General features: G+C 69.2%; 39 protein-coding genes, 3 tRNA genes and 3 pseudogenes (2 of these 45 cut by a window edge). 22 read left to right on the top strand and 23 right to left on the bottom strand.

What is annotated here, in order from left to right; all coding sequences use genetic code 11:
• A protein-coding gene (locus B5D80_RS03800) for a phospholipid carrier-dependent glycosyltransferase (protein ID WP_169733030.1) crosses the window boundary here: on the bottom strand, window positions 1-852 show its 5' end (the start). It extends 1,323 nt beyond the left edge of the window; the window shows 852 of its 2,175 coding nt (coding positions 1-852); it begins with the start codon at window positions 850-852; its stop codon lies off the left edge, out of view.
• Window positions 853-1,007: 155 nt separating this feature from the next.
• Here B5D80_RS03800 and B5D80_RS03795 point away from each other — a divergent pair, with 155 nt between their 5' ends.
• A complete protein-coding gene (locus B5D80_RS03795; protein ID WP_088642352.1) occupies window positions 1,008-1,712 on the top strand; it encodes a glycosyltransferase family 2 protein in 705 nt (234 codons plus the stop codon).
• Between the two features lie 25 nt (window positions 1,713-1,737).
• On the opposite strand, the gene B5D80_RS03790 is transcribed toward B5D80_RS03795, so the two are convergent.
• Both B5D80_RS03790 and B5D80_RS03785 read right to left on the bottom strand, forming a co-directional pair.
• Window positions 1,738-2,622 (bottom strand): transketolase family protein, encoded by an 885-nt coding sequence (locus B5D80_RS03790; RefSeq protein WP_088642351.1) that lies wholly within the window; start codon window positions 2,620-2,622, stop codon window positions 1,738-1,740.
• 2 nt (window positions 2,623-2,624) lie between these two features.
• Window positions 2,625-3,347 carry a hypothetical protein gene (locus B5D80_RS03785; RefSeq protein WP_088642350.1) on the bottom strand — a complete coding sequence of 241 codons (723 nt, stop codon included), beginning with the start codon at window positions 3,345-3,347 and terminating at the stop codon, window positions 2,625-2,627.
• Window positions 3,348-3,392: 45 nt separating this feature from the next.
• Between B5D80_RS03785 and soxR the strand changes: the two genes are divergently transcribed.
• On the top strand, window positions 3,393-3,851 hold the full coding sequence (gene soxR / locus B5D80_RS03780) for a redox-sensitive transcriptional activator SoxR (protein ID WP_088642349.1): 459 nt from the start codon (window positions 3,393-3,395) through the stop codon (window positions 3,849-3,851).
• Between the two features lie 28 nt (window positions 3,852-3,879).
• On the opposite strand, the gene B5D80_RS03775 is transcribed toward soxR, so the two are convergent.
• Window positions 3,880-4,857, bottom strand: coding sequence for an NAD(P)H-quinone oxidoreductase (locus tag B5D80_RS03775; protein ID WP_088642348.1), 978 nt, complete (start codon window positions 4,855-4,857; stop codon window positions 3,880-3,882).
• 317 nt (window positions 4,858-5,174) lie between these two features.
• Here B5D80_RS03775 and B5D80_RS03770 point away from each other — a divergent pair.
• The 4 genes and pseudogenes from B5D80_RS03770 (at window position 5,175) to B5D80_RS35175 (ending at window position 8,390) form a co-directional block, all read left to right on the top strand.
• Window positions 5,175-5,261, top strand: a tRNA-Ser gene (locus B5D80_RS03770).
• A gap of 227 nt (window positions 5,262-5,488) precedes the next feature.
• Window positions 5,489-6,245, top strand: a pseudogene (locus tag B5D80_RS03765) (IS5 family transposase).
• A 109-nt stretch (window positions 6,246-6,354) separates the two neighbouring features.
• Window positions 6,355-7,332 carry a hypothetical protein gene (locus B5D80_RS03760; RefSeq protein WP_088642347.1) on the top strand — a complete coding sequence of 326 codons (978 nt, stop codon included), beginning with the start codon at window positions 6,355-6,357 and terminating at the stop codon, window positions 7,330-7,332.
• A 14-nt stretch (window positions 7,333-7,346) separates the two neighbouring features.
• The gene (locus B5D80_RS35175) at window positions 7,347-8,390 is read left to right on the top strand and encodes a hypothetical protein (protein WP_483869374.1); all 1,044 of its coding nucleotides are present in this window, start codon (window positions 7,347-7,349) and stop codon (window positions 8,388-8,390) included.
• 662 nt (window positions 8,391-9,052) lie between these two features.
• Here the strand turns inward: B5D80_RS35175 and B5D80_RS03740 are convergent.
• Both B5D80_RS03740 and B5D80_RS03735 read right to left on the bottom strand, forming a co-directional pair.
• Window positions 9,053-9,331 (bottom strand): type II toxin-antitoxin system Phd/YefM family antitoxin, encoded by a 279-nt coding sequence (locus B5D80_RS03740; RefSeq protein ID WP_088642344.1) that lies wholly within the window; start codon window positions 9,329-9,331, stop codon window positions 9,053-9,055.
• Window positions 9,332-9,415: 84 nt separating this feature from the next.
• On the bottom strand, window positions 9,416-9,658 hold the full coding sequence (locus B5D80_RS03735) for a GntR family transcriptional regulator (protein WP_088642343.1): 243 nt from the start codon (window positions 9,656-9,658) through the stop codon (window positions 9,416-9,418).
• A gap of 491 nt (window positions 9,659-10,149) precedes the next feature.
• Between B5D80_RS03735 and B5D80_RS03730 the strand changes: the two are divergent.
• Window positions 10,150-10,452: pseudogene (locus B5D80_RS03730) on the top strand (hypothetical protein); the annotation flags it as partial.
• A gap of 53 nt (window positions 10,453-10,505) precedes the next feature.
• Here the strand turns inward: B5D80_RS03730 and B5D80_RS03725 are convergent.
• A complete protein-coding gene (locus B5D80_RS03725; RefSeq protein WP_088642342.1) occupies window positions 10,506-10,886 on the bottom strand; it encodes a nuclear transport factor 2 family protein in 381 nt (126 codons plus the stop codon).
• Between the two features lie 132 nt (window positions 10,887-11,018).
• On the opposite strand from B5D80_RS03725, the gene B5D80_RS03720 reads away from it, so the two are divergent.
• Window positions 11,019-11,552 carry a YbhB/YbcL family Raf kinase inhibitor-like protein gene (locus B5D80_RS03720; RefSeq protein ID WP_088642341.1) on the top strand — a complete coding sequence of 178 codons (534 nt, stop codon included), beginning with the start codon at window positions 11,019-11,021 and terminating at the stop codon, window positions 11,550-11,552.
• A gap of 51 nt (window positions 11,553-11,603) precedes the next feature.
• Here the strand turns inward: B5D80_RS03720 and B5D80_RS03715 are convergent, their stop codons facing one another.
• Entirely contained in the window at window positions 11,604-12,314 is a 711-nt protein-coding gene (locus tag B5D80_RS03715; protein WP_088642340.1) for a class I SAM-dependent methyltransferase, read from the bottom strand.
• Between the two features lie 346 nt (window positions 12,315-12,660).
• Here B5D80_RS03715 and B5D80_RS03710 point away from each other — a divergent pair, with 346 nt between their 5' ends.
• Window positions 12,661-14,421 carry a DUF6311 domain-containing protein gene (locus B5D80_RS03710; RefSeq protein WP_088642339.1) on the top strand — a complete coding sequence of 587 codons (1,761 nt, stop codon included), beginning with the start codon at window positions 12,661-12,663 and terminating at the stop codon, window positions 14,419-14,421.
• A 10-nt stretch (window positions 14,422-14,431) separates the two neighbouring features.
• Here B5D80_RS03710 and B5D80_RS03705 read toward each other — a convergent pair whose 3' ends face one another.
• Window positions 14,432-15,223: a hypothetical protein gene (locus B5D80_RS03705; RefSeq protein WP_088642387.1), complete on the bottom strand. Its 792-nt coding sequence runs from the start codon at window positions 15,221-15,223 to the stop codon at window positions 14,432-14,434.
• Between the two features lie 340 nt (window positions 15,224-15,563).
• Here B5D80_RS03705 and B5D80_RS03700 point away from each other — a divergent pair, with 340 nt between their 5' ends.
• On the top strand, window positions 15,564-17,063 hold the full coding sequence (locus B5D80_RS03700) for a peptide deformylase (RefSeq protein WP_088642338.1): 1,500 nt from the start codon (window positions 15,564-15,566) through the stop codon (window positions 17,061-17,063).
• A gap of 98 nt (window positions 17,064-17,161) precedes the next feature.
• On the opposite strand, the gene B5D80_RS03695 is transcribed toward B5D80_RS03700, so the two are convergent.
• Window positions 17,162-18,280: a globin domain-containing protein gene (locus tag B5D80_RS03695; RefSeq protein WP_088642337.1), complete on the bottom strand. Its 1,119-nt coding sequence runs from the start codon at window positions 18,278-18,280 to the stop codon at window positions 17,162-17,164.
• 144 nt (window positions 18,281-18,424) lie between these two features.
• Between B5D80_RS03695 and B5D80_RS03690 the strand changes: the two genes are divergently transcribed.
• Window positions 18,425-19,198, top strand: a complete 774-nt coding sequence (locus B5D80_RS03690) for a CPBP family intramembrane glutamic endopeptidase (RefSeq protein WP_088642336.1) — start codon at window positions 18,425-18,427, stop codon at window positions 19,196-19,198.
• A 31-nt stretch (window positions 19,199-19,229) separates the two neighbouring features.
• Here the strand turns inward: B5D80_RS03690 and B5D80_RS03685 are convergent, their stop codons facing one another.
• Complete coding sequence (locus B5D80_RS03685; RefSeq protein ID WP_211291376.1) at window positions 19,230-19,874, bottom strand: hypothetical protein; 645 nt, start codon at window positions 19,872-19,874, stop codon at window positions 19,230-19,232.
• A 1,180-nt stretch (window positions 19,875-21,054) separates the two neighbouring features.
• On the opposite strand from B5D80_RS03685, the gene B5D80_RS03680 reads away from it, so the two are divergent.
• Window positions 21,055-21,145 (top strand) — tRNA-Ser (locus B5D80_RS03680).
• A gap of 35 nt (window positions 21,146-21,180) precedes the next feature.
• Window positions 21,181-21,253 (top strand) — tRNA-Arg (locus tag B5D80_RS03675).
• On the opposite strand, the gene B5D80_RS03670 is transcribed toward B5D80_RS03675, so the two are convergent.
• A complete protein-coding gene (locus B5D80_RS03670) occupies window positions 21,219-22,688 on the bottom strand; it encodes a tyrosine-type recombinase/integrase (RefSeq protein WP_088642386.1) in 1,470 nt (489 codons plus the stop codon). The genes B5D80_RS03675 and B5D80_RS03670 overlap by 35 nt on opposite strands.
• A 619-nt stretch (window positions 22,689-23,307) precedes the next feature.
• On the opposite strand from B5D80_RS03670, the gene B5D80_RS03655 reads away from it, so the two are divergent.
• The 6 genes from B5D80_RS03655 to B5D80_RS03635 all read left to right on the top strand — a co-directional run bounded on the left by B5D80_RS03655 (window position 23,308) and on the right by B5D80_RS03635 (window position 39,358).
• Window positions 23,308-29,640: a carboxypeptidase regulatory-like domain-containing protein gene (locus B5D80_RS03655; protein ID WP_245854202.1), complete on the top strand. Its 6,333-nt coding sequence runs from the start codon at window positions 23,308-23,310 to the stop codon at window positions 29,638-29,640.
• A 569-nt stretch (window positions 29,641-30,209) separates the two neighbouring features.
• Entirely contained in the window at window positions 30,210-36,194 is a 5,985-nt protein-coding gene (locus tag B5D80_RS03650; protein WP_342747075.1) for an RHS repeat-associated core domain-containing protein, read from the top strand.
• Window positions 36,195-36,206: 12 nt separating this feature from the next.
• Window positions 36,207-36,728 carry a hypothetical protein gene (locus tag B5D80_RS32740; protein ID WP_144081559.1) on the top strand — a complete coding sequence of 174 codons (522 nt, stop codon included), beginning with the start codon at window positions 36,207-36,209 and terminating at the stop codon, window positions 36,726-36,728.
• Window positions 36,729-37,541: 813 nt separating this feature from the next.
• Window positions 37,542-37,817, top strand: coding sequence for a hypothetical protein (locus B5D80_RS32735; RefSeq protein WP_144081558.1), 276 nt, complete (start codon window positions 37,542-37,544; stop codon window positions 37,815-37,817).
• Between the two features lie 510 nt (window positions 37,818-38,327).
• The gene (locus B5D80_RS03640) at window positions 38,328-38,984 is read left to right on the top strand and encodes a hypothetical protein (RefSeq protein ID WP_144081557.1); all 657 of its coding nucleotides are present in this window, start codon (window positions 38,328-38,330) and stop codon (window positions 38,982-38,984) included.
• 71 nt (window positions 38,985-39,055) lie between these two features.
• Window positions 39,056-39,358 (top strand): hypothetical protein, encoded by a 303-nt coding sequence (locus tag B5D80_RS03635; protein ID WP_088642330.1) that lies wholly within the window; start codon window positions 39,056-39,058, stop codon window positions 39,356-39,358.
• A gap of 154 nt (window positions 39,359-39,512) precedes the next feature.
• Here B5D80_RS03635 and B5D80_RS35040 read toward each other — a convergent pair.
• The 3 genes and pseudogenes from B5D80_RS35040 to B5D80_RS03620 all read right to left on the bottom strand — a co-directional run.
• Window positions 39,513-39,753 (bottom strand): annotated as a pseudogene (locus B5D80_RS35040) (ISL3 family transposase); the annotation flags it as partial.
• Window positions 39,729-41,594 (bottom strand): AfsR/SARP family transcriptional regulator, encoded by a 1,866-nt coding sequence (locus B5D80_RS03625; protein WP_281253435.1) that lies wholly within the window; start codon window positions 41,592-41,594, stop codon window positions 39,729-39,731. The pseudogene B5D80_RS35040 and the gene B5D80_RS03625, both read right to left, overlap by 25 nt.
• 369 nt (window positions 41,595-41,963) lie before the next feature.
• Window positions 41,964-42,752, bottom strand: a complete 789-nt coding sequence (locus B5D80_RS03620; RefSeq protein ID WP_158224112.1) for a hypothetical protein — start codon at window positions 42,750-42,752, stop codon at window positions 41,964-41,966.
• A 257-nt stretch (window positions 42,753-43,009) separates the two neighbouring features.
• On the opposite strand from B5D80_RS03620, the gene B5D80_RS33265 reads away from it, so the two are divergent.
• Both B5D80_RS33265 and B5D80_RS03610 read left to right on the top strand, forming a co-directional pair.
• Complete coding sequence (locus B5D80_RS33265) at window positions 43,010-43,336, top strand: phosphopantetheine-binding protein (RefSeq protein ID WP_158224111.1); 327 nt, start codon at window positions 43,010-43,012, stop codon at window positions 43,334-43,336.
• Complete coding sequence (locus tag B5D80_RS03610) at window positions 43,333-44,025, top strand: response regulator (protein WP_088642326.1); 693 nt, start codon at window positions 43,333-43,335, stop codon at window positions 44,023-44,025. The genes B5D80_RS33265 and B5D80_RS03610 overlap by 4 nt, the downstream gene beginning before the upstream one ends.
• Here B5D80_RS03610 and B5D80_RS03605 read toward each other — a convergent pair.
• From B5D80_RS03605 to B5D80_RS03570, 8 genes are all read right to left on the bottom strand, one after another.
• Window positions 43,976-45,802, bottom strand: coding sequence for an NB-ARC domain-containing protein (locus B5D80_RS03605; RefSeq protein ID WP_158224110.1), 1,827 nt, complete (start codon window positions 45,800-45,802; stop codon window positions 43,976-43,978). The two genes, B5D80_RS03610 and B5D80_RS03605, sit on opposite strands and share 50 nt — an antisense overlap.
• A 442-nt stretch (window positions 45,803-46,244) precedes the next feature.
• On the bottom strand, window positions 46,245-47,558 hold the full coding sequence (locus tag B5D80_RS03600) for an MFS transporter (RefSeq protein ID WP_088642324.1): 1,314 nt from the start codon (window positions 47,556-47,558) through the stop codon (window positions 46,245-46,247).
• Between the two features lie 17 nt (window positions 47,559-47,575).
• On the bottom strand, window positions 47,576-48,133 hold the full coding sequence (locus B5D80_RS03595; protein ID WP_158224109.1) for a GNAT family N-acetyltransferase: 558 nt from the start codon (window positions 48,131-48,133) through the stop codon (window positions 47,576-47,578).
• 51 nt (window positions 48,134-48,184) lie between these two features.
• Window positions 48,185-49,480 carry a cytochrome P450 gene (locus B5D80_RS03590; protein WP_144081556.1) on the bottom strand — a complete coding sequence of 432 codons (1,296 nt, stop codon included), beginning with the start codon at window positions 49,478-49,480 and terminating at the stop codon, window positions 48,185-48,187.
• Window positions 49,396-51,999, bottom strand: coding sequence for an acyl-CoA dehydrogenase family protein (locus B5D80_RS03585; protein WP_088642321.1), 2,604 nt, complete (start codon window positions 51,997-51,999; stop codon window positions 49,396-49,398). The genes B5D80_RS03590 and B5D80_RS03585 overlap by 85 nt, the downstream gene beginning before the upstream one ends.
• 6 nt (window positions 52,000-52,005) lie before the next feature.
• Window positions 52,006-55,284 (bottom strand): non-ribosomal peptide synthetase, encoded by a 3,279-nt coding sequence (locus B5D80_RS03580; RefSeq protein WP_144081555.1) that lies wholly within the window; start codon window positions 55,282-55,284, stop codon window positions 52,006-52,008.
• Window positions 55,285-55,315: 31 nt separating this feature from the next.
• Complete coding sequence (locus B5D80_RS03575; RefSeq protein ID WP_088642319.1) at window positions 55,316-56,434, bottom strand: M20/M25/M40 family metallo-hydrolase; 1,119 nt, start codon at window positions 56,432-56,434, stop codon at window positions 55,316-55,318.
• Complete coding sequence (locus tag B5D80_RS03570; RefSeq protein ID WP_245854200.1) at window positions 56,431-57,309, bottom strand: RimK family alpha-L-glutamate ligase; 879 nt, start codon at window positions 57,307-57,309, stop codon at window positions 56,431-56,433. Before B5D80_RS03570 ends, B5D80_RS03575 begins: the two co-directional genes overlap by 4 nt.
• Window positions 57,310-57,514: 205 nt before the next feature.
• Here B5D80_RS03570 and B5D80_RS03565 point away from each other — a divergent pair, with 205 nt between their 5' ends.
• Window positions 57,515-57,671: the 5' portion of a sulfotransferase-like domain-containing protein gene (locus B5D80_RS03565; protein WP_088642317.1), read on the top strand. 578 nt of this gene lie beyond the right edge of the window; 157 of the gene's 735 nt are visible here — the first part of the coding sequence; it begins with the start codon at window positions 57,515-57,517; its stop codon lies beyond the right edge, outside the window.

Raw genomic sequence — 57,671 nt, 5'->3', positions numbered from 1 at the left:
GGTCGCCTGGAGGGCCACCATCGGCGTGGTGGCGAGCAGGAACGCGGTGACGAGCTGGGCCCGGCGGCCCCCGCCGAGCTGGGCGGTGATCCGGGTGGCCGCGAGCAGGCAACCGATGCCGGCGGCCCACTGCACCAGGTTGTGCAGGGCGTCCCCGCCGGTGAACAGGCGCAGGTGCAGCAGCAGGTATTCCGCGCCGGGCGGGATGGTCACCTGCCGGTGGATCGCGGTGGGCCAGAACTCCAGGCTGCCCTGGGCCACCCAGTGCTCCACCTTCGGCAGGTGGTACGTCTGCGAGTCGAAGTTGTTCGGCTCGGCCAGCAGCGCCACCACCAGCTCGATCAGCACCACGGCGAGCACCGTGCCGGCGAGCAGCCGTTCGCCCCGGGTCGCCGTACGCCGGAGGTGGGTCAGCCGGTCCGCCCAGCCGGCCAGCAGCGCCGCGACGCCGCCCCGGACGGTGGCCGGGGGTGCCGGAGCGTCGGCGGGCGGCTGCGGCCCGGACGCCGCGCCGACGGTCGGGCCGCCCACGGTCGCGCCGACCAGCACCGCCCGCCGGCTGCCCGCGGTGGCGGCCCGGGGCGCGGCGGTGTCGCGTCGACGGCCGGCCAGCACCGCGACCCCGGCGACGAAGAGCAGCCAGGCCAGGGCGAAGGCGGGCAGGGTGAGCGCGTCGAGGGCGCCCAGCACCTCCACGGTCAGCACGGCGAAGACGCCGGTCAGCAGGGCGGCCCGGACCACGCCGAGGCGGTGCGGGGCGACCACCCCGGCGGCCCGGGGCCGCAGGAGGGCGGTGAGTAGCACGAGCGCCGCGACGGGGGCCGCCACGAGCATCCAGCCGGCTGCCGACATGGGCGGAAGTAAACACCATTCGCCGCGATGACCGGGTGCCGGCCGGTCCGGTGGACGCCGATGACGGGCACGCGCCACCGCGGTGGCGACCCTCGCGCGGCTGACCTGCCAGGCTAGGCTATGCCCGACTTACTGTCGCCACCGTGGAGATTCCCGTGAAGCTCTCGATCCTCATGCCGGTCTACAACGAGGAAGAACGCATCGCGGATGCCCTCAAGCAGGCATTGGCGGTCGATTATCCCTGCGAGATCGAGTTGGTCGTGGTGGACGACGGCAGCCGGGACGGTACCGGGGAGATCCTCGGCCGGGCGGACGACTCGCGGTTGCGGGTGATCACCCACCCCCGCAACGCGGGCAAGGGCGCGGCCATCAAGACGGCCGTGGACAGCGCCGAGGGTGAGTACATGGTCATCCTCGACGCCGACCTGGAGTACGACCCGCAGGACATCCCCCGGCTGCTCGCCCCGGTGCTCGACGGGCGGGCCACCGTGGTCTACGGCAACCGCACCTTCGGCAGCCACAGCGCCTACAGCTTCTGGTACGTGATGGGCAACAAGGGCGTCACGATGGCGGCGAACGTGCTGTTCAACTCCTACATCGGCGACCTGGAGACCTGTTTCAAGCTGATGCCGGTCGAGCTGTACCGGTCGCTGGGCATCCGGTCCCGGGGTTTCGGGATGGAGGCGGAGGTGACCGGCAAGCTGCTGCGCCGCCGCATCCGCCCGTACGAGGTGCCGATCAGCTACCGGGCGCGCGGGCGCGAGGAGGGCAAGAAGATCACCTGGCGGGACGGCGTCGAGGCGATCTGGATCCTCGGCCGGGAGCGCACCCGCCGCCGGCCCGCCCACCCGCCCCGCTGACCCGCCCCTCCCGGTTCACCCGCGGTCATCCCGCCGGGGTCAGGAAACCGCCGACCGCCAGGCGCAGCCCGGCCGGGTCGAGGCCGTGCCACCGGTCGTGGTCCTCGGCGGTGCCGTAGCGCCGCAGTTCCGCCCGACCCACGCCGAGGCCGAGCAGCCGGTGCGGCCGGTCGGCCAGCGCCCCGGCCACCACCCGCGTCGAGGTGCCGGCCAGGTAGGGCTCCACCACGATCACCTCGGTCGCGGCCAGCGCCCGCAGCCCGGTCACGTCGAACGGCCGGGGCCGGTGCGTGTAGGCCACCGTAACCGGCAGGCCGGCCACCGCCGCGAGCGCGGCGTCGAGCACCGGACCGACCGCCACCAGCAGCGCCGCGCCCGGCCCGGCGTCGCGTACCACCTGCAACCCACCCGCCTTCGGGTACGCCCGCGCGTTGGTGCTCAGCGACAGCCGCAGGTAGGTCGAGTGCTGCCCGCAGACCGCGTCGCGGAGCAGGTCGGGCACCTCGTCGGGGTGGCCGGGCACGTGCACGGTCCAGCCGTCGAGGGTGTCGATCAGGGCGACGTCGGCCGGGGCCAGGTGGGTCCGGCCGGCCTCCGCCCGGTCGTACGACGCGCCGATGCTGACCAGCACCGCACCGACGCCCTGGTGGTCGAGGTCCAGCTTGATCTGCTCGTACGCCCGCTCGACGAGGAACGGGGCGTAGCTGTGCACGATCGGGCGCTGCCCGGCGAGGGCGAGCCCACCGGCCACTCCGATCATCAACTGTTCCCGGATGCCCACGTTGACCACCCGGTGCGGATACCGTCGGGCCGCCCCGGCGAAGGCGTCGGCGGAGATGTCGGCCAGCACGATCGTGGTCCGGGGGTCGTCGAGGAACCCGGTGGCGCTGGCGACGAAGGTGTCCCGCATGGTCATGACCGGCTCCCCGGGGTCGGTCCGTCGACCGCGACGACGACGTGGGGGTGGTGGCCGTCGTGGCCGGTGAGGGCGGCGTGCAGGGCGTCGTGGTCGTGCCCGTCGACGGTGGCGGTGGTCCAGCCGTTGACGGTGAACCGGCTGGCCACCCCGCCCGGCCAGCCGTGGCTGGCCGACGCGTTGTCGACCACGATCGCGGTGAGCCCGGCCAGGCCGGTGGCACCGGCGTAGGCGATCGCCTCGTGGTTGGAGCCCTCGTCGAGTTCGGCGTCGCCGAGCAGGACGTACACCCGGGGGGTGGTGCGGCCCTGGGCGCGCAGGCCGAGCGCGGTGCCCACGCCCAGCCCGAGGCCGTGGCCGAGCGAGCCGGAGCCGATCTCGACGCCGGGGACGAGGGTGCGGTCGGGGTGGCCGCCGAGGCGGCTGTCCGGTCCGCCCGCGTCGTCGAGCCAGTCGACGGGGATGAACCCCTTGGCGGCGAGTACGGCGTAGTAGCCCGCCACGGCGTGCCCCTTGGAGAGCAGGAAGCGGTCCCGGTCCGGGTCGTCGACGGTGGCCGGGGTGACCCGTAGGACCCGGTCGTAGAGCACCCAGTGCACGTCGACGGTGGAGTACACGTTGGCGTCGTAGTGGCGGCCGGCGCGGAGGCGTTCCAGCGGTGCGACGACGGGGGCGGGCAGGGGGTGGCCCGGCGGGTGGGTTGCGGTCGGTGTGGTCATGTGGTTAGCGTGCTACTTGAAGTTAACTTCAACTCAAGGGCAGTGATGCACGAGTCACTCACCATCGGCCAGCTCTCCGCGCGCAGCGGGGTGGCCCAGTCGGCGCTGCGCTACTACGAACGCCTCGGGCTGATCCACGCCGAGCGCACCGGCGGCAACCAGCGTCGCTACGCCCGCACCGAGCTGCGCCGGGTGGCGTTCATCCGGATCTCCCAGCAGGTCGGCATCTCGCTGGACGAGATCCGTGCCGCGCTGGACTCGCTGCCCTCCTCCCGCGCCCCCAGCCCCGACGACTGGGCCGCCCTGTCCCGCACCTGGCGGGAACGGCTGGACGAACGGATCAAACTGCTCGGCAAGCTCCGCGACGACCTCGACGGCTGCATCGGCTGCGGCTGCCTGTCGTTGCAACGCTGCACCCTCTACAACCCGGGCGACACGCTGGCCGGCGAGGGCCCCGGCGCCCGCCTGGTGCTGCCCCGCCGGGACGGCCCGCCGCCGGCCTGAGCATCTTCCCGGGCCCGCGCCCGGACCGTCACCCGGTGGTGAGCAGCACCTTGCCCACGTGGTCGCTGGACTCGACCAGCCGGTGTGCCTGCGCTGCGTCGCGCATCGGCAGCCGCCGGTCCACGATCGGCCGGATGGCGCCCGCCTCCACCAGCGGCCACACCTGCTCGCGCACGCCCCGGACGATGTCCGCCTTGTCGGCCAGCGGGCGGGACCGCAGCGCGGTCGCCGCCACCGAGGCCCGCTTCGCCAGCAGCGCGCCAAGATCCAGCTCGGCCTTCCGGCCCCCCTGCATGCCGATCACCACCAGCCGGCCGCCGTCGGCCAGCGCCGCCACGTTCCGGCCCAGGTAGGACGCGCCCATGATGTCGAGGATCACGTCCGCCCCCCGCCCGTCGGTGACCCGCCGGACCTCCCTGACGAAATCCTGCTCGCGGTAGTCGACGGTGTGCGCGGCACCCAGCTCCCGCAACCTGTCGTGCTTGGTCGACCGGGCGGTCGCCACCACCGTCGCGCCCAGCGCCGCCCCGAACTGCACCGCGAACGTGCCGATGCCGCTGCCGCCGCCGTGCACCAGCAGCGTCTCGCCCCGGCCCAGGTGGGCCACCCGGACCAGGTTCGACCAGACCGTACAGGCCACCTCGGGCAGCGCGGCGGCGTCGACCGGGTCGACACCGGCCGGCACCGGCAGCAACTGCCCGGCCGGCACGGCCACCCGCTCGGCGTACCCGCCGCCGGCCAGCAGCGCGCACACCGGCTGACCCACCGCCCACCCGGTCACCCCCTCACCCACCGCGCCGATCACCCCCGAACACTCCAACCCGGGGTACGCGGGCGCGCCCGGCGGCGGCGGATACTGCCCCTGCCGCTGGAGCAGGTCGGCCCGGTTCACCGCGCTGGCGGTCACCTCGACGACCACCTCACCCGCACCGGGCTCCGGGTCGGGCACCTCCGCCCAGACGAGTGCGTCGGGTCCACCGGGTTCCGGGATCGTGATCGCGTGCATGGCCCAGTCTTACCCGATCCGGGCCGCAGACTTAACCGATCCGGGCCGCGAACCACGCCCGTCCGACGACAAGCGCCATGTGGGCAGGTCCGGCCGGCAATATCCACCGGCCGTCGCCCCGGGCGGTCCACCGCTCGCCCACGACGGCCGGAATTTCGGCCACAGTGGACCGTCCGGGTGAGGTCACGCTGGTCATGCCAGGGATCAAGGACCCCCCTCCGGTACGCCGAACCCCGCCCGACGGCGATGGGCCGGCTCGTCCGGACGCGGTTCGTGGCAGACTAGGCACGGGCCGCGTACCCCCGGGTGGCGGTTCGGGAGGGTTCGCCTAGTGGCCGATGGCGCTGGTCTTGAAAACCGGTAAGGCAGCGATGTCTTCGTGGGTTCGAATCCCACACCCTCCGCATCCATAGCAGCAAAAACGCCTTTTGCGCAGGGCAGCGGCGGTTCCATGGTCCACCAAGAGGCCGTGGCGAGGTCTCACTCTGCCTCGCCGAGGGTTGCCGGCTTTCACTGGTCGCGGCAAATGAGCGGCAAAGCTGCTAACAACTCCTAACTCAATGAGGCTGGGCGTTACCAGGCGGACGTGAGGATCGTTCTGTGTGAACGTGGGGAGGGGTGAGCAGCCGCCGTGGATCGCTCGGACGACCTGTGGGCCCAGATCGCGCCGCTGCTGCTACCCCGTCCGCCTCGCCGGTACCGCTACCCCGGGCGGAAGCCCCTGGACGATCGCAAGGTGCTCTGCGGGATCCTGTTCGTGCTCTACACCGCGATCCCGTGGGAGTACCTGCCCCAGGAACTCGGCTTCGGCTCGCGAATGACGTGTGGGCGCAGGTTACGGGACTGGAACGACGCCGGTGTCTGGCAGCGGTTGCACGAGGTCCTGCTCGGTAAGCTCCGCGCCAGCGGGCAACTGGACATGTCTCGGGCGGTGATTGACGGTTCCCACGTCCGAGCGCTCAAGGGGCGGCCCAGAACCGGTCCGAGTCCGGTCGACCGCCGCAAACCAGGCTCGAAACACCACGTCATCACCGACGCGGGCACCCCAACTCATGCCTCTGATCGACAAGGTCCCCCGTATCAGGGGCATCCGCGGCCGGCCCCGGCAGCGACCATAGTGGCTGCACGCCGACCGTGGCTACGACTACGACTGCTACCGCCGCCAGCTTCGGGCGAGGGGCATCACCCCTGTGATCGCCCGACCCGGCACCGGCCACGGCTCTGGCCTCGGCACCCGACGATGGGTCGTCGAGCAGACCATCGCACTGCTGCGCTGGTTTCGCCGCCTGCGCATCCGCTGGGAGATCCGCGACGACATCCACGAAGCCTTCCTCACCCTCGCCTGCGCCATCATCTGCTGGCGCCGACTCCAACGCTCGAAGAGTTAGGAGTTGTAAGTGAGCTGGTGCCGGCACGCGTTGAACCAGACGTTGCAGGAGTAACCCCCAGCTCACGTTTGGCGATATGGTCAGCGGAGCGGAGAAGGGAGGATCCAGCATGGAGGCACGCCTCCAACCAGTCAACGCGATCCTTGGGCTGGTCATCGCGGGAGACGTCAACCCTCCGCTCTTGGCCGATGCCGGGTTCCGGGTGGTCGGTCTGGAGGTGCCAGCGGTCGGCCCTGCCGGCAAAGCGGTGATCGACGTCTTGCTTTTCCACGAGGCGACCAACCATCTGGTTCAATGCGAGTCGAAGTCCGGTGCCAACATCGAGGAAGGTCAGGCGAGGGCCTACGCGGCCATGCCAGCCGCCAACGCGGTGCAGGCCGCTTACGTGAACCTGCGCCACCGAACGACACCTACCATCGAGACTCTGTATCTATGCCTTGAAGAGCACGCCGAGCGGATCCGCCTCGGCTTGAAGACGATCGACATCGCGTTTCCTGTACTCGGGGTTGGTTATCGCCGTCTTGAGCTCCATGACGATGAGTACGCATCGGAGCTCCTTCGCGCCCCGCTTCAGGGGGGCGTCACGCTCAAGGCTCCGCCACCGAGACTCATCGCCTTCGATCCTGAGTCTCCTGCCGAGGCGGTGGAGCGCCAAGTACGACCGACGATGGTGGCCGAGCTATCAAAGCGCACGTCCCACATCAGCCTTACGGGACTCACCGAACGTGTCGCGCCGCATTACGGGCTTTACGGACACGCTGCCCAGAACAAGCTAAAGTCGGTAGTCAGAGCTGCGGTTGTGAAGATCGCCGAAGCTACGCCCGACCGGTTCGCGTTCGATCCCCCGGCCAACTCTCGCCCTGAGGGCTTGATCCGGTTCCTGAGGACGCCGGAAGATCACGACCCGCGTGGCCGGACGCAGGCCTACCAGGCGCTGGCCAGGATGGGGCAGGCGACGCCGAGGCGACGGCGGGCCGCTACGAACCCGAACCCTGACCAGATGGACCTGCTCAGCGAGTTGAGCACGGTGGATAATGACGCCGAGGACATAGACACGATGGCTGACGAGGAAGGGAGCCAGTCGTGAGCGCAAGGGCTGCCATGGCTGACGCATTGACTCTTAACCCCGCCTCGCCGACCAAGACGTTCGTGCTTGAAGCGCACGCAGACGAGCCCGGGGCCTACCTGGAGGATCTTGCTGGTGCGCCGAACGTTGAAGCCACTGATGACGCGTACATCTTCCGCGTTGGAACTGAACATGGAACTTTCTGGGTAGACCAGCTAAATCCTCGGTTTTGGAGTTTTCACACCGATATGAGGACGGATCGCGCGTCTTCTGCTTTGAATTCGTGGGTCGGAAGTCGGCGTGACTTGGACTGGGTTTGGCTTCCATCGGAGCACCTTCGCCATATCTGGCCAGGAGCTCGGGCGCGTCGAGTTCGAACCGATTTTCGGGGTAGAGCACTGCTTGGAGGCGCTGGCGCGGATACCGAAGACCTTAGGGTCCAACTTTCCGGCCGAAATGCCGAAGCTCTTCTTGACTTCATATCGAGTAGTGATGAGTTCCGGTCTGCAGTTTCGTTCGATGGTGTCGAAACAAGTCTGGCTGACCCTGACTTCGGCGTAGTGCGAGAGGCTGTTAATCGGATGGGCAAGTTCGCCGTATCCGGTGACTCTTTCGAGTTGCATTCGCTGTTCGTAAGCACAGTTGTTGACCGGTATAGTCGGCTGGTGCAACTCTGCGAACAAAAGGCGCTAGGTTGGGAATCCTCGGGCACCGAAGAGGGTGGCGGGAATGTAGTCGGAGGTCCAGTCGTCATCCTGTTTAGTAAACCAATTCCCGACCTTCCCAATTTCCTTGAAACCCTCTTCTCGTCACGTGCCCCCTTCCGACTATGGGGAATCCCAGAAATCACCTCTCAGGGCGTGGCCGAGGTTGAGGCGGTAGATCTACATGTGGGCCAGAGGCTGCGGTTTGATGTCGGGGACCTCTGGATGCGGATCTACTTGGAGCAGGGTAGCTGTGGCAATACGATCGCCCGGCTCGTCAGCAACCTTCAGCACCGATTCGACGGCGCGCTGCGCCTAGCCGACCCGGAGTTGGATGAAGCGGTGGGTCGGCACCTAGAGCCGATGGCCGCCTGATGCTCGCATCCGGCGCAGGTTCAGGCTTCTGAACACGCAAAGGGCCGATCCCCAAAGGACCGTCTTTTGCCATGGAGCCCAAAGTTTGGCGATCTCTTCTCGGGCATCAGTCGCCTCTAGCGCAGCCTCGATCCGCTTACGTGCCGCATCATCTGCCGTCGATAAATGAGGCATGGGCCTTAAGCAGCACATGCACACTGCGACAGGCCCAATCCCACACCCTCCGTCTTTATGGCAGCATAAATGCACCCTAAACTAGGGCGGACGCCCATCAGGGTGGCGTTGGTAGACCGAATTCCACGGCCGGTACTCGATTCGAGTATCCCGACGGAGGGACGCGAGGTCACGCAGGTGCAGGCCGTGGCCGATGCGGTGCCGTATAGGTGGCGGAATTTCATACCGGGACGGGGGCGTCGGGTATCAGTTCTGGCCGAGGCTCGCTGTGGGTAGTCCTGCCTCCTTAGCGCATTGGAGCAGTCGCTGGTCTTAGGTGACGAAGGTGGTGAGCGCCGCGCCGGACTCGTCGGTGAGCACGTGGGCGGTGGCTAGGTGAATGGCGTCGAGGCTGCGGAGCATTTCGTGGTGCGTATTGAGCCATGAGACGAGATCGGTGCGCTCCTACTGTCGAACCAGCTTGACGACGGCGGCGGAGTCGAGATAAGTCACCAGCACTCCTCGTCACGCATCGCGGCGAGCGAGACCGCCACGTCCACGTTCTCGTCACCGAGCTTCGGTGGAAGCGGCACCGAGCTACCGTCGGTAGGGGCCACGGCTCGCCCTGCGGCTTCCAACTTGGCCAACACCGATCTGTCGTCACCCACCGGCACAAGTCGGGCGATCGGGTGGCCGCAATCGGTGATTTCTGCAGTTTCGCCACCACTCACCCGGACCAACACCTGGCTCATGGTCTGGTTCAACTCCCGGACACCGATGCGCTCCATGGATCCGAATGTAGAACCAAGCGCTCTACCGTTCCAGCTACTGGCGTCAAGCTGGACCGTCCGCGCCGTCATCGGGCTCGAGAGCTACGCGTCTCCACGGCTCTCGGTGACGTACGTGCCGCGCTGGGGCATGGTCATGACCAGCCCGCGTTGCCGTAGTAGGGCGATCGCCGCGCGGACCGTGCCGCGTGCCACCCCGTACTCCTGCTGTAGCCGCAGCTCGCTTGGTAGCGGCTTGAGCGGCTGCAACTCTCCCGACTCGATGCGCTTGGTGATCAGGTCGGCGAGCTGCACGTAGAGAGGTGTCGGCGAGAACTGGTCGACCATGACGTCAACCTACGGACGACCAGAAAGCTCGGGTCGTTAGGTAGGTACTATACCTACTGGACAAGCTGAACCTCCTGTACTTATTGAACCAGAGGCGTTACCGTTTGCTCGGGTCGCAAACGTCGACGGAAGGATCGGACGCTCGTGCTGCGCTCGTTGGTCATGCATGCCCTGCGCCGGCTGGCTGGTCGTCCGGTTGCCTCCCCGCCGTTGGATCGCACCGGACCGGCGACCGCGTATCCGAATCAGACCGGCGCGTGGGCTCGGGTCCGGAGTGCGCCGCCGCAGCCCTACCCGCGCGCCGCCCCTGATGACTGCCCCTGCCGTCTGACGGTTGTCCGCCGGGGCGCGGTGGATGCGCGCAGCGGAGTGCCACTCCTGGTCCAGTCCGCGTGGGACTGCCTGGAGCACCACCGCCACAGCCGGTGCGGCAGATGCACCGAGGGCGGCTTCTGCCCGCTGGTCGAGGCCGCCCGTGCCCGGATCAGGGCATGGCGCAGGCTACGTCACGTCCGGGGCCAGCGGTGAACGCGCCGCTGCCGAAGGCCGGCGACCTGGTGTACGTCACCCGCGCCGCCAGCGTGCAGTTCGTCAAGCCGATCTGGTGCCGGGTCATCCGGGTGCTCGACTGGATCACCTACGACGGGTGGTGCTGGCTCGACGTCTACCAACTGGATGCCAAAGGCGACGCGGTCGCTCGTCGGTCGATCTTCGTACAGCCTGCGAAGCTGGAGAGCAGGCAACCGGTCGGCCGGCCTGAACAGCGGCGACCCCCGGGTGTGCGCCGCCGCCCCGACGCCGGTGGCAGCCGCCCTGCGTCGGCCGGCGAGCAGCCCGGACAGTCGGGTCAGGGGACGGGGCTGAGGTGGGCGGCGAGGATGCGCCAGCCGTACCCGTCGTCGTAGGCCCAGGTGCGGGTGTAGCGCAACCGCGCCGCGAACGGCTCACCCGCGAAGGTGCCGCTGACCCGCCCCCGGAAGAACGTCACCCCGGTCGTCCCGGCCACGACCAGCTCCAGTTCCTCCTCCACCAGCTCGTCGAGCACCGAGGTGCCGCTGCGGTGGGCGGCCAGGTCGTCGGACTTGCCGAAGATGCGACCGTCCGGCCCGACGGCGATCAGGCGGTCGTCGAGCAGGGCGTCGAGCGCGGCCACGTCGCCGGCCCGCTGGGCGGCCTGGAGACGGCGCTCCGCCTCCAACAGTTCCGCCTCACGTTCGGTGTCCTGCATGCGCCCTCCCGGTCGTCCGCCGCGTCCCCTCATTCTGGCGGTCCGACGGTGCGCGGTGCTTCCGGTTCGTCGTCCGGGCCCGGCGGGGTAAGAAGGGCGGAGAACATCGCGTACACCGGAAGGACCTTCCCGATGACCCTGGAACGACCGATCGCCCCGGACCCGTACGAGCTGCTGCCGACCGTCTCGTCGTTCGACCTGACCAGCGACGATGTGCACAACGGCGAGCCGATGGACGCCCGGTACGCGCACGGCAGCACCGGTGGCGAGAACGTCTCCCCGCACCTGGCCTGGTCGGGCTTCCCGGCCGAGACGAAGAGTTTCGTGGTGACCTGCTTCGACCCGGACGCCCCGACCGGCAGCGGCTTCTGGCACTGGGTGCTGGTCGACGTGCCCGCCTCGACGACCAGCCTGCCGACCGGCGTGCGGGAGGCGGACCTGGGCGGCGCGTTCAGCGTCCGCAACGACTACGGCGACACCGGCTACGGCGGCGCGGCCCCGCCGCCTGGCGACCGCCCGCACCGGTACGTCTTCGCGGTGCACGCGGTCGACGTCGACACGCTCGGCGTCGGGCCGGACGCCAGCCCCGCGTACGTCGGCTTCAACCTGGCGTTCCACACCCTGGCGCGGGCGGTCATCCGGCCGACGTACCAGATCAAGGAGTGACCGGTGGTCCGCCGGTCCCGCGTGCGCGGGACCGGCGGACGCGCGGTCCGGTCAGCCGGGCACCCGGGCGACGGCGAAGACGGACTGGCCGAACGGCGGCCTGACGAGCTGCTCGGCGGCCTTGGTGGCGGGCAGGACGAGGGTGTCGTACACCTTGACCATCGGGCCCTCCTTCGGCATCAGCCGGAAGACCTTGGTGGCCATGAAGTAGCCGATCAGGCCGAGGGCGTTGGCGTAGTGCATCGTCTCGACCCGCAGCCCGGCTGCGGTCATCGCGTCGCCGAGGGTCTTCTTGGTGTAGCGGCGCACGTGGCCGGTGGCGATGTCGGCGGGGCCCATCGCGAACTGGAACGCCGGCACGATGATGATCACCGCGCCGCCGGGCCGGACCAGGTCGCGCATGCTGCGCAGCGCGCCCACGTGGTCCTCGATGTGCTCCAACACGTTGTACGACACGGCCGCGCTGTAGTCGCCGCCGCCCGGGTGCGGCAGCAGCATCTCGCGGACCTCGATGGTTGGCTCGTCGACCAGCCGCTCCTTGAGCAGGATGAGCCGGTCCGGGTCGGCCTCGGTGGCGGTGAACCGGGGCACGTGCCGCGCCCACTCCAGGGCGTAGTCGCCCAGGCCGCTGCCGATCTCGATCGGGTCGTCACCGAGGTGGGGCACCGCCAGTTCGACGAACCACCGACGGTGGTTGACCGCGGTGGCCAGGCCCTCCAGCACCTCTGCCTGGACGCGCTGGTCCCCAAGGATTTCTGCCATGCGTCGATTCCTCACGATATGACTGACCCGCGCCTGGACCGACAGAGTGAATCATCCGCGTCAGGGGCGGAGGAAACGAGGCACTGTGAGGGCCGAAATGTGGTCGGGGGAGGGCACGTGATCGGCGGTCGGCGAACCCGGCACATAGTACGGCAGTACCCGAAACATGTCACGTGAGCGCCATAGGCCAACTACGCTCTGAATTGCTATGACTACTCCCGAATCGGAGCGCGGGACCGGTCGATCCGACGTCGGGGGCGCCGGGTCGACGCCGGCCCGACGGGTCGTCCGGCGGCGCTGGCGACGGGTGCTCCCGGCAGGCCGTTCACCGCGTGCCGGGCCGTCGGTGCCGGCCCGTCCCTCGGCCGCCGGGTGGCGGTGGGACGCGTTGGCCGTGGTCAGCTACGTCCTGCTGGCGTTCTGGGTGACCGCCCGGTTCTGGCGCGACCCGGCGGCCGGGGTACGCGACAACCGGTCGGACCAGGCGCAGTTCGAGTGGATGATGGCGCACGGCGCGCGGGTGGTCACGGAATGGAGCTATCCGTTCGGTTCGGACCGGATGAACGTGCCCGACGGCGTCAACCTGATGGCGAATACCTCGGTATTATCCGTCTCAATCCCGATGACCCCGGTCACTGTCCTCTTCGGGCCGCACTGGTCATTTCTTGTCTTTCTCACCCTGGGAATGGCGGCCACCGGCACCGCCTGGTACTTCTTCCTGTCCCGGGTGGTCACCCGCTCCCGGGGGCCGGCCTGGCTCGGCGCGGTCTTCTGCGCGTACGCCCCGGCGATGGTGTCGCACGCCAACGCCCACCCGAACATCGTCTCCCAGTTCGTCGTCCCACTGATCATCTGGCGCACCCTGCGGCTGGCCGAGCCGGGCCGGTGGCTGCGCAACGGACTCCTGCTCGGTCTGCTGGTCGTCTGGCAGGCCTTCCTCAACCTGGAGATCCTGCTGATGACCGCGATCGCCCTGGCCGTGGTGGTCGGCGCCCTCGCCATCGGCCGACCGCCGCTGCGCGCGGCGACCCGACCGTTCCTCGCCGGGCTCGGCGTGGCAGCGCTGCTGTCCGCCGTGCTGCTCGCCTACCCGCTGTACGTGCAGCTCTTCGGGCCGGGTTCCTACCACGGGCTGTCCCGGCTGATCCGGGGCTACCGCACCGACCTCGGCGCGTTCGTCGGCTGGTCGCGGGAGTCGCTGGCCGGGGACGCCCGGTCCGCCGACCCGCTGGCCAGCAACCCCACCGAGGAGAACGCCTTCTTCGGCTGGCCGCTGACCGTCCTGACGGTCGCCCTGGTCTGGTGGCTGCGGCGCAGCGCCCTGGTGGTCGGCCTAGCCGTCCTCGGCCTGCTCTTCGCCGTCCTGTCGCTGGGCCGGGAGGTGCAGCTCAACGGGCGTGACACCGGCGTCCCCGCCCCCTGGGCGCTGCTGGAGGACCTGCCCCTGCTGCACTCCGTGGTGCCCACCCGCTGGTCGCTGGCGATCACCCCGATCGTCGGGGTGCTGCTGGCCCTCGGTGCCCAGCGGGCCCGCGACCTCGCCCGCCGGCACCCGGCCGCCCGTCGGCAGATCCGCTTCGCCACGGTGACCGTCCTGCTGATGGCCCTGGTGCCGCTGCTGCCGACCCCGCTGCCGGCGACCCGGCTCGACCCGGTGCCGCAGTTCGTCACCGGCGGCGACTGGCGGCCGTACGTGGCGGGAGGGCGCAGCGTGGTGACCCTGCCGCTGCCCGACAACACCTACGCCGAGCCGCTGCGCTGGTCGGCCCGGACCGGGCTGGAGATGCCGCTGGCCCGGGGCTACTTCCTGGCCCCCGACACCCGGCCGTGGTCGCCCGAACCGGACGCCGCCCTGTTCACCGCCCCCTACCGGCGGACCAGCAACTTCTTCGGGGGGATCGCGCGGACCGGCACCGTCCCGCCGGTCACCGCCGCCGACCGGCGGGCCGCCGTGACCGACCTGCGTTACTGGCGGGCCGGCGTGGTGATCCTCGGCCCGCACCCGCACGCCGACGCGCTGCGACGGGCGATGACCGCGCTGACGGGCATCACGCCCGTCCGGACCGGCGGGGTGTGGCGGTGGGACGTCCGGCCGCTCACCGGGTGAGCCTGCCGGGTCAGGCCGTGCGGACGCAGCAGCCCTGGCAGACCTTCGGGCTGGGCAGGGTGAACGCCAGGCAGCAGGTGCGCCGCTGCACGGTCGGCTCGCCGCTGCGGCCGGGCACCAGCTCGACCAGGTCGGCCAGGTCGAGGGTGCCGAGCAGGGTGTCGATGGTGGTCACCGACGGGCCGGGCAGGGCGTCCGCCGCGCGCAGGATGCCGTGCGCGATCCCCGAGGCCACCGAGCCGAGCAGGGTACGCGCACCGACCCGTACCTCCGCCTGGATCGCGGTGATCATCGGGGCGAGGTGGGCGTCGAGCAGCGAGGCGCGCAGGAGACCGAGCAGCTCGGCCTCGTCGGCGGCGACCCGGACGCCGGGCTGGCCGGTGAGGGCGAGCGGGTCACCGGGCAGCACCGCGACGCTCGTCGAGCGGCGCAGGCCCATGGTGAGCAGTTGCCTGTGGTCCTCGAAGTGGATCAGTACGTCGGCCGGGTCGAGCAGCGGCACCCGGCGGGCCGAGGCCCAGCCCAGCGCCACCGGCAGTGCCGTCCAGTAGCTGTAGGACTTCCAGGCCAGCGCGGCGCAGGCGTGCGGCGTGCCGCCCCAGCGGCGGGCGGCGGCGCGCAGGAACTCGGGCATCCGGGTGCGTTCGACGAGGGTGGTGGCCGGGCTCCAGCCGATGTCGTCGGTGACCACCAGGCCGGGCGCGAGGCCGGGCAGCGCGTCGGTGCCGAACATGGCGCGCAGGGTGGCGGTGACCGGGGCGAGTCGGCCGGCGAGATCCTGGCCGGGCAGCACCGCCGTCATCCGGACCCCTCCCGTCCCGCTCGGCCCGCCACGGGTGGTGGCGGTCTCCTCGGCCACTCCGGTGCCGGAGGGGTCGTCCGTGAAACTTCGTCCGCGAAGCTAAGGCTAGCCTAACCATGCCTGGGGCTCTGAGGGAAGCCTCCGCAGAGGTGGATCGGGAGGCCGGCGTCACCATGTCCGTTCCGTCGGTAAGGCTCGGCCCGGTTTGGCTACTACCCGGCCGAACATGGGAAAAACGCGGGCGATGTCAAGGCATATGTCGGCAACGTGCCAGTTCGCTACAGGGCGGCGGGAGGAACGTGAAGACTTGTCATCCCGGCTGCGCTGCGTGAGGAAGCTGATGACGACCTCTCCCCTGGAGCGGGCCGCCGATTCGTTCGCGGCGGAACTCGCCCGGCACCGGACGGGGCGAGGGCTGACCAAGAAACAGCTCGCCACGATGATGGGCTTCGACCCGTCGTACGTGAGCCACGTCGAGGGGCGACGACACCGGCCCACCGAGGACTTCGCCCGCCGCGCCGAGGCCGTCCTCGACGCCGGAGGCGTCATCTGGCAGCGGTTCCGCGAGTACGACCAGCTCCGCCAGACCCGGGCCACCCCCGGCCCCCGCGAACCCGCACCCCCCGGCCGCTGGCTCCCCCCGGGCACCGGGCTCGTCGTCGAACGGGAGACCGCCACCCTCACCCTGGTCGACGGCACCTACCGGTGCGTGATCCGCCGCCGGCTGCACAACGCCGGCACCGAACCGGTCACCCGGTACCTCGTCCGGGTCGCCGTCGACAGGTGGCCCGACGACCCCGGCCGCTCCAACCGGCACCACCGCGAACACCCGCTCACCTTCGCCGAGCTGCGCTTCCGTGCCATCCACCACGACGACGGCGCCCGCGAACCGATGCACTGGCGGGTCCGCCACGACCGGGACGCGTACAAGGAGATCTGGCTGCTGTTCGAGAACGCCGACGGGCGGTTCCCGCTGCACCCCGGCGAACGCGCCGAGGTCGAGTACGCCTACCGGGTCGGCCGGGTCAAGTGGGGCCCCTGGTTCCAGCGGGCCGTCCGCCTGCCCACCCGGCACCTCGCCGTACGACTGGACCTCCCGGCGGCCCTCGACCCCCGGGTCTGGGGGGTGGAGACCTCGCTGTCCGCCGACGAGGGGCCGCTGCGCACCCCGGTCCGCCGGCACGACCGGGGGGACCGGGTGGTCTTCGACTGGTCCACCGACGACCCGCCGCTCAACACCCGCTTCCGCCTCCAGTGGCGGTTCCGGCAGGAAGCCGCCGAGACGCCCCCCGTGCCGACCCGCCCGGCCGACCGGATGCGCGCCCTCGGCGTGCTGCCCCCCGACGCCACCCCGTCCGGCCGACCCGCCCGCCCCCTGCACCTGCCCCGGGAGGCCGCCGCCGCCCGCGAGGTGGCCGACCGGCTCACCGACCTGCTGACCCGGGCCGAGGAGATGCACCCGCTCAGCGCCGGCACCGGCCTCGCCGCGCCGCAGATCGGCCTGGACGTCGCCGTCGCCGTGGTCCGCCCCGCCGACCGGTCCGCCCCGCCGGTCGTCCTGGTCAACCCCCGGGTGGTCGGGGAGAGCCCGGAAACCGTCGAACAGTACGAAGGCTGCCTCGCCGCCGCCGACCACCGTGGCCTGGTACCCCGCCCGCTGCGCATCGAGGTCGAACACGCCCGCGCGGACGGCAGCCGGATGATCACCTCGTTCGCGTACGGGATGGCCCGGTTGGTCGCCCACGAGATCGACCACCTCGACGGCCGGGCCTGGACCGACCGGATGGCCCCCGGCGTGCCGCTGGTCCCCGTCGAGGAGTACCGCGAGAGCAACGTCTGAACCCTGCCCCGGACACCGGTCCGGGTGGGCACGGAGGGGACCGGGGCGCGTGCCCCAGGGGGCGGGGGCACGCGCCCCGGTTCGGGGGGAGTAAAGCTCTACAGGTTGCCGAACGTGTCGTACCTGATGTGCTGCGGCGGGACGTCGTCCTCGGCGAGCGCCCGCAACGTCGCCCGGACCATCGCGGCCGAACCGGAGACGTAACAGTCGTGCGACGTCCACGGGCCGTACCGGGCCACCACGTCGGGGACGTCCCCCCGCTCACCGGCGAAATCCGGGTCGTCGCTGCACGACGGGGTCACCGACAACCAGGGATGGGCGGCGACCAACTCCTCCAGCCCGGCCAGGCCGTACAGCTCGCCGGCGTGCCGGGCACCGTAGAAGACGTGCACCCAGCGGGCCCGGTTCCAGCCCGCCAGCTCCTCCACCATCGCCTTCACCGGGGCCAGGCCGACCCCGCCGGCCACACAGAGGATGTCCCGCCCGGAATCGCGGTCCACCGTCATCGACCCCATCGGGGCGGCCACCCGCAGCAGGTCACCAGGCTTGGTCCGGCGCACCAAAGCCCCGGAGACCCAGCCCGCGCCGGCCGGCGTACGGACGTGGAACTCCAGCACGTTGTCGTCGTTCGGGGCGTTCGCCACCGAGTACGTGCGCCACACCCGGGGCAGGTGCCGGGGCACCTCGACGCTGACGTACTGGCCGGCCTTCCAGACCAGCGGGTGCTGCAGGGCGCGGACGGTCAGCACGGCGGTGTCGCTGCCGTACCGCTCGTGGGTGAGCACCTCCGCGTGCCAGTACGGCGGGTTCTCGTCCGACTCCGCCCCGGCCAGCATCGTCGCCGTGATCGCCGCGTACGCGTCCCGCCAAGCCTGGTCGTACTCCAGGTTCCAGCCGTCACCGGCGGTGGTACGCAGCGCGTCGAGCAGCGCCACCCCCATCGTCGCGTAGTGCGCGGCGTCGACGTGGTACTTGCGGTGGTCCCGACCCAGCGAACGCAGGTACTCGTCGAAACTCTCCGGGTCGTCCATCACCTGGGTGGCGGTGACGATCGCGTCCAGGATCCGGTCGCCCTGGCCGGTCATCTCCGCCGGGAACAACCGGCGCAGCTCCTGGTCGAGCAGGAACAGCCGGGCGTAGAAGCGACCGCTCAGCCGGTCCCGGTCCTCCTCGACCAGGGTCCAACTCTCCTTCAGCAGCCGAGCGAAGTTGTCCACGGGGGGCGGTCCTCCTCCTGACGGCGGATCGGGCCCCGATAGAATGTCCACGGAGCGTGTGCACCGGTCGCACAGAATGTGCGATCGGCTCATCTGACCCACCGGCCGGTGCGATCGGGCCACCCCGTCGGGCAGAGTGGTGCGGTGACCGTTGAGCAGCACACCCGCCCGGAGTCCCGGCGGGTCCTCGGCACCGAGACCCTGCTGGTCCTCGGCCTGTCACTCGGGCAGTCGGCCGTCTACGCCGTGGTGTCGCTGGCCGCGAAGCTGACCGCCGACGGGCCGCTGTCCCAGCAGACCGCCTCGCTCAACACCTCACGGTCCGCCCGCCCCTGGCTCGACCTGACGTACCAGCTGCTCGGCATCGCCTTCGCGCTGCTGCCGGTGCTGCTCGCCGTACACCTGCTGGCGCGTGACCCCGGCGACCCGGCGCGGACCCTCGGGGTGGACCTGCGACGGCCCGGGTCCGACCTGGCCCGGGGCGCCGGGCTGGCCGCGCTGATCGGCCTGCCCGGCCTGGCCCTGTTCTGGGCGGCAGCGCAGCTCGGCGTCAACGCCACCCTGGTCCCCGCCGGCCTGCCGCCCCTGTGGTGGGCGGTGCCGGTGCTGGTCCTCGCCGCCGTGCAGAACGCCGTGCTGGAGGAGGTGATCGTGGTCGGCTACCTGGTCACCAGGCTGCGCCAACTCCAGTGGCGGCTCGGCGCGGTCATCGCGACCAGCGCGCTGCTGCGCGGCTCCTACCACCTCTACCAGGGCTTCGGCGCGTTCGTCGGCAACGCCGTGATGGGCGTCGTGTTCAGCCTGTTCTACCTGCGCACCCGGCGGGTGATGCCGCTGATCGTGGCGCACACCCTGCTCGACGTGGTCGCCTTCGTCGGCTACTCGCTGCTGCCGAAGGACTGGTTCGACTGGCTCTGACCACCGCCGTCCCCGCCGATCTTCGGGCGGTCTAGCTGCCGGTCCGGGCGGGCCGGTAGTTGGCCACCGCGCGGGCGGCCAGCAGGTCGGTCGCCGCCGCGTCACCCGCCGCCGTCGCCAGCACCGCCGCCCCGGGTAGCAGCCGGGCCGCCAGCCGGAGCGCGGCCCAGCCGCCCGCCTGCACGGCCAACGGCGCCGCCAGCCGCCACGCGGCCTCCGCCGCACGCGGCCACGGCCCGTCGCCGGGACCGTCCGCCGCCCGCGCCGCATCCAGTGCGGTACGGGCACTGTCCGCATCCGGGTGCACCCGGGTAAGCACCAGCAACTCCACCGCCCGCTCCGGGTCGGCCGGGTCCCGGCCGTACGCCGCCGCCACGTGCAGCACCAGCGCCGACTGCGTCCAGAGCACCACCACCAGCTCGGCCAGCGGCGCGAACAGCCCGGCCACCGCCGCCGTCGCCCCACCCACCCCGGCCCACCTGACGAACCGCCGGGTGGCCAGCCGGGCCAGCCCGTCCGGACCGGCATCCGGATACGCCGCGCGCAGCCCGCGCGCCCACTCCCGGGCCTGCGGCCCGATCCCCTCGACGGCCGCCAGGGCCAGCAACTCCGGCGCGAACCCCGGATGGGCCAGCAGCCGGGTCCGGATCACCGCCAGCTCCAGGCGTCCCGGCACCGCGCCACCCGGGCCCGTCCCCTCCGCTCCGGCGGGTGCGCTGGCGGCGGCGCTTAGGGTGGCGACGGGGTCCGGTCCGGCGGGTGGGCGCTGCCCGGCGGTCGAGGTGGGTTCCGTGGCTGGAGGGCTGGTGGGTCCGGGTTCCGGTGCAGCCTTCTTCGGCGGGGTCGCCCGGGTGCGGGGCGCGGCCCGGCGGGGGGTGGAGGCGGCCTCCGCCGTCGTCGCCTTTCGCGCGGTGCGCTTACGTGGCGGTGTGACCGGTTCTGCTGCCGTGCCCGGCTCGGGCGTTTCTGTGCCCGGTTCCGTCGTTTCTGTGCCCCGCTTCGTCGTTTCTGTGCCGGGCTTCGTCGTTCCTGTGCCCCGCTTCGTCGTCGGTGCGGCCGCTTCCGACGGAGTGGCGGTGGCCGCGCGCGGCGGGCCGGCTGCTTCCGGTGGTGGGTTCGATTCCTGCGGCGGGGCTGTTTCGGGTGCTGTGTTCGCGGTGGCGTCGGCGGGGCCGGCGGCCTGGTCCGGTGGTAGCTGTCCGGGGGCCGGGTCGGTGGTGCTGCCGGCGACCGCACCCGCCGCCCGCTTGCGGGGGGTACGCCGCGCGGCCGGCGTCCGCGCAGTGGTGGGGCGTGCCGGCTCGCTGGCGGCGTCGGGCGTCGCGGTGGTGGTGCCGGGTGCCGGTGCGTCGCCGGTGCCGGGCGTCGTCGGTGCCGTCGGCGGGGCGTCCGCCGCGCCGGTCGGCTCGGCTGCCGACCGGTCCTCGGCCGCGCGGCGCGGTCGGGCGGCAGCCGTCGGCGGCGGTACGGGTGACTCGGCGGCAGGCGGTTGGAACAGCACAGCCGGTGCCGCTTTCGTCGGGCGGGTCCGCTTCGGCCGGGGCGTCGCGTCGTCGTCGGAGGGCTGCTGCTGCCGGGGCGGCGCAGGCGGCGGCGTGAAGGTCGCCTCCGGCGAGCGGCGACGCGCCCGGTCGCTGGCGGGGCGGCGGGGCGGGTCGCTCGGCGGCTGCTCCTGCATGGAACAGGAGCGTAGCCGCGAACGTGACCTCGCACACGCGGGAATACGCCGGGCCGGACGGTGCCGCAGTGCCCCCGGCGCGGCCCCCACCAGGGGTTGCCGCCCGTCGGGATAGTCGCTTTGCCCCGGGTGGGGGCGGACCTGTATCCTCGTCCGCGGTGGTCCGCAGGGTCACCGAGGAGACTTCGCCTAGTCTGGTCTATGGCGCCGCACTGCTAATGCGGTTGGGGTCTTAAAGCCCCTCCCGGGTTCGAATCCCGGAGTCTCCGCGCAAAACCGGTTGTGTAGACTGGTCGAGCACCGGGCGCCCGTAGCTCAATGGATAGAGCATCTGACTACGGATCAGAAGGTTAGGGGTTCGAGTCCCTTCGGGCGCACAAGATCATGAGGGGTCTGACCTGCCGAAATGGCGGTCAGGCCCTTCTTGTTGTCCGCCCTGTGTGGATGGTGGGTGTCACGTGGGTGCGATGTGGGTGCTACACCTGAAGGTAATTTCTTCTCGCGCTTTGCGGTTCTGGCCTGCGGCTTCGACGCCGTGCCCGGGGCGCTGGGGATCGGAGCACCTGTTTTCGGTCGGTGGGTGGGTCGGTTCTTCTGGGCCCTTTTCTTGATCTTTCTCCGGGTGCGGCGAGCTGCGGCGAGGACGAGGTGGGCGGTGGCGTCGGCGCAGCGACGCTGGACGTCGGGTAGGACGCTGGTGTAGGTATCGGCGGTGATCACGATGCTGGAGTGGCCGAGCAGATCTTGCAGGGTCTTCAGATCGGCGCCGGCCTGGTGGGCGAGGGACGCGGCGCCGTGGCGCAGGTCGTGCAGCCGGACCGGGGGCAGTCCGGCGCGTTGGACGAGTTTGCGGAACCGGGTGGTGGCGTAGTTCGGGTTGATCGGCAGGCCGTCGGCGCGGGTGAACACATACGCGGTGTCGGTCCATGCCTTGCCGTTCTCGGCGGCTGCGGTCTTCTGGTCGAGTTGGCGGCGCCGGTGTGCGCGCAGGACCTGGACGGTGCGTTTGTCGAGGGCGACGGCGCGGCGGCCGGCGGGGGTCTTGGGGTCGCCTTCGACGATGGTGTAGCCGGCGGTGGTGCGGTTGCGTTCGATGGTGAGGACGCCCTGGTCGAGGTTGACGTCGGTCAACCGCAGTCCGCACATCTCGCCGCGGCGCAGGCCGCGCAGGGCCGTGAGCCACCAGAACGCGAACAGCGAGTCGTCGGTCACGTCGCCGAGGAACTCGGCGAGTTGGTCGGCGGTCCAGACCGCCACCGGCGGCCGGTCACCGGTGCGTACCCACTGTTCGACGCGGGCGTCGGTCCATACTTTCGCGTGGGGTTGCTGGTAGCCGCTGACCTCGATGTGCCGGGCCGGGTTGCAGTCGATCAGCCCCTCGCGGACGGCGAGGTTGAGTGCGGGGCGCAGCGTGGTGCGCAGGTGCTGCATCGCCGAGGCCGACTGTGGTCGGCCCTTGCTGTTGGTCGTGGCGGCGATCTGCGCGAAGGCCGTCCGCAGCAGTGGTGCGTCGAGGTCGGCCAGCCGATAGCGGCCGAGACGGGGGATGAGGACGGTGTCGACGTCGCGGGTGTAGTGGAATCGGGTGGTGGGTCGGATCTTCGTGCGGGTGTCGAGCCAGTGCCGCAGCCACCGCTCGACGGTCCAGCCGGCGGCGGTACGGTCAGCAGCAGTGCCTGCCAGCCACTGGTCGCGGGCCCGACGAGCGGCGGCCTGCGACCGGTAGCCACCACGGCGGACGCGTTCGCGGCGCCCGAGCAGGTTCGTCGCGGAGCAGTGGAAGTACCAGCTGCCATGCCCACGCTCCGCCAAGCGGGGACAGGACTGTTCAAGTCGTCGGCGGTGATTGTCTCGGCATCCGCACCGTTTGAAGATCACCCCTGGTTCGCTCATCGTCGCGCTCCCCTCGTCACCGGCGTACGTCATCAGGATGTGGGATATGGACGTGCGATGGCTGGAAGCAGGACTGTCTGCTTCCAGGGCTGCGCCGTTGGTGTTTGAGTTGGGCTGGGTGATCTTCTCGGCATCGGCGCGGGGGCTGTTGCAAACCAGCTCGGTTGTCTGGAGAGCCTGATCGACGTTGCGTGATGGGCTCCTGGATTTGACAGTGCAATGCCCGACTTGTGGTCACCTTCAGTAGTTGAGTCTTTACATAGAGCATCCTTTATCTCTAGGGTCGTGTCCACTGTCGGTCGTGGGCACGGGGGTCAGCGTGGCTGGTTTGGTCTTGCATGCACGTGCGTCACAGAGACGGTCTCTCTCCCCGCGGCGCTGGTGTGCGGCAGTGGTGGTCTTGGCCACGACCGTTGCAGGGCTTTCGGTCCCTGCTGTCGCCGCTGCTGCGGCTGTCACACCACCGAAGGGTTCCTGCGTCGATGAGCAGCCGGACGCGGCCGCGGCCCGACGCATGTTGGTGGTCTGTGGTCGGCGGGTGGAGGACATCTCGGCTCGAACGGAGTGGTCGCGGACGTTCCTGAACGTCGATGGGTCGCAGACGTTGGAGCAGACGATCGAGCCGACCCGGGTGCGTAAGGGCGGGTCGTGGGTGCCCGTGGACACGACGCTGAAGTTGACCTCCGAGGGGGTTGTGCCGCGGGCCACGGTCCTGCCGATGGTCTTCTCCGGCGAGGGCAGGGGTCCGTTCGTGCGGTTGCGTGACGATAGTCGCGAGCTGGGCGTGTCCTGGCCTGGGAAGCTGCCGGCTCCGGTGCTTAGCGGTTCGACGGCGACCTACCGGAACGTGCTTCCGGATGTGGATCTTCAGGTCACCGCTCAGCCTCTCGGCTTCTCGCAGGTGTTGGTCGTCAAGACCCGCGCCGCTGCCGCGAACCCGAAACTGGCGACGCTGACGTTCGGAGTCGAGACGAAGGGCGTCACGGTCGGCCCGTCCGCCGGTGGCGGGCTCGCCGCGCGGGATAGCAAGGGTGGCATCGTCTTCGCCGCGCCGGCGCCCCTGATGTGGGACTCGTCCGAAACCGGAGAACCTGCCGGCGGAGCGCCGGAGAAGGACAAGGGGCAGCCTGCCGTCAGCCCGTCGCGCAAGCCGACAGCGGCCGAGGCTGGCGCCGCTGGTGCCAGGGTCGGCGGTGCGGCAGGCCGGGATGAGGTGCCGGAGGCTGCCCGTAGGGCGGTGATGCCCGTAAGGGTCGATGACAAATCGGTGACGGTGGTTCCGGACAAGGCCATGTTGACCGATCAGCGGACGAGGTTGCCGATCTACATCGATCCGTCGTGGACCGGGGGGATCGCGAGCAACGCCTGGACCTCCGTATGGAGCAAGCACAAGTCGAGTTCCTTCTGGCAGAACACCACGGCGCTGTACAACGGGAAGATCATCGGCTCGGCGGGTGCGGGACGCACCGAGGACTGCTCGGGCTGCGCCGATCACATCATCCGGTCATTGTTCCGCATGAACACCTCGGCGGTGGCGGGCAAGCACATCCTGAGCGCGCAGTTCCGGGTGGAGCAGCGGTGGTCGTGGACGTGCAGCCCGAAGTCGAACGCGAAGCTGTGGATGACCGGGTCGATCTCGTCGGGCACGACGTGGAACAACCAGCCGACCTGGCACAGCACCTACACGGCGCAGAGCGTTGGCAACCGCAAGTACGGCTCCGCGCACGGTTGCCTCGGAACCGGCACGATCGAGTTCAACGTGACCTCGATGGTGGCGAAGGCGGCGGCGAGCAAGTGGCCGAACCTGACGGTGGGGCTGCGGGCGGTCGACGAGGGCACCAAGGACCAGTGGAAGCGGTTCAACCACGCCTCACCGAAGCTGGCGATCACCTTCAACAGCGATCCGAACGCGCCGGGCGACCGCAAGTCCGATGGCAAGGCCTGCGCCACCGGCGCTTCCCGGCCGTACGTGCTGACCCCCACACCGGTCCTGGCCGCCAAGCACTCCGACCCGGACAGCTCGCAACAGTCGTTGACCACCTACTTCTACTGGTGGCCGGTAGGCGGCACGCGGAACGAGACCAACAAGATCTCGCAGGCCGCGGGCAACCCGTCCACCACGTCGAAAGCGATACCCGCGGGCAAGCTGACCGATGGCGCGAGTTACGTGTGGCAGGCCCGAACCTGGGACGGTTCACACTACGGACCCTGGTCGGGCACGTGTGAGTTCACCGTCGACGCGACAGCGCCGCCTGCGCCCGCGAGCGTCTCGTCGACCAACTACACCAACGATGGAGTGCCGCGCGGCGGTGTCGGCCTCAGCGGCACCTTCAGCGTCGCCGCCCCGGCCACCCGCCCGCACGAGGTGAAGGAGTACGCGTACAGCCTCGACTCCGGCGTGCTGACCGCGGCCAAGACCGTGCCGGCGCGCAGCACGGACTACGGCGCGTCGATCACCCTTGCGCCACTGCACGACGGGATCAACACGCTCTACGTATGGTCGAAGGACCACGCCACCCGGTTCTCAACCCCGGTGACGTACACCTTCAGCGTCCGTGCCGGGTCCGGCCCGGCCGCGGAGTGGACCTTCGAGGAAACCGGCACCACCGGCACCGATGTCTCCGGTCACGGCAACACCCTGACCCTCGGCACGCCCGCCACCCGGGTCGCGGGTCGCTCCGGCGTCGGCACGGCCCTGTCGCTGCCAGGGACCACCGCGGTGACCAAGACCGGCACCATCACCTATCCCCACCCGGACACCGGGGCCTCCACGCCCGCGCGAACGGACTCAAGCTTCACCGTCACCGCCTGGGTGAAGATCAACTCGATCTCGGGAACCGGGGTCCAGACCGTGATGAGTGCCAGCGGATCCCGCATGTCCGCCTATCACCTCGGCTACGCCGGTAGCAACCAACGCTGGCGGTTCGCGATGGCCGCCGCCGACACCGACAACGCCGGTCTGTACAGCGTCTCCTCTGATTCGGCGCCCACGGCGGGCAAGTGGACCCACCTCGCCGGCGTGTACGACGCGTCGACCAAGAAACTGACGCTCTACGTCAACGGGGTGGCCCAGACCGCCACCGCGACTCTCTCCGGCGGCTTCAACGCCACCACCGAGGTGGCCATCGGCAGACGCATGTGGAACGGCGGTGCCGACAGCTTCTTCACCGGATCGGTCGACGACGCCAGGTTCTACCACTTCATCGAGACGCCGACGAACCTGGCGAAGCTGGCGGTGCCCCTACAGCCGAAGATCACCTTCCCGAACGGCAGCGACGTCACGCCCGGCGGAAACCTCGCCGTCACGTTCGACGCCGGCGGCGACACCAACGTCACGAAGTTCAAGTACAGCATCGACGGCACCAGCCTGGGCAGCACGGTAAACGCCACCACGGCGGGCGGCACGGCAACCGTCACGATCAACATCGGCGCCACTACCGGTACACGACCGGTCTACGCCGCCGCAGTCGACGACGGCAACCGGATCAGCGACCTGAACCAGAGTGAGTTCACCGTGACGTCTGCGGCGAGCCTGTCCGGCACGGTGTGGGACCCGAACTTCCTGCCCCAGGCCGGGGCGGTCATCCAACTCCAGCCCGGCGGCCACCAGGCCACCTCCAGCACTGACGGCAGCTACTTGCTGACCAACTTCCCTACTGGCTCATACATCATCACCGCCACCGTCGGCGGAAGGTGCGGCGCGGCATTCAGCCAGCCGATCGACATCGACGGCCAAGGCCTCACCCTCGACATCTTCCTCGCCGCGATCAGCGACGACCTCGGTAGCACCTGCACCGAACAGAGCACCGCCTTCACCGCCGCCAACAGCATTCTGCCACTGACCGGCGACGACGCCGTCACCACGGTGCAACTGCCCTTCGCCTTTCCGTTCTACAGCGGGGCGTACCGCAGCGCCTGGGTCGACACCAACGGCCTGCTCTCGTTCACCGACCCCGGCGGCTCACACCCGTACACCGGTGGTGGTCAGCTGCCCACTCCGACGGAACCGAACACCGTGGTCGCCCCGTTCTGGGACGACCTGGTGGTCGATGGCTTAGCCAGCGTGCGGACGGCGACCACCGGTGCCGGCAGCGCACAGCGGTTCATCGTCGAGTGGCGCAACGTGCACCGTAAGGGCGACACCACCCAGCGCCTGTCGTTCGAGGCGATCCTCGCCCCGGACGGCACGGTGACCACCAACTACGACCAACTCGACAACGCCGCAGAGAAAGGCGCCAACGCGATCGTCGGCATCGAGGCGGACGCCGGCGAGGACGGCCTGACGTACTCCGCGAATGAACCGGCCCTGGCCAACGCCCGGTCGATCACCTTCGTCCGCCCGGACGTCGCCGGCGGGCTGGAGACGCACAACCTCTCCGGAGCGCTGACCGACACTGCGGGCACCCCGGTCGTGGGCGCCACGGTCTCGCTCGACCCGAGCGGCCTGACCGCCACCACCGGCGCGGGCGGGGCGTACAGCTTCACCGGCCTGGTCGCCGACAGCTACACCGTGTCGGCCAAGCTCGCCGGCCGGTGCGGCGTCACGGCCCGCAACCAGGTGGAGCTCTCGACCGATACCGTCCGTAACCTCCAACTCGGCCCCGACTACGGCGGCCTGGGGTACGCCTGCGCCACCGGCGCCACCGGCTACCAGGCGGCGTCGACCGTGCTCGCCCTGACCGGCGACGACGCGGCGACATCGGTGACGTTGCCCTTCCCGGTGCAGTTCCACGGCCAGTCGTACACCACCGGCCTGGTGCACACCAACGGCCTGGTCAGCTTCGGCGCGGCCTCCGGCCTGCCGGAAACCTGGGCCAACCCGACCATGCCCACGGCGACCGCACCCAACGCGGTGGTGGCCCCGTTCTGGGACGACTTCGAGGTCGACACCTCCGCGAGCGTGCGAACGCAGACCTTCGGCACCACCCCGAACCGGTCCTACGTGGTGGAGTGGCGCAACGTCGGATTCCGCCCGACCAAGACGGAGCGGCTGACTTTCGAGGTCATCTTCCACGAGGACGGGCGGATCGCGTTCCACTACGGCGCCATGTCGACCCCGACCCAGCAGGGCGCAGGCGCGACCGTCGGCCTGGAGAACGCCTCCGGCACCGTGGCGGCCCTCTACTCCTTCCAGGAAGCGGCCCTGCCCGGCAACACCTCGATCACCTACACCCCCGCCCCCACCGGCACCGTCACGGGCCTGCTCACCACTGCCGTGACCGGCCAACCGGTCGCGGGAGCCACGATCACCATGAACCCCGGCAACCGCAGCACCACCACCGGCGCGGACGGCAGCTACCAGTTCACCGCCGTACCGGTGGGCGAATACGCGGTCGCCGCCTCGACCGGTGACAACCGCTGCGCCGGCCAGTACGCCAAGGAAACCATCAACCACCCCGGCGGCACCTCCGACGTCGACCTGTCGGTCATGGTCGACGGCGACGAGTTCGGCTACAAGTGCACCACCGGCACACAGACATTCGTCCCCGGCGACGTCACCGAAGGCTGGAGCGGCGACGACACCGTATGGCAGAAGAACCCACCGTTCCCGGTCAAGCTCTACGGCGAGTCATACACCTCGGCCTGGATCAGCGCCAACGGTCTGGTCAGCTTCAAAGACCCGGCGTACTTCGGCTGGATCGGCTCCGCACCGGGCACCATCCCCTCGCCAGCCGCCGAAGGCTCCCCGAACGCCGCCGTCTACGTCCACTGGGACGACTGGGTCATCGACTCACAGGCAGCGATCGCCACCAAGATTAGCGGCACCGCCCCCAACCGGCAGTGGATCGTGGAATGGCGCAACGTCCACGCCCACGGCGACACCACCACCCGAACCACCTTCGAAGTCATCTTCACCGAAGGCGGCGACATCACCCTGGCCTACAACGGCATCGACCCCACCAAACCGATCGAGCGGGGCAGCGAGTCCACCGTCGGAATCGAGAACGCCGACGGGTCCATCGGCTTCCAGTACCTGCACCGGGAGAACTGGCTGGCCAGCGGTCAAGGCGTGACCTTCAAGCCCAACCCGCCAGGACAGGGCAGCCTCGCCGGGACCGTCACCTGCCAGGGCACCCCCATCGCCGCAGCGACCATCGCGGTGGCCGGCAAGACCGCCACAACCGCAACGGACGGCACCTACCAGGTCGACGCCGTACCCGCCGGAACCTGGGCGGCGATCAGCACCGCGACTAGCGGCACCTGCAAAGGCTCCGACGCACGACAGGTCGCGGTCGGCACCAGCACCCAGGCGCTCGCCGACTTCACCCTGGCGGCCACGCCCACAGGCGGTGGCTACACGCTGGCCGAACAAGCCGTGCCCTACATCCCCGCCAACACCACAGTGCTGCCACTCACCGGAGACGACGCCTACACCCCCGTCACCCTGCCCTTCCCCGTGAACCTCTACGGCCAGACCTACAACACCGGCTGGGTCGACATCAACGGCGTGATCAGCTTCATCGACCCCGGAGAACCCTCACCAGACGCCTGGCCGATCCCCTCACCGGACAGCCCCGAAGAACCCAACGCCGCCCTCTACCCCTTCTGGCACGACTGGGTCGTCGACAGCAACGCCAGCATCCGCACCACCGTCCGCGGCAGCACAGGAAGCCGGCAGTTTGTCATCGAATGGCGCAACGTCCACTCCTACGAAGACCCCCTCACCCGAATCACCTTCCAGGTCATTCTCGACGAAACCGGCGGCTACAGCTTCACCTACACCGACAACGACGGCACCTTCCTCGAACGCGGCGGCGCCGCCACCATCGGCATCGAGAACACCGACGGCACCACCGCCGTCCAATACACCTACCGCCAGCCGGTCCTCCGCCCCGGCCTCGGTCTGCGGCTGAGCCCACCCACCCCATGACGGGCCGTTTCCTCAGCGCCGTCGGGGCGGCCGCCACCGGACTGCCAGGAAGTGCACATCAGCAGTCGGCGAGCCGAACCAGGCTCGGACCGCAACCAATCTGGGGCCGCGGGTACCCAAGATCCACACTCATGACGAGCACGGATAACCTCGGGGAGCACACGATGGACTCGACTCGCCCACTCCGCCGATTCCGTGGACTCGGTAGAGTCCGCATGGTCATAGCAGCCGCAACCGCAGCGCTGATGGCCGCGACGCTCATTGGTGCACCGACGTCGGCTGCGGGCGCGAAGCGCTATCAGCCACCGGCACCGCAGAAGGTGCCGACTGTTCCAGTGGCTCCTGTAGTACCCAGCACACCGGGACCACGAGCGGTAATGCCCGACGCGGGCCGCCAGCCCGCACCGGTGTGGCCCGCAGCGGGGACCGTAGAGGTCGACATCGCCGGGAGGACCTCCACGCCTGTCACGGCAGGAGCACTGCCAGTTCGGGTCGCCTCGGCGTCCTCGCCCGCGGTGTCCGCGACCGGCCGAACACTCGCTCCTGCCACGACCCCAACCCGGGTCCGGGTGGAGTTGTTGAACCGGGCAGACACCGAGAAGGCGGGAATCCGTGGGCTCCTGCTCAGGGTGGGCCGAGCCGACGGTGCTGCAAGCGCGGGCAGCCTACAGCTGACGGTGAACTACGGGGCATTCGCGTCTGCCTACGGCGGCGACTGGGCGTCGCGGCTGCGTATGGTGTCGATGTCGGCCTGCGCCCCCGAACAGGCGGAGGCACAGGCATGTGCAGGCACCCCACTGCGGTCAACTAACAACCTGAGGACGCACGACGTGTCGGCGGCGGTGCCGGTGTCCGGGAGCAGCGTCCTGGTGGCGTTGACGGCCGGCGACTCCAGCGCTGCGGGTGACTACAAGGCCACCTCGCTCCAGCCGTCGTCGACTTGGAGCGCTGGCGGGAACTCCGGGGCGTTCACCTGGTCGTACCCCATGCGGGTACCGCCGTCGCTCGGCGGGCCGGCACCGACCCTGGCGCTTTCGTACTCCTCGCAATCCGTGGACGGCCGGCAAGCGGCCAGCAACAACCAGCCCTCCTGGGCAGGCGAGGGCTTCGAGGCTAACCCCGGCGGGTTCATTGAGCGGCGATACGTCGGCTGCGGCCAGGACATGGAAGGTTCAGCCAATAACAGCAAGAAGACCAGTGACCTGTGCTGGGAGACCAGCAACGCCACGCTCTCCCTAGGTGGACACTCCGGCGAGCTGATCTACAACGCGACCGAGGACCGTTGGCACCTGCGGTCGGACGACGGTTCGCGAATCGCGCACAAGACCGGCGCGAGTAATGACGACAACGACGGCGAGCACTGGGTGGTCACCACCACCGATGGCACCCAGTACTGGTTCGGGTTAAACCAGTTGCCCGGCTGGGTCTCCGACAAACCGGTGACGAACTCCACGCTCACTGCCCCGGTGTTCGGCAACGAACCGAATGAGCCGTGCCACGCCGCCGCGTTCATCGACTCCGACTGTACACAGGCATGGCGGTGGAACCTCGACTATGTGGTGGACGTCCACGGTAACTCCGCCTCGTACTGGTACGTCAAGGAGACCAACAAGTACGGACGTAATCTCGACGCCGACGACGCCGCTTCGTATGACCGGGCCGGCTATCTCGACCATATTTCCTACGGCACTCGGCGTAGCAACGATGTCGATTCAGTGCTGAGTACCCCGGCGCCGGCGCAGGTGGTCTTCGAGGTTGCCGACCGCTGCCTGTCCAATTGCACTACCCATGATGCCGCGCACTGGCCCGATACTCCGTGGGACCAGCAGTGCACCGGGTCGAACTGCGGCACGGTGTACTCGCCCACTTTCTGGACCAAGAAGCGGTTGGCGTCGGTGACCACCCAGATCCGCTCCGGCGGTGCCTACTCCGACGTGGAGCGCTGGACGCTGACCCACACGTTCCCAGACCCCGGGGACGGCACCCGCGCCGGCCTGTGGCTGTCCAAGATCTCCCATGCCGGCCTGGTCGGCACGACCACCGCTGTCCCGGATATCGAGTTCACCGGGGTGCAACTGGCCAACCGGGTGGACACGATCGACTTCGCGGCGGCGATGAACTGGTGGCGAATCGCCAAGATCCGGAACGAGACCGGCGGCACCATCAGCGTCACCTACTCCGGCCCGGACTGCGTGGCTGGCCAGACTCCGACGGCAGAAACCAACACCAAGCGCTGCTACCCGTCTGTCTGGACTCCGGAGGGCTACGCCAACCCGGTGACCGACTGGTTCCACAAGTATGTGGTCACCACCGTCTACGAACAGGACAACACAGGGGGGACGCCACCGCAGGGCAGCCCTCGCACGGTGTACAAGTACTCCTACCTCGACGGCGCGGCCTGGCACTACAGCGACGACGACGGCCTAATCGAGAAGAGGTACAAGACCTGGTCGAGCTTCCGTGGCTACGGTCGGGTCGGAGTGACAACCGGCGACCCGGGAGAGCAGACCTACACCGAGACCCGCTACTTCCGGGGCATGGACGGGGACAGGGCGGCCCCCTCGGGGGGCACCAAGACAGTCACCATCGACGGGTTCACCGACGCAGACTGGTACGCCGGCATGACCCGCGAGGCCAAGACGCTCAACGGTCCGAATGGGGCGGTAGTGTCCCGCGAGACCAACGATCCGTGGGGCTCTGCCGCGACCGCCACCCGCACCATCAACGGTGACACAGTGACCGCGCGCTTCGCTCGAACCACCACGACCCGCAAATACACCACCCTGGACAACGGGCGTGGTGAGCGCGCCACCAAGACCACGACCAGCTTCGACTCCTTCGGCATGCCCACGAAGATCGACGACTTCGGCCACGACGGAGTCGCTGGCGACGAGCAGTGCAAGAAGATCGACTACGAACCCCGAAACACCACAAAATGGCTCGTGGACAAGGTGCAACGCACACAGACGTACGCAGTTCAGTGCTCGGCCACGACACCCACCGCGGCCCTGGCAGACGCGGACGTCATCTCCGAGGAACGGACCAGTTTCGACGGGCAGACATTCGGGACGGCACCCATCCGCGGCCTCGCAACGAAGACCGAGAAGATGGCTTCCTGGAATGCCGGCGCGCCAACCTTCGCAACGGTCTCGCGAGGCACTTTTGACGAGAACGGGCGAGTGACTGCGGCCTGGGACGCGTTGAACGCCAAGACCACCACGGAGTACACCCCCACCACCGGTGGCCCGGTGACCGCAACCACGGTCACCAACCCCTTGCTGCACGTGGCCTCGACCACGGTGAACCCGGCATGGGGCAACAACTCCGCGATCATCGACCCCAACAACAAGCGGACCGACCTCGCCTACGACGGCCTGGGCCGGCTGACCGCAGTGTGGCTCCCCGGCCGGAATAAGGCGACCCAGACAGCCACCGCCACCTTCAACTACCTGATCCGCAACGACGCCGCCACCGTGGTATCCACCTCCCGGCTGAACCCGGCCGGTGCCTACAACACGATGTACGCCCTATACGACGGCCTGCTCCGGCCACGGCAGACCCAGACTCCATCACCTTCCGGCGGCCGGCTGCTCACGGACACCTTCTACGACACCGCCGGTCGAGAGGTGAAGATGTTCGGCAGCTACCACGCAACCGGGGTGCCCGGCACGACGCTGGACACCGCCACCGATCGGGCATTCGTCCCGAACCAGAATCGAACGATCTTCGACGGCGCGGGACGCCCAACCGCATCGGTCTTCCAACCCTACGACGCGGAACGCTGGCGGACGTCCGTCTACTACGCCGGTGACCGTGCCGACGTGACCCCACCCGCAGGTGGCACCGCCACCTCCAAACTGACCGACGCGCTCGGCCGGACCGTCTCGGTGCGCCAGTACCACGGCGCGAGCCCGACACCAAACACGGTCGGCTCGTGGGACACCACGTCCTACGCCTACACCCGCAAGGGCCAACTCGCCAGCGTCGCCGATTCCATGAATAACCAGTGGCTCTACGAGTACGACCTGCAGGGCCGTCGCACTAGGCAGACCGATCCCGACACTGGTGTCACTACCTTCACCTATGACGCGGGGGACCGCGTCACTTCATCCACCGACGCCCGCAGTAAAAAGTTGGCATACCTATATGACGCGCTAGGCCGTAAACGGGCGGTGTACGACAACGCAGTCGGTGGCACAATGCGGGCCCAGTGGGTCTACGACACGATCGCCAAGGGCCGCCTCTCTCAGTCGACCCGGTTCGTGGGCAGCGCCGCCTACCAGACCAAGGTCACCAGCTACACCGACCAATATCAACCGAACGGGATCGAGGTGGTGATCCCGACGGCAGAGAGCAACCTAGCCGGCACCTATACTTTCTCCAACACCTATAACGTCGACGGCAGCGTCGCTTCGACCGGTCTGCCGTCCACCGGGGGTGACTTGCCGGCCGAGACACTCTCCTACACCTACGACTCACTGGGTCAGCCGACCACGATGACCTCGCTGTACGGCGCGGCAAACTTGTCCTATGTGGTGGGCACGACGTACAACGCCCTTGGTGAACTCAATCAACTCACACTCGACACCGACAACACCGCTGGCGGGCGGGTACTGCAGGCTTTCACCCATGAACTCGAGACAGGACGGCTGACCGGAGTCCGGGTAGATCGGGACACGGTCGCGCCGAACACGCTGTCCGACATCCGCTACACGTACGACAAGGCCGGCAACATCACCAAGGCGATGGACACCGCACCGGACCCGGTCGACGACACCCAGTGCTTCAGATACGACCACCTTCGCCGCCTCAGGCACGCCTGGACCCCGACCAACAGCGACTGCGACGCCGATCCGGTGGCTACCTCCCTCGGCGGTCCTGCACCATACTGGCACTCCTGGTCATTCGACCTCGTGGGCAACCGCGAAACCCAGACAGTGCACACCACATCCAGCAACACCACCACGACCTACGAATACCCCGCTGCCCAAGCATCGCGACCCCATGCGTTGTCGACCACCACGACTGGCTCGATAACGCAGGACTACCGATACGACGAGTCAGGCAACACAACCTGTCGGCCCACCGGGACGGCCGCGAATACCTGCCCGAGTGGCACCGGCTCTCAGGTGCTCACTTGGGATTCCGAGGGACACCTCGAAACCAGCACCGACTCGACAGGCACCACCACCTACATCTACGATGCGGACGGCAACCGACTCGTACGCCGGGACCCGACCGGCAAGACGCTCTACCTGCCCGGACAGGAACTGCGGTACACCACCAGTACCGGAAACACCACCTGCACCCGCTACTACGCCTATGGCGGGTCCACGGTCGCCTCCCGCACCAGCGCAGGACTAACGTGGCTAGCCGCCGATCACCAAGGCACCGCGAACGTCTCCGTCAGCGCCACCGCCGCGCAGACAGCCACGGTCCGCCGCCAGAATCCCTACGGCAACCCACGCGGGGGCAGCCCGACCTGGGCCAACGATAAGGGCTTCGTCGGCGGCACGAAGGACAACACCGGGCTGACCCACCTCGGCGCCCGGGAGTACGACCCGACCATCGGCCGGTTCGTCTCCGTCGACCCAGTCTTCGACCAGCAGAACCCGCAGTCCTGGACCGGCTACGGCTACACCAGCGGCTCACCGATAACCTCCAGCGACCCCAGCGGGCTAAAAGAATGCGCGGGGTTCTATACCTGCAGCGGCACCGATGAAGGAGTAGGCCAGCCACCCAAGGACGAATGCTACAACTACACTGGGGTCGCCCAGCGTCACTGTGAGGAAAACCAAGGCAACGGGCAGAATACGAGCGCAGGGGAAGCCACCGGTGGCACAGGGTCCGGCAACAACCCCTCTGCCAACCTGCCGGCCATTCCACCGGAGAAGGCGCGGCAACTTGACAACTACATCCGGATGGTGATCGACCAGAACCCGGACACCTGGAACATCCCCGGCTCGTATGCCTACAACGCCATCATGGTCCGTATCAAGCATGCCCTGTTCGGAACCCCTAGCTTCAAGGACTACTGGGAGGCGCTGGACCAGACAGTCGTCTCAACCGTGGTGGCCACCGTAGGTGCAGTCCTCTGTGCCGAAACCGGCCCAGCCTGCCTGCTCGCCGCTGGGGCGATCGCAGGCATCGCGGGCCAGTGCATGGATGACTGCGAGGACACCCAGGCCGTAGCCCTGGCAGCGGTTTTTTCAGCCGCTACCGGGGGCGGTGGCGCACGCGTCACGCCCGGTCGAAACTTTAAGTCGCATTTCCTCAACCACAAGACGTTGCTGCAAGGGGTAACTGGAAATAGATATACAACCCTTGCTAAAGGGGGTCCCATGTTTCTGGACGATTTGTCAATGATGGTGGAAAGTGGTGATCTTGCATTCGCGGGTTGGGGTACCCTGAAGCAGGGGCAACCTGCGGCAAAGATATATCGTGGACAGGGTCTAACGCTTGTCACTACAGCCGAAAACCAGTTCTGGACTCTTCTCAGAACAGGGGAAGGTCTAGATAAGGCAATCGTGATGCTGTCTGGGCCGCCTAGCTAGAAAGGAACTCTGGTGAACGAGTGCGAAGGTGCTGGTCTTGGTTGGGCTGTTGAGATGGTCAAGCGGCACTCAATGATGGAGGCTATTTTTGTCCCAGCCTTCGTGGATCTCGATACATTACCAAGGCAGGTGAAACTCTTCCCAAGGAGCGTTTTTGTTGAGTCTACCCGCGGGCTCATGGCCATGAACATCGATGAGAAGTCGGGCCAGATTCGGTTAGCGGATAGCGACGCCCTGGTGACCCCTCCAGCCCTGAGTGCCGAGCCATCGCTCGAACCGGTATTCGCAGATCTGTCGATTAACTACCTCTCAGAAATAGCCCCATTGCGATGCTTGGCTGTTGTTCTGCACTTAGATGTCGACTCCAGCGGTCCTGAAAATCGGTTCAGAGCGGTCGAGCTTCACTTCGCCGGTGATCGAATTTTGCTTTTTGATCCATTCTGGCCTTCGGGAATAAAAATTGGAGGCAAATTTGAGGCCGTCCGACTCCGCAAGGAGATTGCCGGCGGCCATATTATAGAAGTGAAGATTTGAGTTATGCCGAGTAGGGCTAGGGGTCGAAGGCTGTCACTGCGACGCGAGTCCGGTAAGCACTTCCCGCGCGGGTCAAACCCGGGAATACTTCAACCTCGACTACCTGCCGTCACTGCGCCGTACGGGCCGTTCGAGATGTTCTTCAACCAGTTGATCGGCGCGCACGGCGGTTGCCGGCAGAACACGTCGGCGACCATGGAACGGATGCGGCAGCGTTTCGGCCCGCACCTCGGCGTCCCGGATGTCACCGGTCAGTGGCGGGCCCGGGTTCGCGCGCAGCCCGAGCCGGGTCGCGGTGGGTGCTGGCTCTGGACCACTATCGAGGCGCAGCGCCTCGACAACTACCTACGGGATGCCAAGGCGGTCCGGAACCGGCTCGCGTACGACGACAACCCGCAGACCGCACCGAACGCGTCCGGGACCTGTACGACCGCAAGGACGGCAAGACGTCCATCACGCTGGTGTGGGTTGAGGGCTTCGTCCAGGCGGTACAGGACTTGGCCACGATCACCGCCCTCGAACTCACCGGAGAAACCACCTTAAGCCCAGACTGGCCGGTCCCACCCCGTACCGAGGTCAGCGCAAACCCGCCCGCGCCGCCGTGGGCGGCGACCCCGTAGCGGCACCCCCTCCGCACGACTGCCGATCATCGCGATCATCCGGCGATCGACAGTGGGAGGAGTGAAGAGTCATGACGGACTACGAACTCGTGGTGGCTGTGTCGACCCACCGCGGTCGTTCGAGCGGCTCGTGGACGTGGTCGCTCGGGTGGCGGGTGCGACCGCTCGGGAGATACCGGGTGAGAGTCAGTCGGTGGTGGGCACTCTTGCCGAAGGCAAATTCTGGGTGCGGTTCGATCCCGCTGATCTTGAGCCGTTCGCCAGTCATCCGTGCGTGATCGAACTGAAGCTGGAGTTTCCTTCGCGGGAACCGAAGCTGGTAGCGGACATCTTTGATGCTCTCGTCGCTGACGGTCACCGGGTGATCCTGATGGCTGATGGCGGTCCGATCCGTTCCTCGCACGTCAGCGAGGAAAATCGAGGCGATGGAGCCACCGATGGTGGGTCCGGCGAGCCGCCATCAACCTGATGAATCTGGGTCTGCTGCTGGCCGGCCGTGTCGCGGCACGCTTGGTGTCGTGGAGCGCGATGTTGACCAGCCGGGCCGGAGCTCCCTGGGTGCTCTATGGGTGCTCGGACGTCGGGGACTGGCATGGACCCCCTCGGACCGACGCGGAAGTTGGGCCCCTGCCCCGATCGCGGGGAGTAGTGATACGCGGCTTCTGGTCCGGCAGGGGGCGTGGAACTGCGGTTATCCGGTCGGACCCACCAGGATCTAGGGCTAGACTCGGACCAGCTTTGATAAGGTGCTATACGGATTACTCTGCCTACAGGGCTGCCGACTACGGATCAGAAGGTTAGGGGTTCGAGTCCCTTCGGGCGCACAAGATCATGAGGGGCCTGACCTGCCGAAACGGCGGTCAGGCCCCTTTGCCTTCTTGTCTCTTGTGGTCGGTTGGGTGCTCGCCGAGGCCGTCGGAATCGGGGCTTGTTGGAGGGGTGGGGCAGCCTTGGTGGTCGGTCAGTACCCTCGCGGGTCGTGGTGAATGTTGCAGCGGTTGAGGATGCGCTGGGTGTTTTCGCGGCGCGGCTGGTCACCCCGGTGGATCTGATCACCATCCACCGCGACAACATGGACGAGGCGAGGCGAAACTCCCGGTATCGGAGCATGAGGTACGGGGCGTTCCTTCTGACGTACGGGCCGTTCGAGATGTTCTTCAACCAGTTGATCGGCGCGCACGGCGGCCCCCGGCAGAACACGCCGGCGACGATGGAACGGATACGGCAGCAGTTCGGCCAGCACCTCGGCGTCCCAGACGTCACCGGTCAGTGGCGGGCCCGGGTCCGCGCGCAGCCCGAGCCGGGTCGCGGTGGGCGCTGGCTCTGGACCACCATCGAGGCGCAGCGCCTCGACAACTACCTACGGGATGCCAAGGCGGTCCGGAACCGGCTCGCGCACGGCGACGACCCGCAGACCGCGCCGAACGATTCCGGAACCCTGTATGACCGCAAGGACGGCAAGACGTCCATCACGCTGATGTGGGTCGAGGGCTTCGTCCAGGCGGTACAGGACTTGGTCACGATCACCGCCCTCGAACTCACCGGAGAAACCACCTTGATCCCAGACTGGCCGGTCCCACCCCGTACCGAGGTCAGCGCAAACCCGCCCGCGCCGCCGTGGGCGGCGACCCCGTAGCGGCAACCCCTCCGCACGACCGCCGACCGTCGCGATCATCCGGCGATCGACAGTGGGAGGAGTGAAGAGTCATGACGGACTACGAGCTCGTGGTGGGATATGTCGACCCGCCGCGGTCGTTCGAGCGGCTGGTGGACGTGGTCGCTCGGGTGGCGGGTGCGACCGTTCGAGAGATGCCGGGTGAGAGTCGGTCGGTGGTGGGCACTCTTGCCGAAGGCAATTCTGGGTTGGACATCTTTGATGCTCTCGTCGCTGACGGTTACCGGGTGATCCTGATGGCTGATGGCGGTTCCATCCGTTCCTCGCACTCCAGCGAGGAAGATCGAGGCGATGGAGCGACCGACGGTGGGTCCGGCGAGTCGCCACCAACCTGATGGATCTCCTGCCCGTTCCACCGTTAGAAGGCAAAGCTCGGTGGCCGGCCAGCCCGGAATCCGTGCTGGAACGGGCCCGCCAGATCCTCGCTACCCATCAAAATCCAGGTCTTTCTCGGCACCCCCAGGGTCTTGGAGGCGCGGCCGTCATGGTGATGGGTGCGTCCAGGACGGGGGCCCAGCAGGTGCTGTGCGCCTTCACCTCGCTGGGGATGGCTGCGCCACAGGTGCCACCTGTCTGCGACCTGCGCCGTTTTGGGCAGAGCACAGCAGATGACCTCGACGCCGGGAGGTGCGCGCAACCACGCTTCGAGGGTGTCGGCGGTGCGGTCGGGTAGCGGGTCGATCCGCTCGGGGGTCTCGGCGTCGATCACCAAGGTGGCACGGCGGTGTCGCGGCTCTCGTCGGGCTGCTCCGCCGCGTGGCCGGTGTCACCGATGAGCGAGTCCTCGGCCGCCAACCGCCGGACGAACGCCTGCAGCAGGCCCCGCAGCTGGAACACGACCTGGCCGTCCTGCCGCTCGATGTCCAGGAGCCCGGCGCCCAACAGTTCGGTGAGTGCGTCCTGCGCGTCCTGCTCGGCGACGTCCAGCAGCGGCGCGCACATCCAGCCCTGGAAGCCCCGATCGTCCAGTCGGCTGACGCGTCGCAGCAGGCGCCGGGCCAGCGGGCTGAGCCCCTGCCAGATCTCGTCGACCATCGCCACCAGGTCCAGGCCGCCGTACGACAGTTCGGTCAGCCGGCGGCGGTCGTCGTACAGGCGGACGATCAGGTCCCGTACCGGCAGGTGCGGTTGGCTCTTCAGCCGTTCGGCGGCCAGCCGTAGCGCCAGCGGCTCGCCGGCGCACAGGTCGGCCAGCAGGGCGATGTCGGCCGCCTTGATGTCGCCCCGCTCCTGGCCGACCGCCCTGGTGAGCAGTTCGACCGATTCCTGGGTATCCAGCGGGTCGACACCCAGCGTGGTCGCGCCGCCGAGCACGGCCAGCCGGGTCCGGCTGGTCAGGATCACCGAGCACGTCGGGCTGCCGGGCAGCAGCGGTGCCACCTGCTGCCCGCCGCCCGCGTCGTCGAGGACCACGAGAATCCGTCGGTCGCTGAGCAGATTGCGGTACATGTCCGTCCGCTCCTCCAGGGTGTCGGGTACGGCGCGGCCCGGCACGCCGAGCGCGCCGAGGAAACGGGCCAGCACCCCTTCGGCGTCGGCCGGGCGGGCGGCACCGCCGAGCCGGGCGAACAGTTGGCCGTCCGGGTACTCCCCGTCGAGGGCGTGGGCGACGTGCACGGCCAGGGTGGTCTTCCCCAGCCAGGGTCGGCCGGTGACGATCACGACGGGCACGGCCCGGGACCCGGTGTCGCGCGGTCCACGCAGTGCCGCCCGCACCCGTTCGATCAGGTCCCGCCGGCCGGTGAAGTCGCCAATGTCGGCCGGCAACAGGCGGGGTGCGGCCGGCCGTACCGGCACCGGGCGGGACGCCTCCTCCGGCTCCAGCAGGTCGGCCACCTCGCCGGCGAGGATCGCCCGCTCCAAGCGGCGTAGCTCGACCCCGGGCTCCAGGCCAAGTTGTTCCACGAACAACTGTCGGCCGACCCGGTAGGTGTGCAACGCCTCGGCCTGCCGTCCGCCCTGGTACAGCGCGATCATCAGTCGCGCCCGCAGCCGCTCGCGGAACGGGTTTGCCGCGACCAGTTCGGCGAGCCCGCTGGTCAACTCGTGGTGTTGACCGAGCCGCAACCGCACGTCGACGTACTCCTCGATCACGGCCAGTCGCCGTTCGGCCAGCTGGGTGCCGATCGACTGGACGAGTTGGCTGCGTACGCCGGCCAGTGGGACGGCGCCCCGCCACAGCCGCAGGGCGTCGCGGAGCGTGTCGGCCGCGTCGTGCGGTCGGCCCTGGGCCAGCAGCCGCCGACCGCTCGCGACCAGGTCGTTGAACTCGAGCAGATCCAGTTCGTGGTCGGTGCACTGGATCGAGTAGCCCGGTGGGCGGGTCACGATCGCGTCGGGCCGGCCGCCGCCGGTCAGGGCGCGCCGGATGAAGGAGACGCAGATCCGGACCTGCTCCTTCGCGGTCGGTGGTGGCGTGTTGTCCCAGACGGCGTCCACGAGGCGCTCGACGGTCACCACCCGGTTGGGTTCGAGTAACAACATGGACAGAACGGTCCGCTGTCGGGGCGGGAACGACAGGTGGCCGGTCGTACCGACGACCTCCAGCGGACCGAGAACGCGAAACCACACAAATGTGCTCCCTCCTCAATATGAGGTGGCTTCGGCGCGTCCATCCCAAAGTTGGCGGTACCGCGCTACATAAACCCGTATCGGTGTCACCTCTGGCTCCATGCCGTCACGGGAATTGTTGCTCGCCAGGAAATTGGTATGCCTGGATTCCGGACAGAATGCGGACATCCGAGATGGTGTGTGCAGGCCGTTACACGCTTGTCCGACAGATTCTGCGGACAGCGACGGACGCCGCCGAAATCCAGCACCGGTCAGCGCGCGTCTTGTTCGCATACGGTCAGCTATGAAAGCGGCGACGCCGGGGCGAGAGCAGGCGTGAGTGTCCGCCGACCGTCAGGTTCGTGACTGTCGGCGCGGCGCGGATCCGGACTACGGCCGCTGTTCGCCGAGCACGCCGGCGACGACCTTCCACACGTCGGCGTCGCCCAGCAGTCCCTCGCGGTCGACCCCGAACGACATGCCGCGCGTCGGATTCACCGGCAGCCTGTGGTCCCGCGAGGACAGGAACATCGGCGTTCCCACCCGCAGGTCCAGTCCGCCCTGGCTGGCCAGGAGCAGGTAGGCCAGGTACGCGGCAAATCCGTCGGTGAGCTCCCGGCGAATGGCCTCGCCCAGCGAAAGCCGGTCGGCGATGCCCGACATGAGCTGGTCGTACCGGTCGATCAATGCCGTGGCGACCCGCGGCAGGTCGTCCCGGCCGGTGGCGAGCAGTTCCCGTGACCACTGCCGGGCATCGTCCAGCTCGCCTTCGGCCAGGTAGGCCGCGGAGGCCTGGACCGACGACACGAACTGGTCGCGGAGCGCGCTGCCGGGCACCGCCGCCGCGTCGAACAGCAGGACTGCGGGCGGTGTCGCGCCGGCCGTCGCGCTGACCGCGTCCGCGACGCGCGTCGCCAGGGCCGTTCCGGCGCAGAAGCCCAACACGGCCCGCACCGGACGACGGGTCCCGAGCGCCTCGTCCACCCACTGCGCGATGTGCTCGTCCAGTCGCGCATCCGTGTGAAGGCCCGACCAGGCGAGGTGAAGGAAGCACAGTTCGACGGATGCCCCGGCGGCCAGATCGGCGAAGCCGGCGGCGGCCCGCCCGCCCGGGAAATCCAGGCACAGGACCAGGTCACGTCCCCGGTTGCACAGCTCCCGCCACGTCGTCAACTCCACCGCCGGCCCCTTCGTCGTCCCGCCGGCGTTCCAGGCAACCCGGGGGCGATATCGATCGGCTATCGCCCGACGATCGCCGACGCTCGTGTCGAGAGTGGCCATGGTGTGCCGTTCACCGGCTGGAGGACCCCGGCCGACCGGTAACCGGGCGAAACGCTCGAGACCCACCAATACGGAAGGGTGGGTCGGCAACGCATCCTCGGGCGTCGATATCTTCTGAATATCCCGTCAATACCGGTGGGCACAACAACGGACAGATGGCTGATGTGTGGCAGAGCACGAACACGGCGGGTCTCCCACCTCACGAGGGTGGCGACGACCCGACCGCGCACCGCAGGACGGTCGAACAGGAGGTGGCCGCGCTATTCGCCGAGTTGCTCGGCCTGGAGCAGGTCGATGTCGACGACAACTTCTTCGCCCTCGGCGGCCATTCGCTGCTCGCCGCGCGGCTGGTCGCGTTGGTACGCACGCGGTTTCAAGTGGAGATGACGCTCCTCGATCTGTTTGACGGTCCGACCGTGGCCGGTGTCGCGGCCTTCGTCGACCGGGCCTCCGGTGACCCGTCGCGAGGTGGAACGCGATGACCATCCGCGCACTCATCTGCGACGAACTGCCGGTCGTCCGAGACGGCATGCGGACGCTACTCGACGCCGTGCCGGACATCGACGTGATCGAGACGACCGACAACGGTATGGAGGCGATCATGCTGGTGCGCACCGCACGGCCCGATGTCGTGGTCACCGACCTGAACCTGCGGGTCATCAGCGGCCTCGAAATGATCCGCCGGCTCGGCAAGGAAGACCCGCCGCCCCACGTCGTCGTGTTCACCGCGTCCGACGCCGACAAGACCGTCAGCGACGTACTGCACGCGGGCGCGAGCTGCCTACTCGGCAAGGACGCGAGCCCGCAGGACCTGGTCGCCGCGATCCGGGCGGCGGCCGCGGGGCGGGCCATGCTCGCCCCGAACGTCGCGCAGCGCCTGGTCACCTGGTTCCGCGAACAGCCGGACACCACGTCCTCGACGCAGTATCCGGAGGTGGCCGAACTGACCCCGCGCGAGCGGGAGGTGACCCAGATGGTGGCCCGGGGCATGTCGACCGAGGACGTGGCCCGTGAGCTGATCATCGGTGTGGCCACCGTGCGCACGCACCTTTACCGGGTGCGCACCAAGCTCGGCGTCCGCGACCGCGCGCAGCTCGTGTCGCTCGCCTACCGGTCCGGGCTCATCCCGCCGGCTGGGCGCGGCCCCGACCTGGAGAAGCGGGCGAGCTGACCTCGGCGTCGAGGGTGGTGCGCCGGGTGCCGTGCCGGCGCTGATCGGGCACGGGGGCGCGCTCGTGGTGGGCGAGGACCTCGACCGTCCGGTCGAGTCGGACGGCGGCGGCCAGGCGGCGGCGGGCCGTCGTCCGGGCGTCCGGGTCGTCGAGTCGCTCTGCGGCGTGCAGCGCGATCTGCCAGATGTCCACGCGGTCGGGCCGGTGGCCGCCGTGGGCCAGGTACGCGTCCAGGCTCCAGGCCAGGTGCCAGGCGTGGGCGGCGAACCCGGCGCCGATCGCGTGGTCCAGCACGGTCTGGAGCACGGGTCGCCGCTCGTCGAACCAGCCAGTCGTTGGCGCACGGTCGGCGTACCACGGCTCGGGGACGACGCCGGTGGACGGTGGGTCGAGCGGTACCGGGTCCGGATCGTCGCCGGGCGCCACGAGGATCGCGGCGGCCCGCGCACTGTGGACGTAGTGGTCGAGCAGTCGGACCGTCGCGGCGCGCCGGACGTCTTCGGGATCGGTGTGCGCGGCGAGGTCGCCGGCGTAGGCGCCGACCAGGCCGTGAAGCGCGTACCAGCCCGGCCTCCGTTCGGTGACCAGGGCCGCCTCGCTCAGTTCGGACAGCCGGAGGGTCGCCTCGGCGATCGGGAGGGCGGCCAGACTGGCGGCTGCGGCCGCACTGACGTCCTGTCCCGGGTGGAGGCTCAGCAGCCGGAACAGTCGGGCGGCCGGCGGGCTGAGCGTCCGGTACGACCGGGAGAACGCCGCCCTCAGGTCGGTGGCCGGATCGCTGGCGAGCGTGTTCGGTTCGCGGCCGCCGTCCAACAGTCGGGCGGCCAGCGTGCCCAGGGCCACGCCGGGATGGGTCAGCGCCCGGGCGGCGACGAGGACCAGCGCCAGCGGCAGCCCACCACACCGCTCGACGGCGTCGCGGACCGCGCCCGGCTCGGCGGCCACCCGCCGTGCCCCCAGGCGGCGCGCCAGCAGGTCACCGGCCGCGTTGTCGGCCAGTACGTCGAGCATCACCGAGCGGGCTCCGTCGGCGACGATCAGACCAGCCATCCGGCGTCGGCTGGTCACCAGGACCAGGCAGCCCGAGCTCGCCGGCAGGAGCGGGCGCACCTGCTCGACCGTGTGGGCGTTGTCCAGCACCAACAGCATCCGGCGGTCGTAGAGCAGGGAGCGGTAGAGGGCGATGCGTGCCGCCGGGGTCGCGGGAATCCCACTGGCCGGTACGCCGAGAGCGGTCAGGAAGTCCCGCACCACCGTGTCGGGAGACATCGGTGGCCCGTCCGGATCACACCCACGGAGGTTGACGTACAGCTGCCCGTCGGCGAAGCGGTGGGCGACCTTGTGGGCCCAGTGTACGGCCAGCGCCGTTTTTCCCACGCCGGCCATGCCGCCAACGGCCGCGATCATCGCGCAGCCGGCCGGTGCTTCCTGCGCGATCACCGCGTCCAACGCGGCCAGCTCGGGCGATCGGCCGCTGAGGTGGGACACGGCGGGCGGCAGTTGGTGCGGTACGACCGGAGGGTGCGGAGCCGGTTCGAGGACCCGCGGCGTCTCGGAGCGCTGGACCTGTCGGTAGCTGAACGCGTGTTCGACCGCCGTGTAACGGGGCCGCCAGAACTCCTCCACGCCGGTGGTCAACGACAGTTGGCCCAGCCGCCCGCGGTCGACGCTGTACTTGCGGACGGCTTCCACCAGCCCCTTGACCACGTCCCAGTCGGGCAGCCGGCGAACCTGCCCGGACAGGATCGATCCCAGTTGACTCTTGCTGATGCCCACGAGGACGGACAGGTCACGCAGACTGGGGCCGCCTGCTTGGAGTCGGAGTAGCCGTAGGTCCTGGCAAAGTTGCTCTAGCGACTCGAGCGCCAAGTCCATGGCATCGCGGCCTCCTATGTCCGATGCTTAAGAACGCTCGGAGGGACTGAACCACGCGACCGCCTGCGTGTGCAAACATCGTTCCCGCGTGTGCCCGGACATCGAATCACACATACCCGCCAGCGTGAATGTTCGTACGGCTGGAGTCTGTCCACACACGGTGGGTAGTTCCGACCTACGGGCGGAGGCCCGGCCCGCACCGGCGGGCTGGGCGAACACCGGCCAGCGGACATCCGCAGCCGGCCGCTCCCGGAACCGCCCGCAGCGAGGGGACCACGTACCCCGGGCCACGCGGAAGCCGACCCCGGAGCATCCGGGGTCGGCTCCGTGCGCGCGCCGACGGTCAGGTCTGCCGGGTGACGACCGCGGCGTCCGCGGGCCCACCCGGGCCGGAACCGCCCTGGTCGGGCTCGGGCGGCGGTGCGGTCGCCTGGTGCCCGGTCCCCTCGGCTTCGCGGAGACCCCGCGTCGTGACCCGCGAGGCGAACACGAGCGCGGCGAGCGTCAACCCGATACCGGAGGCGATGAACGTGGCCGACGTTCCCCGCCAGTGGGCCAGCGCCCCGCCCGACAACGCACCCAGCGGTACGACGCCGAGCACGATCAGGCGATAGGCGGCGGTGACGCGGCCCAGCAGCTCGTCGGGCACCGCGGCCTGCCGCAGCGTACTGACCACGATCTGGTTCATCGCGGTGGCCACCGCACTGCAGAACAGGAAGATCTCGACGAGAACGACACTGGTGCTCAGGCCGAAAGCGGCGTAGGTGGCTGCGGGCACCAGGGCCGCGAGCCAGGTCACCGGCCCGCCGCCGATCGCCCGGACCAGCCTCGACGCGATCAGCGAGCCGACGATGGAACCCACCGCCGGCACCGCGATGAAGACGCCCCACCACGCCGGCGTGACGCCGAGCGGTCCGGTCGCCACGAGCACGATCAGACCGCCGGTGGCGGCTCCGAAGCCGTTGATCGAGGCGGAGATGAACGCCACCCGACGCAGCAGCTTGTGGTTCCAGAAGTAGGACCAGCCGGCCCGGATGTTGCGCGCGATGGAGCCGGGCGTGGGCCGGGAGTCGTTGACCTCGGTCGCCGTCGGCAGCAGCCGGGGCAGCGTGATCAGGGCCAGCGCGGCGATCGCGAACAACCCGGCACCGGTGGCGAAGACCAGCCAAGCTGCCACCGAGAACAGCACGGCGCCCACCGGCGGACCGACGAACGTGTTGATGGCCGACTGGACGGCGAACAGGCGTCCGTTCGCCCGCTCAAGGTCCTTGCGTTCGACCAGGCGCGGCGGAACCGTCAGCGCCGCGTTGTCGACCATCGTCTCGGCCGCACCGGAGAGGAACACCGCCAGATAGAGGATGGCGATGCTGTGCAGGTGGGCGAGCAGCGTCAGGACGAGCAGACCGAACGCGACCGCACGGAACACGTTGCCGGCGACCATGATGAGGCGTCGGTCGATGCGGTCGGCGAGCTCACCGGACGGCAGGGTGAACAGCAGCCACGGCAGGAAGTTCGCCACGGTCATCCCGCCGATCAGCAGCGGGTCGCGGGTGATCGCCACGGCGAGCAGCGGCATGGCCGCCGACACCAGGCCGTCGGCCGTGTTCGACAGGCCCTGCGACAACCACAGGCGGTTGAAACTACGCCCCAAGCCCATGTGCACTCCTCAACAGGTTATCGAAGGTCCTTGCGGATCAGCGCCCGGTGTTTCAGCCTGGGCTCGACCACCGTGAATCCGCAGGCCTCGAACGTGGTGACCCGGCCGCGGAAGCTGCGCCGGTCGATTCGGGTCGCCGGATCCCGGTCGTCCTCGGGATAGGCCTCGATCAGGTCGGCCTTTTCGTCCCGGGCCCATTCCACGGCCCGGTTGATCAGCACTCGGAGCAGGCCCTGGTGCCGCTGCTCACGAGCCAGGTAGACGCAGACGATGGACCAGATGCGCGTCGGGTCGTCCCCGGGGAGCAACTTCGCCGCACGGGAGGTGCGCAGCCGCGCGAAGCCCAGGCGGGGACCGACCCCGATCCAGCCCACCGGTACCTCGTCGATCGCACCGAGGACCCCGACCCGCTCGCCGGTGGTGATCAGCTCGGCGAGACGGTCCCGTCGCGCCGTGGAACGGCATGCCGAGTAGTCCTTCCGCTCCAGTCGGAAGTACTGGCAGAAGCAGTGTTCGACGAGCCCATTCGGGCCGAAGAACGGGTCGACCCTCGGCCAGTCGTCCGGACCGACCACGGATGCCACCAGGTCACTCACACGTCCTTCTCTCCGCGGCGTGGTCGCCGCCTATCTCCAGTTGACCGAGAGCGGCAGGCTCACGACGCCGTTCAGGAAGTTCGACACGAGATGCCTGGGCTCACCAGCAAGGGAAACGGATCGGACGCTCTCGCGCCAGAGATCGAAGAACGTTTTCATTCCGGCGACGGCCACATGCTGGCCGATACACCGGTGGACGCCGAACCCGAACGCGGTGTGCTGGTTCGGGGAACGGTCAGGGACGAACCGGAACGGCTGCGGGAACACCTCCTCGTCGCGGTTGGCCGAGGCGAGCCACGCGGTGACCAACGACCCGGCCGCGATCTCGGTTCCGTCGAGCGTCAGCTCGGCGGTCGTACGCCGCAGCACGTGGTTGACCGGGCTGGCCCACCGCAGGGCCTCGTCGACGAACTTCTGATCCGTGCGTTCCTGGCGGGTGAACCACGACCACAGGTCGTCGTCGCCGGCCAGCAGGATCAGCATCTGATTGATCGTCTGGGGTACGGTCGGATTCGCCCCCATCAGGAATGCGTAGGCGTTCAGCAACGCGACGTCCCGGTCCGGGTCGTTGAGCACTTCCGCGGTCCGTGGGCACCGGCCGATCACCGAGTCACCCGCCGGAGGGTCTTCCAGGACCTCCCCGAGCACCGTCATGATCGTCGTGTGCGCCTCGAAGAGGCCGACCCGACGCTGGCGGTCCGACTCGGCGGCGTCCGTTCCGCCCATCGCACGCACGGTGGCCCGGCCGGTGACCGGCCACTCACTGCTGGGAATGCCCATCAGCGCCCCGGTGATCGTCATCGGCAGGGTGACCATCTCCGCGCAGAAGTCGAACGATTCACGACCCCGGATGGTGTCGAACAACTCGCGCATGCGCCCCTCGATCCCCTGCGCGAGCCGCTGCGTCGCCGGCACCGTCATCAGCGGGGTGAAGATGCGCTTGAGTTCGGAGTGCACCGGCGGGTCGGTGAGATGGATCGCCGCCCCGGCTGCGGCGTCCCCGTCGCCACGCACGCTGAGCATGGTGCTGTACGCCGAGGAGAACGCCGTGTGGTTGCCCAGCACCTCCCGGACGTCGGCGTGCCGCACCGCCGCGAAGAACTCCTGACCATCGGTGGTGACCTGACGATGGAGGCCACCACGCGCGCGCATCTCCCGCCACACCGCGTGCATGCCCTGGTCCGAATACCGCGACTCGTCGTAGAGTTCCGACGATCCGAGCGCGGCGAGATCGACTCGCATCAGCACGTCTCCTTGCCTGGCCGTGGGTCGAGTAGTCCGATGTTCTCCGCGCACCGCATGTAGAAGCGCGACGCGACCGACCACTCCGTGATGCCCCGGGCGCCCATGACCTGCATCGCGGCGCGTACGACGCGGACCATCGCGTCCTGCTGGACCAGCTCGAACCGCCGCAGCGCACGCTCGTCCAGGCGCACCGCGGTGTTCGCGATCTCGTACAGGCGCGTGCCCACCGCGTGCATCTCGGCGTAGGAGCGCACGAGCGGGAACATCAACGCGTCGAGGTCGACCAGACGTCGACCGAACTGTTCGCGGCCGGACGCGTACCTCCAGGCCGTGCGGAACAGCCCGACGCCGAGGCCCAGCACGTACGCCGCGTGGCGTACGCGGTCCTCGCGGGACCCGGTCGGACCGGGTCGGTAGGCGTTCTCGTAACCGAGGTATCCGAGGCTCAGGCTGATGGCGCACCCGGCGGTGAGCCCGAGCCCGAGACCGCCCTCGTCCTCGGGGCGCTCCACGCGGTCGAACCCCAGTTCGGCCAGGGTGTCCGCCAGCGCCGTGCGGCGGGTCGGCGAGGAGGCGAACAAGGGCTGCACCCGGACGCCTGCGCCGACCGGTTCGAGGACCTCCACCAGGGTGTCGACCAGCTCCGACCCGAAGCGGAGGGCAATCTCCCGACAGCGGCGGGAGTACTCCTCGCCGAGGTCCACCTTGATGGTCGACAGCATGATCTCCGACGAGCCGGCCGACAGCGTGAGCCCGGGCGACTCGGTGAGCGCGGAGTACAGCTCCTCGCGGACGAGATCGTCGAGGTCGGTCCGGTCCGCGAGCGTCCGCCAGCGGCGGAGTACCTCGTGGCCGACCTGCTGGCAGGTCTCGCTCGTGTACAACTTGGCCACGGCGGTGTCGGTCGCCGCGACATCGGCCCGCAGGAACACCTCGGTCGCCGCGCGGGCCACCGTCGTGGCGCACTCGACCTTCCCATCGAGCAGTCGGAGGTCGTCGGGCCGGCCGGTCGCCGCACGGAGCGCGCCCAGCCACCGGGCCGCCCGGACGACGTGGTCGATGCCGGTGCGTTCGATGGCCAGGGCACCGTCGAGCAGTCCCCACCCGCGGCCGTCCGCACCGATCCGGCGCCAGCTCTCGACCTCGACGTCGCGCAGCGTCACCCGGCACATGCGTTCGGGCTGGATCGTCTCGACGAGCTCGACGGTCACGCCGGGCGCGGCCAGGTCGACGACGAAGAGGGTGATGCCGTCGTACCTGTTGCCGTCCGTCCCGGTACGAGCGGCCACCAGCGCGGAACCCGAGATGTCGCTGTAGATGCTGAACACCTTGACGCCGTTGAGAACATACCGGTCGCCACGGCGCTCGGCCCGCGTGCGGAGCGCGGCGAGGTCGCTGCCCGCGCCCGGCTCGCTGTAGAGCACGGTGGCGAACTCCTCGCCCCGGCTGATGCGCGGGAGCAGTTCGCGCTTCAACCGGTCGGAGCCGGACTTCAGCACGAAGTAGCCGACGATCTGCACGGTGAGCGCGTACACGAGGTCGGGCAGGCCGGTCGCGATGAACCGCTCGAACAGCGCGACGCTCACCCACGTCGGCGTCCCCGAGCCGCCGAACTCGCGCGGCCAGTCCGGGGTGAGCAGACCACGTCGACCGAGTTCCCGGTACGCCTCGGCGATGGCGTGCCCGTCCATCCGGCGGGACCGGATCACGAGGTCGCGCCACCGTGCCGTGCCGATCAGCTCGGTCAGCGAGGCGAACAGTGCGGGCGCGGCGTCCCCGTCGCCCGTGTCCGTGCCCGCGACGGGACCCGCGGCCGGAAGAGCGTGCCGGATGATCTTTTCGATGGCGGTGCGGTTCTCGGGATCGTTGAGCAGGTCGTAGTGGCCGCCGGGAAGGTCATGGAGTTCGACGTCGCCCGACGTCACCGCCCCCCAGTCCGACTTGGAGGACTGGGTGGCGCGGACCGAGACGATGTCGAGATCGCCGGGCGTGGGCCACCAGGTGCCGATGAGGCGGGAGTTGTGCACGAAGATCTCGAAGCGTTCCGAGAACGTCTCCATGTCCATGCCCAGGGTCTCGGCGGCTGCCGCCGGCGAGTCGGCCAGCCACTCGCCGTCCTGGCCGCCCGACCTCAGCGCGTCGCCGACGAACTCCTGCAACCGCTCGCCCGGCAGGGGCTCCTCGTAGTCGCGGAACCGCCACGTCGAGTCGAGCAGGACCACCTTCGGGCGGATTCCTTGCTGCGCCAGCAGGCAGGCGACCTCCCAGGCGAGGCCGCCGCCGAACGACCAGCCGCACACCACGTCGACGTCGGGGCACCGGTCGCCGAAGCCCGCCACGTACCGCCGCGCGAGCTCCTGCATCGACGAGGCCGGTTCCCCGTCGACGAGGACCGCCAGCGACGCCTCCAGCCCGACGCACCGTTGGTTGGGGAACCTGCGCACCAGCGGCTGGAGCGCGAGGAGGCTGCCGCCGACCGGATGCGCGAACAGGAGGACCCGCCCGGCGTGGTCCGGCCGGCTCATCTCGACGAGGCCGGGGACACCGGTCACCGTCGACCTCGAACTGAGGTAGGTGCTGAGGCGCTTACCGTCATCCATGCCGGCCTACTCGCTGGCCAGGAGTCGGGCCACGTCTTCTTCGCTCATCTGCTCGATGGCCCTTTCGAGCTCCTCGGCCGACAGGCTGGCCAGCCGGGCCCGCTCGACCTCCAGGGCCATGCTCTGCACGCTTGAGTCGTTGAAGAACACGACCAGGGAGATCGTGGTGGAGAACAGCTTCTTGATCCTGGACATCAGCTGGACGGCCTGGAGGCTCGTCCCGCCCAGGTCGAAGAAGCTGGCCCGCTTGGAGAAGTCGACGCGGCCCAGGATCGGCCCGAACGCCTCGGTGAGCATGGTGCGTTCGACGTCGGTGAGCTCCTCCACGGGCCTGGACTCGACGACGGCGTCGGGACCGGCGGCGGGCAGCGCCCGCTCGTCGATCTTCCCGCTCGCGTTGACCGGCAGCTCGTCCAGCATGACGAAGCTGCCGGGTCGCATAGTGGACACGAGGCGCCGGCGGCAGTGTTCACGCAGGACCGCCTCGGAGACGGTGCCGCCCGCCCCGGTCGCGCAGTACGCCACGACCCGCTTCTGGTCCCCGTCCGACCGGACCTGTACGTACACGTTCTTGATTCCGTCGGCCGCGCGGATCACGCTCTCGATCTCTCCGATCTCGATCCGTACGCCATTGATCTTCACCTGCCGGTCGAGCCGCCCGACGTACACGAGATCGCCGTCGCCGTTGAGCCGCGCCAGGTCGCCGGACAGGTAGACCCGGGCCGTTGGATCGGGACCGACCGGGTCCGAGACGAACCTCTTCCGGTTGTCCTCGTCCCGGCGCCAGTAGCCCGACGTCAGTCCGACACCGCCGAGCGCCAGTTGTCCGATGACCCCCTGGGGTACCGGCCGGTGCCGGTCGTCCAGCACGTACGCCGTGTGGTTGTCCATCGGCCCGCCCATGGGCAGGGCGGCCGGCGACAACGGCTCCCGCAGTTCCTTCACGATGCTGGTGACGGTGCACTCGGTCACGCCGTACCCGTTGAAGATGCGGCGGCCCTTGCCCCACGCCCGGACGAGTTCGTGGGAGAACGCCTCGCCGCCGACGAACACGATCCGCAGGTCGTGCAGCGGTGCCGGATCGAGCAGCTTCATCACCGACGGCGGCAGGTCGGTCACGGTGATCCGCTGCTCCTCCAGGAACCGCTGGACATCCGGCATGCTCAGCCGCTGAGCGGACGGCACGAGGTGAAGCGACGCGCCGTTCAGCAACGCACCGAACATCTCGAAGATCGACACGTCGAACCCACAGGACGCGTAACCGAGGACCCGGTCCGAGGGCGAGAGCGCGAACAGCGTCCGCACGTTGCGGATGAAACCGAGGATGTTGTCGTGGCTGATGAGCACGCCCTTGGGCGTCCCCGTGCTGCCCGAGGTGTACATCAGGTAGGCGACCGCGTCCCCGCCGTGGGTCACGTCCGGCCGGTCGGCCGGGGGGTCGGCGTCGGCCGGCAACCGCCACTCCAGCGCCGGTGCGATCCCGGCCGTGTTCGCATCGCAGACCACGTGCAACAGGTCGGCGTCGTCGATGATCGCCTCGATCCGGCCGCGCGGGTTCATCGCGTCGATCGGGACGTAGACCGCGCCCAGCGACATCAGGGCCAGTACGGTCGCCGGGAAATCGGGCGACGGTTCGAGCGCGACGCCCACCCGGCTGCCGGCACCGACCCCGGCCGCGCTCAGGCGGGCGCGCAGCAGGTCGACCCGGCGGAGGAGCTGTCCGTAGGTCAGCCGCGCCGTGGGCGTGCTGACCGCGATGCGGTGTTCGTGCTCGTCGACGACGTCGCGGAAGTGCGCGAAGACGTTGCCGGTGGGCACCGACGTCCGGGTGCCGACGCCGAGACGGGCCTGTAGCTGACGGGACTCCTCGTCGGAGTCCCAGAGCTGCTGCATGCTGACGTCCGGCGCGGCCAGCGCCCGGCGCAGGAACCCGACGAACACCCGCTGCATGGTCTGGATCGTCGCCAGGTCGAAGATGTCCGTGTTGTACACGGTATTGACGTCCAGGTCCTCGTCGGCCTGGTTGAGCGTCCACTGCTGGAAGAACTTCGCGCGGGTCGTCCTGGGCAGGATGCCGGTCAGCGAGACGCCGTCGAGGAGTTCGAGCTGGTCGGTCCACTCGTTGATCGTCAGCGTGTACTGCAGCAGCGTCGACCGCGAGGAGTCCCGCTGGACGTTCGTGTGCGCGATGATCTCCTCAAGCGGAAGGTAACCGTGCGCCTGGGCGCCGCGCAGCCGCTGCTGGACCCGCGCCAGGCATTCTCGGAACGTCTCGTCCGGTGCGACCGGGCATCGGAGCGGCAGCATGTTGATGAAGAAGCCGATGGTCCGCTCGGTCTCGATCTCGCCGCGGTTCGCGTTGGGCATCCCGAAGATGACGTCCTCGGACCCGGAGTACCGGTGGTACACGCAGGCCATGGCCGTCGCGTACACCGTCGCCGGTGTGGTCGACAGGGCCAGGGCGAGGCGCTTGACGTCGGCCGCGACTCCCTGCCAGCCGCTCGTCTCCGAGTTGCCGGGGTAGGTCGCGTCGGGTGGCAGTGGACGATCACCGGGTATGTCCATGACCTCGACGTCGCGTAGGGTCTCGGTCCAGTAGTCGACGCTGGCCTGCCACGCCCCGGCCTGCAGACGCCTGCGCTGCCAGGCGCTGAAGTCGGCGAACTGGACGGCCGGCGGCTCGATCTCCGGCACGGCACCGGCCCGCCGGGCGTTGTACTCCCGCACGAGTTCGTCGAAGAAGATCGCCGACGACACGCCGTCGAAGATGATGTGGTGGAAGACCACGCTCAGGAAGTGGAGGTCATCACGGACGGTGACCAGATCGAACTTCCACAGCGGGAACGCCGTCAACGTGAACCGGGTCTCGGCGAGGTCGGCGAGGATCCGGTCCGCTTCGGTCTCGGAGTCCGCGTGCGACCGCTCGACGACGACCTCGGGGTCCTCGACGATCCCCTGGAAGAACTCGTCGTTCTCGACGAGGACGTAGGTCCGGAGCGCCTCGTGGCGCGCGACGATGCTGGCGAGCGCCGCGGCGAGGGCGTCGGCGTGCAGCTCGCCGTCGAGCCGGAACGCGAACGCGACGTTGTAGGTCGTCTCCCCCGGCTGCAGCTGGTCCACGAACCACAAGGTGTTCTGCGAATAGGACAACGGCACGTAGTCGCGATCCTGTCGGGGCCGCGGCCCGTCGGTGACCCGCGCACGCGCGTTGGCCAGCATCGCGGCCAGCGACTGCTTCTTGCCGCCGACGGCACTCTTCGGCACTGATCCCAGGTCTGAACTCACGCGAAGCTCCCCCTCAGGTTGGTCGAAGCGATCATTGGAGAGCCTTCTCGGGAACCGGTTGCTGATCGCCGCCCGACCGGACGGGCAGGTGCGCCAACTCCGAGATGGCGATGGACAGCACGTCGATGCCGCGCAGGTAGTCCGACAACACGATGTGCTCGGCGTCGGCGTGGTCGAGCCGGCTGTCGCCGGGGCCGTACGTGGCCATCGGAACGTCCCAGACCTCGGCGAGGGTGTTCATGTCCGAGGTGGCGGTCTTCACCAGGAACCGCGGCTGGCCGTGCAGCCGCCGGATACCGGACACCAGCGCGCGCGCCACCGGCGTGGACCGGCCCGTCCGGCAGGCCGCGACCGAGTTCAGCACCTCGATCTCGCCGACCGGTAGGCGGTCACGCAGGTCGCGGACCAGCGCTTCGCCGTCGTGACCGGGTGGGGTGCGGATACTGAGGTCGACGGTCGCCGTGGTCAGGTCCGCGTTGAGCTGGCACAGCGTCGCGCCAGGCCGGTCGAACACGCCGAGGCTCGCGTCCGGCCCGAGCAGGTCGACCAGCGCGGCCCAACAGGCGACCGCGAGGTCGGAGGCCTTCGGCGCCGGGTTGCTCGGGTGGGTGGACGGAAGTCTGACCGTGTAGCGCAGGTCGAGCTTGCCCTTGTAGCCGAGCACCACGCTCGACCAGCCGCTCGGCTCGCCGACGATCAACGCGTCCGGCTGGTCGTGGGTGACCCGGATCGCCACCGCCCCGCGCGAGCACGGGGTCTCCTCCTCCACGGCGCCTACCACCACGAGCCGGCCGGGGAAGTCCACCGCGCTGGCCGCGGCGCAGATCATCGCCGCGAGGGGACCCTTCGCGTCGACCGCGCCCCGGCCGTAGAGCTTGCCGTCCTCGCAGTGGACCGGGATCTCGCCCGGGATGGTGTCGAGGTGTCCCAGCAGCATCAGGGTCGGTCCGTCGCCCCGTTCGATCACGCCGATGACGTTGCCGACCGCGTCGATGTGCGACCGGAAACCCAGGACCGCCATGGCGTCGGCCAGGAAGTCGGCCAGCGCGCGCTCCTGGTAGGAGGGGGACGGGACCTCCAGCATTCCGCGTAGCAGGCCGACGGCGTACGTCTCGGTGACCGCGCCCGACGAGGTGAATGCGAAGTTCATCGGCGCTCTCGTTCCAGTAGGTGTTCCACGATGTGGTCCGCGACGTCGACGCGGTCGCCCAGCGCGGCCTCGAAGCCGGAGAACTCGACCCGGTGGTTGACCTCCAGGACCAGCAGCCGACCGTCGCTGTCCTCGATCAGGTCGACGCCAGCGATGTCGGCGCCGACCGCGGCCGCGGCGTCGGTCGACAGCTTGGTGATCTCGGGTGTCGGCTCGCACGGCCGGGTCCGCCCGCCGAGCGCCACGTTGGTCCGCCACACCTCGCCGACCCGGTAGACGGCGCCCAACAGTTCCCCACCGACCATGACCGTCCGAATGTCCCGGTCTGGCTTGTCGATGAGTTCCTGCACGTAGCCGAGGTGCGCCCGAGGGCCGGACAGCGCGGCGACGTACTCGAACACGCCTTCCGCGGCCGCCCGGTCGGGTAACCGGACCACGAGCCTGCCCCACGACCCGACCAGCGGTTTGACCAGCGCCGGGTAGCCGATCGCATCCAACGCGTCGAGCGCGGCCTCGGGGGTGAGACCGAGCGCGGTGCGGGGCACGGGCAGCCCGGCCGCCTGCAACGCCATGGTGGTACGCCACTTGTCCCCGCACACCGCGGTCGCGTCGGCGCTGTTGACCACGTCGACGCCGGCCCAGGTGAGGCAGCGGGCCGCGTACTCGGCCCGGACCTGGCCGATCTCCCGGTTCAGCACGAGCCGCCAGGGCAGGTCGCGCTGCCCGGCCGCGAACCAACGCCGCCGCGTGTCGACCTGGTCGAAGGCGACACCACGCCGATCGAGCGCCTCGAACAGTCGCTTCTCGTCCGCGCCGATCCGGCTGGCCAACACGGCGATCCGGTCGCCGTCGGGGCGCGCTGGAATCGATGGCACCATGACCTCCGTAATAGGACGGCACAATTCGGCTGCCTGGTGACGCTACGGGCGGCCCGACCACGAACGCGTCCGCGCGAGGTTCATCCGGTGCGACGCACTGCATTGATATCCCCGACCGCGGGTTGCGCATTTCGCTTACCCGGTCCCGTCCGGCCCGTACGACAATGGGCGGCGTTCAATGCGTCACAGCGGAAGGAATCACATGGAAGACACGCTCGAACGGATACCGGTGCTCGCGCTGTGGAGCGCGCCGCGCAGCCGCTCCACCGCCTTCGCCCGGATGATGGCGGAGCGCAACGACCGCCTCGTGGTGCACGAACCGTTCTCCCAGGTGGTCGACTTCGGCGAGGCGAAGGTGG

Origin of the sequence: Micromonospora wenchangensis (assembly GCF_002210435.1) — a bacterium.
Taxonomy (GTDB): Bacteria; Actinomycetota; Actinomycetes; order Mycobacteriales; family Micromonosporaceae; genus Micromonospora; species Micromonospora wenchangensis.
The sequence above is the reverse complement of the archived record's forward strand: the minus strand, read 5'-3'. Positions and strand labels throughout refer to the sequence as shown.

What these genes read in the sequence shown, in the direction of transcription:
- B5D80_RS03585 (WP_088642321.1), bottom strand. Translation starts at nt 51,999, where the DNA reads ATGGATGACGGTAAGCGCCTCAGCACCTACCTCAGTTCGAGGTCGACG.
- B5D80_RS03700 (WP_088642338.1), top strand. Translation starts at nt 15,564, where the DNA reads ATGACGACCTCTCCCCTGGAGCGGGCCGCCGATTCGTTCGCGGCGGAA.
- B5D80_RS03760 (WP_088642347.1), top strand. Translation starts at nt 6,355, where the DNA reads ATGGAGGCACGCCTCCAACCAGTCAACGCGATCCTTGGGCTGGTCATC.
- B5D80_RS03720 (WP_088642341.1), top strand. Translation starts at nt 11,019, where the DNA reads ATGACCCTGGAACGACCGATCGCCCCGGACCCGTACGAGCTGCTGCCG.
- B5D80_RS03775 (WP_088642348.1), bottom strand. Translation starts at nt 4,857, where the DNA reads ATGCACGCGATCACGATCCCGGAACCCGGTGGACCCGACGCACTCGTC.
- B5D80_RS03575 (WP_088642319.1), bottom strand. Translation starts at nt 56,434, where the DNA reads ATGAACTTCGCATTCACCTCGTCGGGCGCGGTCACCGAGACGTACGCC.
- B5D80_RS03715 (WP_088642340.1), bottom strand. Translation starts at nt 12,314, where the DNA reads ATGGCAGAAATCCTTGGGGACCAGCGCGTCCAGGCAGAGGTGCTGGAG.
- B5D80_RS03610 (WP_088642326.1), top strand. Translation starts at nt 43,333, where the DNA reads ATGACCATCCGCGCACTCATCTGCGACGAACTGCCGGTCGTCCGAGAC.
- B5D80_RS03790 (WP_088642351.1), bottom strand. Translation starts at nt 2,622, where the DNA reads ATGCGGGACACCTTCGTCGCCAGCGCCACCGGGTTCCTCGACGACCCC.
- B5D80_RS03725 (WP_088642342.1), bottom strand. Translation starts at nt 10,886, where the DNA reads ATGCAGGACACCGAACGTGAGGCGGAACTGTTGGAGGCGGAGCGCCGT.
- B5D80_RS03705 (WP_088642387.1), bottom strand. Translation starts at nt 15,223, where the DNA reads ATGACGGCGGTGCTGCCCGGCCAGGATCTCGCCGGCCGACTCGCCCCG.
- B5D80_RS03740 (WP_088642344.1), bottom strand. Translation starts at nt 9,331, where the DNA reads ATGGAGCGCATCGGTGTCCGGGAGTTGAACCAGACCATGAGCCAGGTG.
- B5D80_RS03785 (WP_088642350.1), bottom strand. Translation starts at nt 3,347, where the DNA reads ATGACCACACCGACCGCAACCCACCCGCCGGGCCACCCCCTGCCCGCC.
- B5D80_RS33265 (WP_158224111.1), top strand. Translation starts at nt 43,010, where the DNA reads ATGGCTGATGTGTGGCAGAGCACGAACACGGCGGGTCTCCCACCTCAC.
- B5D80_RS35175 (WP_483869374.1), top strand. Translation starts at nt 7,347, where the DNA reads ATGGCTGACGCATTGACTCTTAACCCCGCCTCGCCGACCAAGACGTTC.
- B5D80_RS03735 (WP_088642343.1), bottom strand. Translation starts at nt 9,658, where the DNA reads ATGGTCGACCAGTTCTCGCCGACACCTCTCTACGTGCAGCTCGCCGAC.
- soxR (WP_088642349.1), top strand. Translation starts at nt 3,393, where the DNA reads ATGCACGAGTCACTCACCATCGGCCAGCTCTCCGCGCGCAGCGGGGTG.
- B5D80_RS03600 (WP_088642324.1), bottom strand. Translation starts at nt 47,558, where the DNA reads ATGGGCTTGGGGCGTAGTTTCAACCGCCTGTGGTTGTCGCAGGGCCTG.
- B5D80_RS03635 (WP_088642330.1), top strand. Translation starts at nt 39,056, where the DNA reads ATGACGGACTACGAGCTCGTGGTGGGATATGTCGACCCGCCGCGGTCG.